47 protein-coding genes, 4 pseudogenes and 1 riboswitch (1 of these 52 running past the window's edge) are annotated in these 57,671 nt (G+C 53.3%); of the genes and pseudogenes, 28 read left to right on the forward strand and 23 right to left on the reverse strand.

Features of this window, described 5'->3' with window-relative positions; translation table 11 throughout:
* The coding region (locus BFF42_RS07965; RefSeq protein WP_129927876.1) for an IS1 family transposase at positions 1-66 on the reverse strand (66 nt) is incomplete at its 3' end.
* 54 nt (positions 67-120) lie between these two features.
* Here BFF42_RS07965 and BFF42_RS07970 point away from each other — a divergent pair.
* From BFF42_RS07970 to folA, 4 genes and pseudogenes are all read left to right on the forward strand, one after another.
* Positions 121-1,375 (forward strand): annotated as a pseudogene (locus tag BFF42_RS07970) (MFS transporter); the annotation flags it as partial.
* A 107-nt stretch (positions 1,376-1,482) separates the two neighbouring features.
* Positions 1,483-2,013 (forward strand): glutathione-regulated potassium-efflux system oxidoreductase KefF, encoded by a 531-nt coding sequence (kefF, locus tag BFF42_RS07975; protein ID WP_000600735.1) that lies wholly within the window; start codon positions 1,483-1,485, stop codon positions 2,011-2,013.
* The gene (gene kefC, locus BFF42_RS07980; RefSeq protein ID WP_000377129.1) at positions 2,006-3,868 is read left to right on the forward strand and encodes a glutathione-regulated potassium-efflux system protein KefC; all 1,863 of its coding nucleotides are present in this window, start codon (positions 2,006-2,008) and stop codon (positions 3,866-3,868) included. Before kefF ends, kefC begins: the two co-directional genes overlap by 8 nt.
* A gap of 191 nt (positions 3,869-4,059) precedes the next feature.
* Entirely contained in the window at positions 4,060-4,539 is a 480-nt protein-coding gene (folA, locus tag BFF42_RS07985) for a type 3 dihydrofolate reductase (RefSeq protein WP_000624375.1), read from the forward strand.
* Positions 4,540-4,616: 77 nt separating this feature from the next.
* On the opposite strand, the gene apaH is transcribed toward folA, so the two are convergent.
* The 6 genes from apaH to lptD are packed head-to-tail and all read right to left on the reverse strand — an operon-like array spanning position 4,617 to position 11,346.
* Positions 4,617-5,459: a bis(5'-nucleosyl)-tetraphosphatase (symmetrical) ApaH gene (apaH, locus tag BFF42_RS07990; RefSeq protein WP_000257192.1), complete on the reverse strand. Its 843-nt coding sequence runs from the start codon at positions 5,457-5,459 to the stop codon at positions 4,617-4,619.
* 6 nt (positions 5,460-5,465) lie between these two features.
* Positions 5,466-5,843, reverse strand: coding sequence for a Co2+/Mg2+ efflux protein ApaG (apaG, locus tag BFF42_RS07995; protein WP_000610901.1), 378 nt, complete (start codon positions 5,841-5,843; stop codon positions 5,466-5,468).
* A 2-nt stretch (positions 5,844-5,845) separates the two neighbouring features.
* Complete coding sequence (gene rsmA, locus BFF42_RS08000) at positions 5,846-6,667, reverse strand: 16S rRNA (adenine(1518)-N(6)/adenine(1519)-N(6))-dimethyltransferase RsmA (RefSeq protein ID WP_001065384.1); 822 nt, start codon at positions 6,665-6,667, stop codon at positions 5,846-5,848.
* Positions 6,664-7,653: a 4-hydroxythreonine-4-phosphate dehydrogenase PdxA gene (gene pdxA / locus BFF42_RS08005; RefSeq protein WP_000241244.1), complete on the reverse strand. Its 990-nt coding sequence runs from the start codon at positions 7,651-7,653 to the stop codon at positions 6,664-6,666. Before pdxA ends, rsmA begins: the two co-directional genes overlap by 4 nt.
* Positions 7,653-8,939, reverse strand: coding sequence for a peptidylprolyl isomerase SurA (gene surA / locus BFF42_RS08010; protein ID WP_000800466.1), 1,287 nt, complete (start codon positions 8,937-8,939; stop codon positions 7,653-7,655). Before surA ends, pdxA begins: the two co-directional genes overlap by 1 nt.
* Before the next feature lie 52 nt (positions 8,940-8,991).
* Positions 8,992-11,346, reverse strand: a complete 2,355-nt coding sequence (gene lptD, locus BFF42_RS08015) for an LPS assembly protein LptD (protein ID WP_000746136.1) — start codon at positions 11,344-11,346, stop codon at positions 8,992-8,994.
* A 254-nt stretch (positions 11,347-11,600) separates the two neighbouring features.
* Here lptD and djlA point away from each other — a divergent pair, with 254 nt between their 5' ends.
* Positions 11,601-12,416, forward strand: a complete 816-nt coding sequence (gene djlA / locus BFF42_RS08020; RefSeq protein WP_001200567.1) for a co-chaperone DjlA — start codon at positions 11,601-11,603, stop codon at positions 12,414-12,416.
* Positions 12,417-12,532: 116 nt separating this feature from the next.
* Here the strand turns inward: djlA and rluA are convergent, their stop codons facing one another.
* The 6 genes from rluA to araB all read right to left on the reverse strand — a co-directional run bounded on the left by rluA (position 12,533) and on the right by araB (position 22,808).
* Positions 12,533-13,192 (reverse strand): bifunctional tRNA pseudouridine(32) synthase/23S rRNA pseudouridine(746) synthase RluA, encoded by a 660-nt coding sequence (gene rluA, locus BFF42_RS08025; RefSeq protein ID WP_000525176.1) that lies wholly within the window; start codon positions 13,190-13,192, stop codon positions 12,533-12,535.
* Between the two features lie 11 nt (positions 13,193-13,203).
* On the reverse strand, positions 13,204-16,110 hold the full coding sequence (gene rapA / locus BFF42_RS08030) for an RNA polymerase-associated protein RapA (RefSeq protein ID WP_001117019.1): 2,907 nt from the start codon (positions 16,108-16,110) through the stop codon (positions 13,204-13,206).
* A 163-nt stretch (positions 16,111-16,273) separates the two neighbouring features.
* Complete coding sequence (polB, locus tag BFF42_RS08035; RefSeq protein ID WP_000035668.1) at positions 16,274-18,625, reverse strand: DNA polymerase II; 2,352 nt, start codon at positions 18,623-18,625, stop codon at positions 16,274-16,276.
* A 74-nt stretch (positions 18,626-18,699) separates the two neighbouring features.
* Positions 18,700-19,395 carry an L-ribulose-5-phosphate 4-epimerase gene (araD, locus tag BFF42_RS08040; RefSeq protein ID WP_000888672.1) on the reverse strand — a complete coding sequence of 232 codons (696 nt, stop codon included), beginning with the start codon at positions 19,393-19,395 and terminating at the stop codon, positions 18,700-18,702.
* 199 nt (positions 19,396-19,594) lie between these two features.
* Positions 19,595-21,097, reverse strand: a complete 1,503-nt coding sequence (gene araA, locus BFF42_RS08045) for an L-arabinose isomerase (protein ID WP_000151730.1) — start codon at positions 21,095-21,097, stop codon at positions 19,595-19,597.
* Between the two features lie 10 nt (positions 21,098-21,107).
* The gene (araB, locus tag BFF42_RS08050; protein WP_000951764.1) at positions 21,108-22,808 is read right to left on the reverse strand and encodes a ribulokinase; all 1,701 of its coding nucleotides are present in this window, start codon (positions 22,806-22,808) and stop codon (positions 21,108-21,110) included.
* 338 nt (positions 22,809-23,146) lie between these two features.
* Between araB and araC the strand changes: the two genes are divergently transcribed.
* Positions 23,147-24,025: an arabinose operon transcriptional regulator AraC gene (gene araC, locus BFF42_RS08055; RefSeq protein ID WP_012421573.1), complete on the forward strand. Its 879-nt coding sequence runs from the start codon at positions 23,147-23,149 to the stop codon at positions 24,023-24,025.
* A gap of 85 nt (positions 24,026-24,110) precedes the next feature.
* Complete coding sequence (locus tag BFF42_RS08060) at positions 24,111-24,875, forward strand: DedA family protein (RefSeq protein ID WP_001148406.1); 765 nt, start codon at positions 24,111-24,113, stop codon at positions 24,873-24,875.
* Between the two features lie 113 nt (positions 24,876-24,988).
* Here BFF42_RS08060 and thiQ read toward each other — a convergent pair whose 3' ends face one another.
* The 4 genes from thiQ to sgrR form a co-directional block, all read right to left on the reverse strand.
* Positions 24,989-25,687, reverse strand: coding sequence for a thiamine ABC transporter ATP-binding protein ThiQ (gene thiQ, locus BFF42_RS08065; protein ID WP_000916323.1), 699 nt, complete (start codon positions 25,685-25,687; stop codon positions 24,989-24,991).
* Positions 25,671-27,281 (reverse strand): thiamine/thiamine pyrophosphate ABC transporter permease ThiP, encoded by a 1,611-nt coding sequence (gene thiP / locus BFF42_RS08070; RefSeq protein WP_000235693.1) that lies wholly within the window; start codon positions 27,279-27,281, stop codon positions 25,671-25,673. The genes thiQ and thiP overlap by 17 nt, the downstream gene beginning before the upstream one ends.
* Positions 27,257-28,240: a thiamine ABC transporter substrate binding subunit gene (thiB, locus tag BFF42_RS08075; RefSeq protein WP_004980421.1), complete on the reverse strand. Its 984-nt coding sequence runs from the start codon at positions 28,238-28,240 to the stop codon at positions 27,257-27,259. Before thiB ends, thiP begins: the two co-directional genes overlap by 25 nt.
* A 30-nt stretch (positions 28,241-28,270) precedes the next feature.
* A riboswitch (TPP riboswitch) is annotated at positions 28,271-28,370 on the reverse strand.
* A gap of 33 nt (positions 28,371-28,403) precedes the next feature.
* Positions 28,404-30,059, reverse strand: a complete 1,656-nt coding sequence (gene sgrR, locus BFF42_RS08080; RefSeq protein WP_001297366.1) for a DNA-binding transcriptional regulator SgrR — start codon at positions 30,057-30,059, stop codon at positions 28,404-28,406.
* A gap of 88 nt (positions 30,060-30,147) precedes the next feature.
* Between sgrR and sgrT the strand changes: the two genes are divergently transcribed.
* Both sgrT and BFF42_RS08090 read left to right on the forward strand, forming a co-directional pair.
* Positions 30,148-30,279: a glucose uptake inhibitor SgrT gene (gene sgrT / locus BFF42_RS08085; RefSeq protein ID WP_001248770.1), complete on the forward strand. Its 132-nt coding sequence runs from the start codon at positions 30,148-30,150 to the stop codon at positions 30,277-30,279.
* A 101-nt stretch (positions 30,280-30,380) separates the two neighbouring features.
* Positions 30,381-31,442, forward strand: a complete 1,062-nt coding sequence (locus BFF42_RS08090) for an MFS transporter (RefSeq protein WP_039059996.1) — start codon at positions 30,381-30,383, stop codon at positions 31,440-31,442.
* A 48-nt stretch (positions 31,443-31,490) separates the two neighbouring features.
* Here the strand turns inward: BFF42_RS08090 and leuD are convergent, their stop codons facing one another.
* The 5 genes from leuD to leuL form a co-directional block, all read right to left on the reverse strand.
* A complete protein-coding gene (gene leuD, locus BFF42_RS08095) occupies positions 31,491-32,096 on the reverse strand; it encodes a 3-isopropylmalate dehydratase small subunit (RefSeq protein WP_000818228.1) in 606 nt (201 codons plus the stop codon).
* A gap of 10 nt (positions 32,097-32,106) precedes the next feature.
* Positions 32,107-33,507 (reverse strand): 3-isopropylmalate dehydratase large subunit, encoded by a 1,401-nt coding sequence (gene leuC / locus BFF42_RS08100; protein ID WP_001140652.1) that lies wholly within the window; start codon positions 33,505-33,507, stop codon positions 32,107-32,109.
* Positions 33,508-33,509: 2 nt separating this feature from the next.
* The gene (leuB, locus tag BFF42_RS08105; RefSeq protein ID WP_000042363.1) at positions 33,510-34,601 is read right to left on the reverse strand and encodes a 3-isopropylmalate dehydrogenase; all 1,092 of its coding nucleotides are present in this window, start codon (positions 34,599-34,601) and stop codon (positions 33,510-33,512) included.
* Complete coding sequence (gene leuA, locus BFF42_RS08110) at positions 34,601-36,172, reverse strand: 2-isopropylmalate synthase (RefSeq protein WP_039058960.1); 1,572 nt, start codon at positions 36,170-36,172, stop codon at positions 34,601-34,603. The genes leuB and leuA overlap by 1 nt, the downstream gene beginning before the upstream one ends.
* Before the next feature lie 92 nt (positions 36,173-36,264).
* Entirely contained in the window at positions 36,265-36,351 is an 87-nt protein-coding gene (leuL, locus tag BFF42_RS08115; protein WP_001300467.1) for a leu operon leader peptide, read from the reverse strand.
* 660 nt (positions 36,352-37,011) lie between these two features.
* On the opposite strand from leuL, the gene leuO reads away from it, so the two are divergent.
* Positions 37,012-37,956, forward strand: coding sequence for a transcriptional regulator LeuO (gene leuO, locus BFF42_RS08120; protein WP_012421695.1), 945 nt, complete (start codon positions 37,012-37,014; stop codon positions 37,954-37,956).
* A 154-nt stretch (positions 37,957-38,110) separates the two neighbouring features.
* Here the strand turns inward: leuO and BFF42_RS27215 are convergent, their stop codons facing one another.
* Complete coding sequence (locus tag BFF42_RS27215; RefSeq protein WP_128566915.1) at positions 38,111-38,155, reverse strand: hypothetical protein; 45 nt, start codon at positions 38,153-38,155, stop codon at positions 38,111-38,113.
* Positions 38,156-38,273: 118 nt separating this feature from the next.
* Between BFF42_RS27215 and ilvI the strand changes: the two are divergent.
* From ilvI to ftsA, 18 genes and pseudogenes are all read left to right on the forward strand, one after another.
* Positions 38,274-39,998: pseudogene (gene ilvI, locus BFF42_RS08125) on the forward strand (acetolactate synthase 3 large subunit).
* A 2-nt stretch (positions 39,999-40,000) separates the two neighbouring features.
* A complete protein-coding gene (gene ilvN, locus BFF42_RS08130) occupies positions 40,001-40,492 on the forward strand; it encodes an acetolactate synthase small subunit (RefSeq protein WP_001355663.1) in 492 nt (163 codons plus the stop codon).
* Positions 40,493-40,503: 11 nt separating this feature from the next.
* The gene (locus BFF42_RS08135) at positions 40,504-40,590 is read left to right on the forward strand and encodes a hypothetical protein (protein ID WP_032161951.1); all 87 of its coding nucleotides are present in this window, start codon (positions 40,504-40,506) and stop codon (positions 40,588-40,590) included.
* A gap of 81 nt (positions 40,591-40,671) precedes the next feature.
* Positions 40,672-41,676, forward strand: a complete 1,005-nt coding sequence (cra, locus tag BFF42_RS08140; protein WP_000762401.1) for a catabolite repressor/activator — start codon at positions 40,672-40,674, stop codon at positions 41,674-41,676.
* Positions 41,677-42,277: 601 nt separating this feature from the next.
* Positions 42,278-42,736: a division/cell wall cluster transcriptional repressor MraZ gene (mraZ, locus tag BFF42_RS08145; protein WP_001295770.1), complete on the forward strand. Its 459-nt coding sequence runs from the start codon at positions 42,278-42,280 to the stop codon at positions 42,734-42,736.
* A gap of 1 nt (position 42,737) precedes the next feature.
* Positions 42,738-43,679 (forward strand): 16S rRNA (cytosine(1402)-N(4))-methyltransferase RsmH, encoded by a 942-nt coding sequence (rsmH, locus tag BFF42_RS08150; protein WP_000970479.1) that lies wholly within the window; start codon positions 42,738-42,740, stop codon positions 43,677-43,679.
* On the forward strand, positions 43,676-44,041 hold the full coding sequence (gene ftsL, locus BFF42_RS08155; RefSeq protein WP_000625658.1) for a cell division protein FtsL: 366 nt from the start codon (positions 43,676-43,678) through the stop codon (positions 44,039-44,041). The genes rsmH and ftsL overlap by 4 nt, the downstream gene beginning before the upstream one ends.
* 15 nt (positions 44,042-44,056) lie before the next feature.
* Positions 44,057-45,822, forward strand: a pseudogene (gene ftsI / locus BFF42_RS08160) (peptidoglycan glycosyltransferase FtsI).
* A complete protein-coding gene (gene murE / locus BFF42_RS08165; protein WP_000785143.1) occupies positions 45,809-47,296 on the forward strand; it encodes a UDP-N-acetylmuramoyl-L-alanyl-D-glutamate--2,6-diaminopimelate ligase in 1,488 nt (495 codons plus the stop codon). The pseudogene ftsI and the gene murE overlap by 14 nt, the downstream one beginning before the upstream one ends.
* Positions 47,293-48,651: a UDP-N-acetylmuramoyl-tripeptide--D-alanyl-D-alanine ligase gene (gene murF / locus BFF42_RS08170; RefSeq protein WP_000626688.1), complete on the forward strand. Its 1,359-nt coding sequence runs from the start codon at positions 47,293-47,295 to the stop codon at positions 48,649-48,651. Before murE ends, murF begins: the two co-directional genes overlap by 4 nt.
* Positions 48,645-49,727 (forward strand): phospho-N-acetylmuramoyl-pentapeptide-transferase, encoded by a 1,083-nt coding sequence (gene mraY, locus BFF42_RS08175; protein ID WP_000964131.1) that lies wholly within the window; start codon positions 48,645-48,647, stop codon positions 49,725-49,727. Before murF ends, mraY begins: the two co-directional genes overlap by 7 nt.
* Before the next feature lie 2 nt (positions 49,728-49,729).
* Positions 49,730-51,046, forward strand: a complete 1,317-nt coding sequence (gene murD / locus BFF42_RS08180; protein ID WP_000796488.1) for a UDP-N-acetylmuramoyl-L-alanine--D-glutamate ligase — start codon at positions 49,730-49,732, stop codon at positions 51,044-51,046.
* On the forward strand, positions 51,046-52,290 hold the full coding sequence (gene ftsW, locus BFF42_RS08185; protein WP_001369939.1) for a cell division protein FtsW: 1,245 nt from the start codon (positions 51,046-51,048) through the stop codon (positions 52,288-52,290). The genes murD and ftsW overlap by 1 nt, the downstream gene beginning before the upstream one ends.
* Positions 52,287-53,354, forward strand: coding sequence for an undecaprenyldiphospho-muramoylpentapeptide beta-N-acetylglucosaminyltransferase (gene murG / locus BFF42_RS08190; protein WP_000016552.1), 1,068 nt, complete (start codon positions 52,287-52,289; stop codon positions 53,352-53,354). The genes ftsW and murG overlap by 4 nt, the downstream gene beginning before the upstream one ends.
* A gap of 53 nt (positions 53,355-53,407) precedes the next feature.
* Positions 53,408-54,883, forward strand: coding sequence for a UDP-N-acetylmuramate--L-alanine ligase (gene murC / locus BFF42_RS08195; RefSeq protein WP_001096043.1), 1,476 nt, complete (start codon positions 53,408-53,410; stop codon positions 54,881-54,883).
* Positions 54,876-55,796: a D-alanine--D-alanine ligase gene (gene ddlB / locus BFF42_RS08200; protein ID WP_000130053.1), complete on the forward strand. Its 921-nt coding sequence runs from the start codon at positions 54,876-54,878 to the stop codon at positions 55,794-55,796. The genes murC and ddlB overlap by 8 nt, the downstream gene beginning before the upstream one ends.
* Before the next feature lies 1 nt (position 55,797).
* Positions 55,798-56,628: a cell division protein FtsQ gene (gene ftsQ, locus BFF42_RS08205; RefSeq protein ID WP_000075744.1), complete on the forward strand. Its 831-nt coding sequence runs from the start codon at positions 55,798-55,800 to the stop codon at positions 56,626-56,628.
* Positions 56,625-57,671: pseudogene (ftsA, locus tag BFF42_RS08210) on the forward strand (cell division protein FtsA) (it continues 215 nt past the right edge of the window). The gene ftsQ and the pseudogene ftsA overlap by 4 nt, the downstream one beginning before the upstream one ends.

Consider the following 57,671-nt stretch of genomic DNA (forward strand, 5'->3'; position numbering starts at 1 on the left):
TTTGCCGTTACGCACCACGCCTTCAGTAGCGGAGCAGGAAGGACATCTGATGGAAATGGAAGCCACGCAAGCACCTTAAAATCACCATCATACACTAAATCAGTAAGTTGGCAGCATTACCCGTTTCTGGATGGTTATGTACTGGTAATGATTGGCGTGGCGCTGGAGCAACTGACTCCGGCGCTAAAACTGGACGCTGACTGGATTGGCTTGTTGGGCGCGGGAACGCTCGCCGGGCTGTTCGTTGGCACATCGCTGTTTGGCTATATTTCCGATAAAGTCGGACGGCGCAAAATGTTCCTCATTGATATCATCGCCATCGGCGTGATATCGGTGGCGACGATGTTTGTTTCATCCCCCGTCGAACTGTTGGTGATGCGGGTACTTATCGGCATTGTCATCGGTGCAGATTATCCCATCGCCACCTCAATGATCACCGAGTTCTCCAGTACCCGTCAGCGGGCATTTTCCATCAGCTTTATCGCCGCCATGTGGTATGTCGGCGTGACCTGCGCCGATCTGGTCGGCTACTGGCTTTATGATGTGGAAGGCGGCTGGCGCTGGATGCTGGGTAGCGCGGCGATCCCCTGTTTGTTGATTTTGATTGGTCGATTCGAACTGCCTGAATCTCCCCGCTGGTTATTACGCAAAGGGCGAGTAAAAGAGTGCGAAGAGATGATGATAAAACTGTTTGGCGAACCGGTGGCTTTCGATGAAGAGCAGCCGCAGCAAACCCGTTTTCGCGATCTGTTTAATCGCCGCCATTTTCCTTTTGTTCTGTTTGTTGCCGCCATCTGGACCTGCCAGGTGATCCCAATGTTCGCCATTTACACCTTTGGCCCGCAAATCGTTGGTTTGTTGGGATTGGGTGTTGGCAAAAACGCGGCGCTGGGGAACGTGGTGATTAGCCTGTTCTTTATGCTCGGCTGTATTCCGCCGATGCTGTGGTTAAACACTGCCGGACGGCGTCCATTGTTGATTGGCAGCTTTGCCATGATGACGCTGGCGCTGGCGGTTTTGGGGCTGATCCCGGATATGGGGATCTGGCTGGTAGTGATGGCCTTTGCGGTGTATGCCTTTTTCTCTGGCGGGCCGGGTAATTTGCAGTGGCTCTATCCTAATGAACTCTTCCCGACAGATATCCGCGCCTCTGCCGTGGGCGTGATTATGTCCTTAAGCCGTATTGGCACCATTGTTTCGACCTGGGCACTGCCGATCTTTATCAATAATTACGGTATCAGTAACACGATGCTAATGGGGGCGGGTATCTCGCTGTTTGGCTTGTTGATTTCCGTAGCGTTTGCCCCGGAGACATCGAGGGATGTCACTGGCGCAAACCAGCAATATGACGATCCGCGGGCAGAGAATGGGGTAAATTGTTCAGATTTCTCTCTTTTCTGAATCAATATTATTGACTATAAGCCGCGTGAATATATGACTACACTTTGTGGGAAAACAAAGGCGTAATCACGCGGGCTACCTATGATTCTTATAATTTATGCGCATCCGTATCCGCATCATTCCCATGCGAATAAACGGATGCTTGAACAGGCAAGGACGCTGGAAGGCGTCGAAATTCGCTCTCTTTATCAACTCTATCCTGACTTCAATATCGATATTGCCGCCGAGCAGGAGGCGCTGTCTCGCGCCGATCTGATCGTCTGGCAGCATCCGATGCAGTGGTACAGCATTCCTCCGCTTCTTAAACTTTGGATCGATAAAGTTTTGTCGCACGGCTGGGCTTACGGTCACGGCGGCAAGGCGCTGCATGGCAAACATTTGCTGTGGGCGGTGACGACCGGCGGCGGGGAAAGCCATTTTGAAATTGGTGCGCATCCGGGCTTTGATGTGCTGTCGCAGCCGCTACAGGCGACGGCAATCTACTGCGGGCTGAACTGGCTGCCACCGTTTGCCATGCACTGCACCTTTATTTGTGACGACGAAACCCTCGAAGGGCAGGCGCGTCACTATAAGCAACGTCTGCTGGAATGGCAGGAGGCCCATCATGGATAGCCATACGCTGATTCAGGCGCTGATTTATCTCGGTTCGGCAGCGCTGATTGTACCCATTGCGGTACGTCTTGGTCTGGGATCGGTACTTGGCTACCTGATCGCCGGCTGCATTATTGGCCCGTGGGGGCTGCGACTGGTGACCGATGCCGAATCTATTCTGCACTTTGCCGAGATTGGGGTGGTGCTGATGCTGTTTATTATCGGCCTCGAACTCGATCCACAAAGGCTGTGGAAGCTGCGTGCGGCAGTGTTCGGCGGTGGCGCATTGCAGATGGTGATTTGCGGCGGCCTGCTGGGGCTGTTCTGCATGTTACTTGGGCTGCGCTGGCAGGTCGCGGAATTGATCGGCATGACGCTGGCGCTCTCCTCTACGGCGATTGCCATGCAGGCGATGAATGAACGCAATCTGATGGTGACGCAAATGGGTCGCAGTGCCTTTGCGGTGCTGCTGTTCCAGGATATCGCGGCGATCCCGCTGGTGGCGATGATTCCGCTACTGGCAACGAGCAGTGCCTCGACGACGATGGGCGCATTTGCTCTCTCGGCGTTAAAAGTGGCGGGTGCGCTGGTGCTGGTGGTATTGCTGGGGCGCTATGTCACGCGTCCGGCGCTGCGTTTTGTAGCCCGCTCTGGCTTGCGGGAAGTGTTTAGTGCCGTGGCGTTATTCCTCGTGTTTGGCTTTGGTTTGCTGCTGGAAGAGGTCGGCTTGTCGATGGCGATGGGCGCATTTCTGGCGGGCGTACTGCTGGCAAGCTCGGAATACCGTCATGCGCTGGAGAGCGATATCGAACCCTTTAAAGGTTTGCTGTTGGGGCTGTTTTTCATCGGTGTTGGCATGTCGATAGACTTTGGCACGCTGCTTGAAAACCCATTGCGCATTGTCATTTTGCTGCTCGGTTTCCTCATCATCAAAATCGCCATGCTGTGGCTGATTGCCCGACCGTTGCAAGTGCCAAATAAACAGCGTCGTTGGTTTGCGGTGTTGTTAGGGCAGGGCAGTGAGTTTGCCTTTGTGGTATTTGGCGCGGCGCAGATGGCGAATGTGCTGGAGCCGGAGTGGGCGAAATCGCTGACCCTGGCGGTGGCGCTGTCGATGGCGGCAACGCCGATTCTGCTGGTGATCCTCAATCGCCTTGAGCAATCTTCTACTGAAGAGGCGCGTGAAGCCGATGAGATCGACGAAGAACAGCCGCGGGTAATCATTGCCGGATTCGGTCGTTTTGGGCAGATCACCGGACGTTTACTGCTCTCCAGCGGGGTGAAAATGGTGGTGCTCGATCACGATCCGGACCATATCGAAACCTTGCGTAAATTTGGTATGAAAGTGTTTTATGGCGATGCCACGCGGATGGATTTACTGGAATCTGCGGGAGCGGCGAAAGCGGAAGTGCTGATTAACGCCATCGACGATCCGCAAACCAACCTGCAACTGACAGAGATGGTGAAAGAACACTTCCCGCATTTGCAGATTATTGCCCGCGCCCGCGATGTCGACCACTACATTCGTTTGCGTCAGGCAGGCGTTGAAAAGCCGGAGCGTGAAACCTTCGAAGGTGCGCTGAAAACCGGGCGTCTGGCACTGGAAAGTTTAGGTCTGGGGCCGTATGAAGCGCGAGAACGTGCCGATGTGTTCCGCCGCTTTAATATTCAGATGGTGGAAGAGATGGCAATGGTTGAGAACGACACCAAAGCCCGCGCGGCGGTCTATAAACGCACCAGCGCGATGTTAAGTGAGATCATTACCGAGGACCGCGAACATCTGTCATTAATTCAACGACATGGCTGGCAGGGAACCGAAGAAGGTAAACATACCGGCAACATGGCGGATGAACCGGAAACGAAACCCTCATCCTAATAAAGAGTGACGTAAATCACACTTTACAGCTAACTGTTTGTTTTTGTTTCATTGTAATGCGGCGAGTCCAGGGAGAGAGCGTGGACTCGCCAGCAGAATATAAAATTTTCCTCAACATCATCCTCGCACCAGTCGACGACGGTTTACGCTTTACGTATAGTGGCGACAATTTTTTTTATCGGGAAATCTCAATGATCAGTCTGATTGCGGCGTTAGCGGTAGATCGCGTTATCGGCATGGAAAACGCCATGCCGTGGAACCTGCCTGCCGATCTCGCCTGGTTTAAACGCAACACCTTAAATAAACCCGTGATTATGGGCCGCCATACCTGGGAATCAATCGGTCGTCCGTTGCCAGGACGCAAAAATATTATCCTCAGCAGTCAACCGGGTACGGACGATCGCGTAACGTGGGTGAAGTCGGTGGATGAAGCCATCGCGGCGTGTGGTGACGTACCAGAAATCATGGTGATTGGCGGCGGTCGCGTTTATGAGCAGTTCCTGCCAAAAGCGCAGAAACTGTATCTGACGCATATCGACGCAGAAGTGGAAGGCGACACCCATTTCCCGGATTACGAGCCGGATGACTGGGAATCGGTATTCAGCGAATTCCACGATGCTGATGCGCAGAACTCTCACAGCTATTGCTTTGAGATTCTGGAGCGGCGGTAATTTTGTATAGAATTTACGGCTAGTGCCGGATGCGACGCCGGTCGCGTCTTATCCGGCCTTCCTATATCAGGCTGTGTTTAAGACGCCGCCGCTTCGCCCAAATCCTTATGCCGGTTCGACGGCTGGACAAAATACTGTTTATCTTCCCAGCGCAGGCAGGTTAATGTACCACCCCAGCAGCAGCCGGTATCCAGCGCGTATATACCTTCCGGCGTACCTTTGCCCTCCAGCGATGCCCAATGACCAAAGGCGATGCTGTATTCTTCAGCGACAGGGCCAGGAATCGCAAACCACGGTTTCAGTGGGGCAGGGGCCTCTTCCGGCGATTCTTTGCTGTACATATCCAGTTGACCGTTCGGGAAGCAAAAACGCATACGGGTAAAGGCGTTGGTGATAAAACGCAGTCTTCCCAGCCCCCGCAATTCCGGTGACCAGTTATTTGGCATATCGCCGTACATAGCGTCGAGAAAGAAGGGATAGGAGTCACTCGATAGCACCGCTTCTACATCGCGCGCGCACTCTTTGGCGGTCTGTAGATCCCACTGCGGCGTGATCCCTGCGTGGGCCATCACCAACTTTTTCTCTTCGTCGATTTGCAGCAAAGGCTGGCGACGCAGCCAGTTAAGCAGCTCGTCGGCATCCGGCGCTTCCAGCAGCGGTGTCAGGCGATCTTTCGGTTTATTGCGGCTGATCCCGGCAAATACCGCCAGCAGATGCAGATCGTGATTGCCCAGCACCAGACGTACGCTGTCGCCTAAGGATTTCACATAGCGCAGAACATCCAGCGAACCCGGGCCGCGCGCGACCAGATCGCCCGTCAGCCAGAGGGTATCTTTCCCAGGGGTAAATTCTACTTTATGCAGCAATGCGATCAGTTCATCGTAACAACCATGAACGTCGCCAATAAGGTATGTCGCCATATTCTTTTAATGAATGAGTGTGGGAACGGCGAGTCGGAATACGGGAATGTCGATGCTGAAAGGGACGCCATTTTCATCGATCATTTCGTAGTGACCCTGCATGGTGCCCAGCGGGGTTTCAATGATTGCACCGCTGGTGTACTGGTACTCTTCGCCAGGCGCGATAAGTGGCTGGACGCCAACCACTCCTTCGCCCTGGACTTCGGTTTCACGGCCATTGCCATTGGTGATCAGCCAGTAACGCCCCAACAACTGCACTGGCGCTCGCCCCAGATTGCGTATGGTTACGGTATAAGCAAAAACGTAACGTTCATTATCAGGTGAAGATTGTGCCTCAATGTAGACGCTTTGAACCTGAATACACACTCGGGGCGAATTGATCATCGTTAACTCTCCTGCAAAGGCGCGTTCTCCGCCAGATAGTTCGCCATCTGGCAATATTGCGCGACAGAGATATTTTCCGCTCGCATCGCCGGGTCGAGCCCCATTCCCGTTAACACCTCGACGCTAAACAGGTTGCCGAGGCTGTTACGAATGGTTTTACGACGCTGGTTAAAGGCTTCGGTGGTGATGCGGCTCAACACACGAACATCTTTAACCGGGTGAGGCATCGTTGCATGAGGAACCAGGCGCACGACGGCGGAATCCACTTTGGGTGGTGGTGTAAAGGCTGACGGCGGAACTTCCAGTACCGGGATCACGTTGCAATAGTATTGCGCCATGACGCTTAATCGACCATACGCTTTGCTGTTCGGTCCTGCAACCAGACGATTCACCACCTCTTTTTGCAACATAAAGTGCATGTCGGCAATGGCATCAGTATAGCTAAACAGATGGAACATCAACGGCGTGGAGATGTTATAAGGCAGGTTGCCGAAAACACGCAGCGGCTGACCCATTTTCTCGGCCAGTTCGCCAAAGTTAAAGGTCATCGCATCCTGCTGATAAATCGTCAGTTTCGGGCCTAAGAATGGATGCGTTTGCAGACGTGCCGCCAGATCGCGGTCAAGTTCGATGACCGTCAGCTGGTCCAGACGTTCGCCGACCGGCTCGGTCAATGCCGCCAGACCGGGGCCGATTTCGACCATTGCCTGGCCCTTTTGCGGGTTAATGGCAGAAACAATGCTGTCGATCACGAACTGATCGTTGAGAAAGTTTTGCCCGAAGCGTTTACGGGCTAAGTGGCCCTGGTGGACTCGATTATTCATTGGGTGTTAACAATCATTTTGATGGCGAGATTAAGCGCCGTAATAAAACTGCCGACATCGGCTTCGCCACGTCCCGCCAGTTCAAGCGCGGTGCCGTGGTCCACTGATGTGCGAATAAAGGGCAGGCCCAGCGTAATGTTCACACCGCGCCCGAAGCCCTGGTATTTTAGCACGGGAAGACCCTGATCGTGGTACATCGCCAGCACGGCGTCGGCGTTATCGAGATATTTCGGCTGAAACAGGGTATCGGCAGGCAGCGGCCCGTTGAGTTTCATCCCCTGCGCCCGCAGCTCGTCGAGCACCGGAATAATGGTGTCTATCTCTTCCGTACCCATATGACCGCCTTCGCCCGCGTGCGGATTCAGCCCGCAGACCAGAATGCGCGGTTCGGCAATACCAAATTTTGTACGCAAATCGTGATGCAAAATAGCAATCACTTCGTGCAAAAGTGCAGGGGTGATAGCATCTGCGATATCGCGCAGCGGTAAATGCGTCGTTGCCAGCGCCACGCGAAGTTCTTCGGTCGCCAGCATCATCACCACTTTTTTCGCCTGCGAGCGCTCTTCGAAAAACTCGGTATGACCAGTAAACGGAATACCTGCGTCGTTAATGACGCCTTTATGCACGGGGCCTGTGATCAGCGCAGCAAATTCACCGTTCAGACAGCCATCACACGCTCGCGCCAGCGTCTCCACCACGTAATGCCCATTTTCAATCGCTAACTGCCCCGCAGTGACAGATTCGCGTAGCGCGACAGGAAGTAGCGTTAATGTGCCCGCAGTTTGCGGTTGTGCAGGGGAGTTGGGGGAATAAGGGCGGAGGGTGAGCGGCAAACCGAGCATCGCTGCCCGGTCGGTAAGGAGAGTGGCATCGGCACAAACAACCAGTTCGACCGGCCACTCACGCTGTGCAAGCTGGACAACTAAGTCCGGGCCAATCCCGGCGGGCTCGCCGGGAGTGATCACAACACGTTGGGTTTTAACCATTAGTTGCTCAGGATTTTAACGTAGGCGCTGGCGCGTTGTTCCTGCATCCAGCTTGCTGCTTCTTCCGAGAACTTACGGTTCATCAGCATGCGGTATGCACGATCCTTCTGCGCAGCGTCGGTTTTATCGACATTACGGGTATCCAGCAGTTCGATTAAATGCCAGCCGAATGAAGAGTGAACCGGTGCACTCATTTGACCTTTGTTCAGGCGGGTCAGGGCGTCACGGAAGGCCGGATCGAAAATATCTGGTGTAGCCCAGCCGAGATCACCGCCCTGGTTAGCAGAGTCTGGATCCTGAGAGAACTCTTTCGCTGCGGCAGCAAAAGTCGTTTTACCACTCTTGATATCGGCAGCAATCTGTTCCAGTTTCACACGGGCCTGTTCGTCAGTCATGATCGGCGACGGTTTCAGCAGAATATGGCGAGCATGAACTTCGGTCACCGAGATATTTTTGCTTTCGCCGCGCAGGTCGTTAACTTTCAGAATATGGAAGCCAACGCCGGAACGAATCGGGCCAACAATGTCGCCTTTCTTCGCGGTGCTTAATGCCTGGGCGAAGATACCCGGCAACTCCTGAATACGGCCCCAGCCCATCTGGCCGCCGTTCAGCGCCTGCTGGTCGGCAGAATGAGCAATCGCCAGCTTACCGAAATCAGCGCCGTTACGCACCTGATCGACAATGGCGCGCGCCTGGCTTTCCGCTTCGTTCACCTGATCAGAAGTCGGGTTTTCCGGCAGCGGGATCAGGATGTGGCTCAGGTTCAGCTCAGTGCTGGCGTCGTTTTGGTTACCCACCTGCTGCGCCAGGGATTCGACTTCCTGCGGCAGGATGGTGATGCGACGACGCACCTCGTTGTTACGCACTTCAGAGATAATCATCTCTTTGCGGATCTGGTTACGATAGGTGTTGTAGTTCAGACCATCGTAAGCCAGACGGCTGCGCATCTGATCCAGCGTCATGTTGTTCTGTTTCGCGATGTTAGCAATCGCCTGATCCAGCTGCTCATCGGAGATTTTCACTCCCATTTTCTGCCCCATCTGCAGGATGATTTGATCCATGATCAAACGTTCCATGATTTGGTGGCGCAGCGTCGCGTCATCAGGAAGCTGCTGCCTTGCCTGCGCAGCGTTCAGTTTTACCGACTGCATTAATCCATCAACGTCGCTTTCCAGCACGACGCCGTTATTGACGACGGCTGCGACTTTATCGACTACCTGGGGGGCAGCGAAACTGGTATTCGCGATCATGGCGATACCGAGAAGCAGCGTTTTCCAGTTCTTCATACTTTTTCCATTTCAATTAACCGCACTGCGGATTACGTGGTAAATCAACAAATCACAAAGTGTTTTGATACGGCAGAATGTTCGAACGCAGCATCTCTTGCGTATCCAGACCGTAGTTGGAGCTCAGGCCGCGAAGTTCGATGTTAAAGCCGATTGCGTTGTCATATACCGCATGTTGTTTATCGTTATCCCAACCGTTCAGCTTCCGCTCGTAACCGACGCGAATTGCATAGCAGCAGGAGCTGTATTGCACACCTAACATAGAGTCGGCTTGCTTGTTCGCATTGGTGTCGTAGTAGTAGGCCCCAACAATGGACCAACGATCGGCAATTGGCCAGCTGGCGACAGCACCTACCTGCGAAATACCATTCTTATATTGCTCAGCAGTGGAATAGTACTTAGGCAGCGTAGCCTGAATATATTCCGGGCTGGCGTAACGGTAATTCAGCTGTACCAGACGGTCTTCATCCCGACGGTATTCAATGCTGGAGTTACTGGTCGCTACGTTATCCAGACGTGTATCGTACTGAATCCCGCCACGCAATCCCCAACGCTCGGAGATACGCCAGTAAGTATCGCCTGCCCACACCAGTGAGCCCGTTTTGTCGTCATTCTCCCATGTTATGTTGTCATCGCCAGTGCGAGACTCCGTGAAATAGTAGATTTGACCAACGGAAATATTAAAATGTTCAACGGCAGCATCATCATATATGCGAGATGTGACACCGGTCGTCACCTGGTTAGCGGAGGCAATACGGTCAAGACCGCCGTAAGTCCGGTCCCGGAACAGGCCAGAGTAGTCAGATTGCAGTAGAGACGAGTCGTAGTTATAGATGTCGCTCTGATCGCGATACGGCACGTACAAATACTGCGCGCGCGGTTCCAGCGTTTGGGTATAACCCGGAGCCAGCATTTCCATATCGCGTTCAAAGACCATTTTGCCGTCAACTTTGAATTGCGGCATAACGCGGTTAACGGATTCGTCCAGCTTGGTCGTGTTTCTGGAGTTATACCAGTCAAGATTGGTTTGCTGATAATGGGTTGCCAGCAACTTCGCTTCGGTATTGATGCTGCCCCAGTTATTAGAGAGCGGCAAATTGATGGTCGGTTCCAGGTGAACACGGGTTGCTTCAGGCATGTCGTCTCTGGTGTTAACAAAGTGCACTGCCTGGCCGTAAATACGCGTATCAAACGGACCAACATCATTCTGGTAGTAGTTAACGTCTAACTGCGGCTCTGCCGAGTAGCTACTGGTGTTCTGCTCGCTAAAGACCTGGAACTGCTTGGTTGAAACGGTGGCATTGAAGTTTTGCACCGCATAGCCAACGCTGAATTTTTGCGTTGCGTAGCCGTCAGTACTGGAACCGTACTTGTTATCGAAATCATTGAAGTAGCTAGGATCGCTGACCTTGGTGTAGTCGACGTTGAAACGCCACACTTGATCCATGACCCCGGAGTGTTGCCAGTAGAACAACCAACGACGTGAACTGTCATCGTTCGGGTGTTCATCTTCATAGACTTTATCTGAAGGCAGATAGTCCAGTTCCATCAAGCCAGCGCCCGCCTGGGAGAGGTAGCGGAATTCGTTCTCCCACATGATGTTGCCACGACGATGCATATAATGCGGCGTGATGGTGGCATCCATATTTGGCGCGATGTTCCAGTAATATGGCAGGTAGAACTCAAAGTAGTTGGTGGTGGTGTACTTGGCGTTCGGGATCAAGAAACCAGAGCGACGTTTGTCACCCACCGGCAACTGCAAATAGGGGCTATAAAAGATCGGTACTGGACCCACCTTAAAGCGGGCGTTCCAGATCTCCGCAACTTGTTCTTCGCGGTCATGAATAATTTCGCTACCTACCACGCTCCAGGTGTCAGAACCCGGCAGACAGGAGGTAAAGCTACCGTTATCCAGAATGGTATAGCGGTTTTCACCACGTTGTTTCATCAGGTCCGCTTTACCGCGGCCCTGGCGACCCACCATCTGGTAATCACCTTCCCAGACGTTGGTATCTTTGGTGTTCAGATTCGCCCAGCCTTTCGGCCCTTTGAGGATCACCTGGTTATCGTCGTAATGGACATTACCGAGCGCATCAACGGTTCGTACCGGCTCCGGTTGTCCTGGTGCCTCTTTTTGATGGAGCGGCACTTCGTCGGCCTGCAGACGGCTGTTACCCTGCATGATATCCACGCTGCCAGTAAACACGGCGTCATCCGGGTAGTCCCCTTTCGCGTGGTCAGCATTGATAGTCACGGGTAAGTCATTGGTATCGCCCTGTACCAGAGGACGGTCATAGCTTGGCACGCCCAACATGCACTGTGAGGCGAGGTCGGCTGCCAGTCCCTGTTGACTATAAAGGGCGGTGGCAATCATGGTGGCCAGGAGAGTGGGGATACGTTTTTTCATACGTTGATTTTATTGTTCCATCATCGGTAACGTTGCGCGTGACAAACGGTCAGAGACTAACGTACTCGTCATCTCTACGCTAGTGTTAATCCTGTCCGAATAGCGTCAGTGGTGTTAGGCACGGCATTGAATGACAGGTATGATAATGCAAATTATAGGCGATGTCCCACAATTGACTGCAGCCGGAAAACGGTAAAAGCACCTTTATATTGTGGGAGATAGCCCTGATATCCGTGTGTCGATTTGGGGAATATATGCAGTATTGGGGAAAAATCATTGGCGTGGCCGTGGCCTTACTGATGGGCGGCGGCTTTTGGGGCGTAGTGTTAGGCCTGTTAATTGGCCATATGTTTGATAAAGCCCGTAGCCGTAAAATGGCGTGGTTCGCCAACCAGCGTGAGCGTCAGGCGCTGTTTTTTGCCACCACTTTTGAAGTGATGGGGCATTTAACCAAATCCAAAGGTCGCGTCACGGAGGCTGATATTCATATCGCCAGCCAGCTGATGGACCTAATGAACCTTCATGGCGCTTCCCGTACTGCGGCGCAAAACGCGTTCCGGGTGGGAAAATCAGACAATTACCCGCTGCGCGAAAAGATGCGCCAGTTTCGCAGTGTCTGCTTTGGTCGTTTTGACTTAATTCGTATGTTTCTGGAGATCCAGATTCAGGCGGCGTTTGCTGATGGTTCACTGCACCCGAATGAACGGTCGGTGCTGTATGTCATTGCAGAAGAATTAGGGATCTCCCGCGCCCAGTTTGACCAGTTTTTGCGCATGATGCAGGGCGGTGCACAGTTTGGCGGCGGTTATCAGCAGCAATCTGGCGGTGGTAACTGGCAGCAAGCGCAGCGTGGCCCGACGCTGGAAGATGCCTGTAATGTGCTGGGTGTGAAGCCGACGGATGATGCGACCACCATTAAACGAGCCTACCGTAAGCTGATGAATGAACACCATCCCGATAAGCTGGTGGCGAAAGGTTTGCCGCCTGAGATGATGGAGATGGCGAAGCAGAAAGCGCAGGAAATTCAGCAGGCATATGAGCTGATAAAGCAGCAGAAAGGGTTTAAATAAGTTTTAAACTGTAGGCCTGATAAGACGCGGCCCGCGTCGCATCAGGCAATCGGCGCACAATTGCCGGATTCGGCGTGAACGCCTTATCCGCCTACCGAACTGCGCCAGCGTGACTATTAAAAATCCGCTGGCGCTTTAAACGTCATACTATTGCCATACGCCGGATGGGTAATCGTCAACATCTCTGCATGTAGCAACAAACGCGGTGCCATCGCTCTCGCTTCTGGTGATGCATAAAAACGATCGCCGAGAATCGGATGCCCCAGCGCCAGCATATGCACACGCAATTGATGCGAACGCCCAGTAATCGGTTTTAACACCACTCTTGCCGTGTTATCCGCCGCATACTCCACCACTTCATATTCCGTCTGCGCAGGTTTACCCGTTTCGTAACAGACTTTCTGTTTCGGGCGGTTTGGCCAGTCGCAAATCAGCGGCAGATCCACCAGACCTTCCGCAGGGGATGGATGCCCCCAGACGCGGGCCACATACTGCTTTTTCGGCTCGCGCTCGCGGAACTGGCGTTTTAACTCCCGCTCCGCGGCTTTGGTCAGCGCCACTACAATCACGCCGCTGGTAGCCATATCCAGACGATGCACCGATTCTGCCTGCGGATAATCACGCTGAATGCGCGTCATCACGCTGTCTTTGTGCTCTTCCAGACGCCCCGGCACAGACAACAAACCGCTCGGCTTGTTAACCACCATAATGTGGTCATCCTGATACAGGATAACCAACCAGGGTTCCTGCGGTGGATTGTAGTTTTCCATCCCCATTTTCGGCTCCGTTACTGATGCGTTACAACGATCAAACGCAGGGCATCCAGACGCCAACCTGCCTGATCCAGGCTTTCCATTACCTGCTGACGGTTGCTCTCAATGGCGGTCAGTTCGTCGTCACGAATGTTCGGGTTCACTGCACGCAGAGCTTCCAGACGAGACAGCTCGGCAGACAGTTTTTCGTCGGCTTCGTTACGCGCTGCATCAATCAATGCACGGGCAGATTTCTCGATCTGCGCTTCACCCAGTTGAAGGATAGCGTGAACATCCTGCTGCACGGCGTTAACCAGTTTGCTGCCGGTGTGACGGTTAACCGCGTTAAGCTGGCGGTTAAAGGTTTCAAACTCTACCTGCGCCGCCAGGTTGTTGCCGTTTTTATCCAGCAGCATACGTACCGGCGTCGGTGGCAGGAAGCGGTTGAGCTGCAACTGCTTCGGAGCCTGGGCTTCAACCACATAAATCAGTTCCACCAACAGCGTACCTACCGGCAACGCTTTGTTTTTTAACAGTGAAATCGTGCTGCTACCGGTATCGCCAGAAAGGATCAGATCCAGACCGTTGCGGATCAGCGGATGCTCCCAGGTAATAAACTGTGCATCTTCACGCGCCAGCGCCACTTCACGATCAAAGGTGATGGTGATGCCATCTTCCGACAGGCCAGGGAAGTCCGGCACCAGCATATGATCGGACGGCGTCAGCACGATCATGTTGTCGCCGCGATCGTCCTGATTGATACCGATAATATCGAGCAGGTTCATGGCGAAGGCGATCAGGTTGGTATCGTCATCCTGCTCTTCAATGCTTTCTGCCAGTGCCTGGGCTTTTTCGCCACCGTTGGAGTGGATTTCCAGCAGGCGGTCACGACCCTGTTCCAGCTGTGCTTTCAGCGCTTCATGTTGCTCGCGGCAGTTTTTGATCAGATCGTCAAAGCCTTCGGTTTGATCCGGTGAAGCCAGATAGTTAATCAGATCGTTGTATACGCTATCGTAAATAGTGCGTCCGGTCGGGCAGGTGTGCTCAAATGCATCCAGACCTTCGTGATACCAGCGCACCAGCACCGACTGAGCGGTTTTCTCCAGATAAGGCACATGGATCTGAATATCGTGCGCCTGGCCGATACGATCCAGACGACCAATACGCTGCTCCAGTAGATCCGGGTTGAATGGCAGGTCAAACATCACCATGTGGCTGGCGAACTGGAAGTTACGTCCTTCAGAACCGATTTCTGAGCACAGCAGTACCTGTGCGCCGGTGTCTTCTTCGGCAAACCAGGCGGCAGCGCGGTCACGTTCGATAATCGACATACCTTCGTGGAACACCGCAGCGCGAATACCTTCACGTTCGCGCAGTACCTGCTCCAGTTGCAGCGCAGTGGCAGCTTTGGCGCAGATCACCAGCACTTTCTGAGAGCGATGGCTGGTCAGGTAGCCCATCAGCCACTCAACGCGCGGATCGAAGTTCCACCAGGTGGCGTTATCACCTTCAAATTCCTGATAAATACGCTCCGGGTAGAGCATATCGCGAGCACGATCTTCCGCACTTTTACGTGCGCCCATAATGCCGGAGACTTTAATAGCCGTCTGATACTGCGTCGGTAGCGGCAGCTTAATGGTGTGCAGCTCGCGTTTCGGGAATCCTTTCACACCGTTACGCGTGTTACGGAACAGCACGCGGCTGGTGCCGTGGCGATCCATCAGCATCGAAACCAGCTCCTGACGGGCGCTCTGGGCATCTTCGCTGTCGCTGTTTGCTGCCTGCAACAGCGGCTCGATATCCTGCTCGCCGATCATCTCGCCGAGCATGTTCAGTTCGTCATTGCTCAGTTTGTTACCTGCCAGCAGCATGGCAACGGCGTCCGCAACCGGACGATAATTTTTCTGCTCTTCAACGAACTGCGCAAAATCGTGGAAACGGTTCGGGTCCAGCAGACGCAGACGGGCGAAGTGGCTTTCCATCCCCAGCTGTTCCGGGGTCGCGGTCAGCAGCAGAACGCCCGGCACGTGCTCTGCCAGTTGTTCAATGGCCTGATATTCACGGCTTGGCGCATCTTCGCTCCACACCAGGTGATGCGCTTCATCGACCACCAGCAGGTCCCATTCGGCTTCACAGAGATGTTCCAGGCGCTGTTTGCTACGACGGGCAAAATCCAGCGAGCAAATCACCAGCTGTTCGGTGTCAAACGGGTTGTAAGCATCGTGCTGAGCTTCGGCATAACGCTCATCATCAAACAGAGCAAAGCGCAGGTTGAAACGGCGCAGCATTTCTACCAGCCACTGATGCTGTAAGGTTTCCGGGACGATAATCAGCACACGTTCAGCAGCGCCAGAGAGCAGTTGCTGATGCAGGATCATCCCGGCTTCAATGGTTTTCCCTAAACCCACTTCGTCAGCCAGCAGGACGCGCGGCGCGTGGCGGCGGCCAACATCATGAGCGATGTTGAGCTGGTGCGGGATCAGGCTGGTACGCTGACCGCGCAGGCCGCTGTACGGCATACGGAACTGTTCGCTGGAATACTTACGCGCGCGATAACGCAGCGCAAAGCGGTCCATACGGTCAATCTGCCCGGCAAACAGGCGGTCCTGCGGTTTGCTGAACACCAGTTTGCTATCAAGGAAAACTTCACGCAGGGCTACGCCGGACTCTTCAGTATCCAGGCGAGTACCGATATAGGTCAGCAAGCCATTTTCTTCTTTTACTTCTTCGACTTGCATCTGCCAGCCGTCATGGCTGGTAATGGTATCACCAGGGTTGAACATCACGCGGGTCACGGGGGAATCACTGCGTGCGTACAGACGGTTTTCACCAGTAGATGGGAAAAGTAAAGTGACAGTTCGCGCATCCACCGCGACAACGGTTCCAAGTCCCAATTCGCTTTCTGTATCGCTGATCCAGCGTTGACCAAGTGTAAAAGGCATATGTGTTCGGCTCTATATCTTTAATTGCAGGCAATAACCACCCGCTACCGTGCTTATGAGGTAGTGGTGTTATTCAGGTCCAGGAATGGAAAGGGCGCTATGGTACTGGATGGCAAAGCATTCGTCACGCATCAAAATGGTATCTGGCGAACTCTTTTTTTGCTCAAAATAGCCCAAGTTGCCCGGTCATAAGTGTAGCAAAATTATCCTCAATAAAAGGGAGTATTCCCTCCGCCACGGGTTGTAGCTGGCGGGTCAGATAGTGTTCGTAATCCAGTGGTGAACGTTGGTAGTCCAGCGGCTCCGGGCCGTTGGTGGTCCATACGTACTTAATGGTGCCGCGATTCTGATATTGCAAGGGGCGACCACGCTTTTGGTTTTCTTCATCGGCAAGGCGAGCGGCGCGTACATGAGGCGGCACATTACGCTGATACTCGCTCAGCGGACGGCGAAGGCGTTTACGGTAAACCAGTCGCGCATCCAGTTCACCCGCCATCAGTTTGTCGATGGTTTCGCGTACATATTCCTGATATGGCTCGTTGCGGAAGATGCGCAGGTATAGCTCCTGCTGAAACTGCTGGGCCAGCGGCGTCCAGTCGGTGCGCACGGTTTCCAGCCCTTTAAACACCATCCGCTGTTTATCGCCCTCCTGAATCAGCCCGGCGTAGCGCTTTTTACTGCCGGTATCGGCTCCGCGAATGGTTGGTATCAGAAAACGGCAGAAATGGGTTTCATACTCCAGTTCTAATGCGCTGGTCAGCCGTTGTTTTTGCAGCGTTTCCGCCCACCAGGCGTTAACGTGCTGCACCAGTGCACGACCGATTTTCGCCGCTTCTTCTTCCGAATGTGCGCCTTTCAGCCAGACAAACGTTGAGTCGGTATCGCCGTAGATAACGTCGTAGCCCTGTGCTTCAATCAACGCTTTGGTTTGCCGCATGATCTGATGACCACGCATGGTGATCGACGATGCCAGCCGCGGATCGAAGAAGCGGCAGGCGGTGGTGCCGAGCACGCCATAAAAGGCATTCATGATGATTTTCAGCGCCTGCGACAGCGGTTTGTTACCCTGGCGTTTGGCTTCATCGCGCCCGTGCCAGATGTTAGTCACAATCTCCGGCAGGCAATGTTTTTCTCGCGAGAACCAGGCATCGAGAAAACCTTCGGTACTGTGCTCTGGATCAGGCTGCGCCATGCCTTCCACCAGCCCGACGGGATCAATCAGAAAGGTGCGGATGATCGACGGGTACAGGCTTTTATAGTCCAGCACCAGCACTGAATCATAAAGCCCTGGCCGTGAATCCATCACGTAGCCGCCAGGGCTGGCGTGCGGCGGCACTTCGCCGAGATTAGGCGCGACATAACCAGCGCGATGCATTCGCGGAAAATAGAGATGACCAAATGCCGCCACCGAACCGCCGTGTCGGTCCACCGGCAGGCCGTTCACCGTTGCCCGTTCGAGTAAAAATGGCATGATTTCAGTTTTGTGGAAGATCTGCGTCACCAGCTCGCAATCTTTCAGGTTATAAGTTGCCAGCGCAGGTTTATCTTCGGCGAAACGGCGGTCAATTTCGTCCATTCGATCCCACGGGTTATCGATAGATTTTCCTTCGCCTAATAGCTCCTGAGCGACAGTTTCCAGCGAGAATGAAGAGAAATTCCAGAACGCGGATTTCAGCGCCTCGATACCGTCGATAATTAGCCGACCTTTAGCCTGGGCAAAAAAGACGCCGTTTTTAAAGCCGTGCTCGCGCCACTCCAGCTCGCTATTATCGCGCCCAAGACGCAGCGGAAGACGGTAACGCTCGGCATGTTTTTGCAGCATTCGCAGATCGAACTGCACCACGTTCCAACCGATGATCACATCAGGATCGTAGTTGGCAAACCAGGCGTTGAGTTTTTCCAGCAACTGCGGGCGGCTGGCGACGTATTCCAGTTCGAAATCAAGCGAGGAGGCGTCGCCATTCTCCGGCCCCAGCATATAAACGATGCGCTGCCCGCAGCCTTCCAGGCCGATGCAGTACAGCTCACCGTGGCGGGTGGTTTCAATATCTATAGAAACCCACTTGAGCGGCGGACGATAGTCGGGATGCGGTTTCAGACGGGCATTAACGATAGTGCCATTGTGCATATCACCCTCGACCCACACCGGTGAGGTGATAAACCGCTCCATCAGATAGCGTTCTGGCGGGCGCACATCGGCCTCGTAGACGGTAACGCCACCTTCACGCAGGCGCTTTTCGTAATTCATCAATTGGCGATGGGCGCGACAGTAAAGGCCATACACCGGCTGGCGGTGAAAATCCTTTAACGCCAGCGGTGTCAGGCGAAAGCCTTGTTCACCCTGCAAAATATGCTGAGCGCGGGGAACCTGATCGGCGGGAATAAACGCCACGGACTCTTGCGGTGCAAGCGTAACCTGCAACGGCCCGTTGTCCGTCGCCAGCCAGAAGGAGACTTCTGTCCCTTGCGGGGTGTCCCGCCAGTGTCGGGTTAAGATAAAACCTGCCTGCGCCACGCTGAAAATCCATCAAAAAACCAGGCTTGAGTATAGCCTGGTTTCGTTTGATTGGCTGTGGTTTTATACAGTCATTACTGCCCGTAATATGCCTTCGCGCCATGCTTACGCAGATAGTGTTTATCCAGCAGCGTTTGCTGCATATCCGGTAACTGCGGCGCTAACTGACGGCAGAATATCTCCATATAAGCGACCTCTTCCAGCACGATGGCGTTATGCACCGCATCTTCGGCATTTTTGCCCCATGCAAACGGGCCGTGGGAATGGACCAGAACGCCGGGCATTTGCGCTGCATCGATACCCTGTTTTTCAAAGGTTTCTACGATGACGTTACCGGTTTCCCACTCATATTCGCCGTTGATTTCTGCGTCGGTCATTTTGCGGGTGCAGGGAATGGTGCCGTAGAAATAGTCAGCGTGGGTGGTGCCGGTTGCTGGAATCGACTGACCCGACTGCGCCCAGATGGTGGCGTGGCGCGAGTGCGTATGCACAATGCCGCCAATGGAGGGGAATGCCTGATAGAGCAGCCGGTGAGTTGGCGTGTCGGAGGAGGGCTTTTTCGTACCTTCAACCACTTCACCGGTTTCGATGCTAACCACGACCATATCGTCAGCGGTCATGACGCTGTAATCGACGCCGGAAGGTTTGATCACAAAGACGCCGCGCTCGCGATCAACGGCGCTGACGTTGCCCCATGTGAGCGTGACCAGGTTGTGTTTTGGCAGCGCCAGGTTGGCTTCTAATACCTGGCGTTTGAGATCTTCTAACATGTTGACTCCTTCGTGCCGGATGCGCTTCGCTTATCCGGTCTACAAAATCGCAGCGCGTAGGCCTGATAAGACGCGCCAGCGTCGCATCAGGCGTTGAATGCCGGATGCGCTTTGCTTATCCGGCCTACAAAATCGCAGCGTGTAGGCCAGATAAGACGCGTCAGCGTCGCATCAGGCGTTACATACCTGATGTGGCTACTTAGCGACGAAATCCGTAATACACTTCGTTCCAGCGCAGTGCGTCTTTAAACGCTGGCAGGCGGGTGTCGTTATCAATCACCGTGATTTCAATGTCGTGCATCTCGGCGAACTGACGCATATCGTTGAGGTTCAGCGCATGGCTGAAGACGGTATGGTGCGCGCCACCAGCGAGGATCCACGCTTCGGAAGCAGTTGGCAGATCCGGTTGCGCTTTCCACAGCGCATTCGCCACCGGCAGTTTCAGCAGGGAGTGCGGTGTTTTCACCGTGTCGATACAGTTAACCAGCAGACGGTAACGATCGCCGAGATCAATCAGGCTGGCGACAATCGCTGGACCGGTTTGGGTATTGAAGATCAGTCGGGCAGGATCGTCCTTACCACCAATACCGAGATGCTGAACGTCGAGGATCGGTTTCTCTTCTACGGCAATCGACGGGCAGACTTCCAGCATATGGGAGCCGAGCACCAGGTCATTACCTTTCTCGAAGTGATAGGTGTAGTCCTCCATAAAGGAGGTGCCGCCCTGCAGACCGGTTGACATCACCTTCATGATGCGAAGCAGGGCGGCGGTTTTCCAGTCGCCTTCGCCCGCAAAGCCGTAACCCTGCTGCATCAGACGCTGTACGGCCAGACCTGGAAGCTGTTTCAGACCGTGCAAATCTTCAAAGGTGGTGGTGAACGCGTGGAAGCCACCTTGTTCCAGGAAACGCTTCATCCCCAGCTCAATACGCGCCGCTTCTAGCACGTTCTGTCGTTTTTCGCCGTGGATTTGTGTGGCAGGCGTCATGGTGTAGCAGCTTTCGTACTCATCGACCAGCGCGTTAACATCGCCGTCGCTGATGGAGTTCACCACCTGCACCAGATCGCCAACCGCCCAGGTATTGACGGAGAAACCGAACTTGATCTGTGCGGCAACTTTATCACCATCGGTGACCGCTACTTCACGCATGTTATCGCCAAAACGGCAGACTTTCAGATGACGGGTATCCTGTTTAGAGACCGCCTGACGCATCCAGGAGCCGATACGCTCATGGGCTTGTTTATCCTGCCAGTGACCGGTAACCACGGCATGTTGCTGACGCATACGCGCGCCAATGAAGCCGAACTCGCGACCGCCATGTGCAGTCTGGTTCAGGTTCATAAAGTCCATATCGATACTGTCCCACGGCAGCGCCGCGTTAAACTGGGTGTGGAATTGCAGCAACGGTTTGTTGAGCATGGTCAGGCCGTTGATCCACATTTTGGCCGGGGAGAAGGTGTGCAGCCACACCACCAGACCAGCGCAACGATCGTCGTAATTCGCGTCGCGGCAAATAGCGGTGATTTCATCCGGCGTGGTGCCCAGCGGTTTCAACACCAGTTTGCAGGGCAGTTTCGCTTCCGTATTCAGCGCATTAACAACGTGCTCGGCATGTTGGGTGACCTGACGCAGGGTTTCCGGGCCATACAGATGCTGGCTGCCAATGACAAACCACACTTCATAATTATCAAAAATCGTCATTATCGTGTCCTTATAGAGTCGGAACGGCCTGGGCAGCCTGTGCCGGGGCGGAAGTTGGAAGATAGTGTTGTTCGGCGCTCATCGCCCATTGCTGATAGCGGCGATAAAGCTGTTCAAAGCGTTGTGCCTGTTCGCTGCGCGGTTGCAGGGTTTTCTCTACCGCACTGGCCATTTTTTGCTGGGCTGATGGGATGTCTGCGTGCACTTTCGCGGCGACGGCAGCAAAAATCGCCGCACCGAGCGCACAGCACTGGTCAGAGGCAACAATTTGCAGCGGGCGATTCAGCACGTCGCAGCAGGCCTGCATAATGACCTGGTTTTTCCGCGCGATGCCGCCCAGCGCCATCACGTTATTGACGGCGATCCCCTGATCGGTAAAGCACTCCATGATTGCGCGTGCGCCAAAGGCGGTGGCAGCAATCAAACCGCCAAACAGCAGCGGAGCGTCGGTAGCGAGGTTAAGATCGGTAATCACCCCTTTCAGGCGTTGGTTAGCGTTCGGTGTGCGGCGGCCGTTAAACCAGTCGAGCACCACCGGCAGGTGATCCAGAGACGGATTTTTGGCCCATGCTTCGGTCAGCGCCGGAAGCAGTTGTTTCTGGCTGGCGTTGATTTGCGCTTTCAGTTCCGGATGCTGGGCGGCAAGCTGTTCCAGCGGCCAGCCGAGTACGCGACCAAACCAGGCGTAGATATCACCAAACGCCGATTGGCCTGCTTCCAGACCGATAAATCCAGGTACCACGCTGCCATCAACCTGACCGCAAATACCTTTAACTGCCCGCTCGCCAACGCTCTGTTTGTCGGCAATCAGAATGTCGCAGGTGGAAGTACCGATAACTTTTACCAGTGCGTTAGGCTGTGCGCCTGCGCCAACTGCGCCCATATGGCAGTCAAACGCGCCGCCGGAAATCACCACGCTTTCAGGCAGGCCGAGACGCTGCGCCCATTCCGGGCATAAGGTGCCCACCGGAATATCGGCAGTCCAGGTGTCAGTGAACAGCGGGGAAGGCAAATGGCGATTGAGGATCGGGTCCAGCTCATCAAAGAAACTGGCTGGCGGCAAGCCGCCCCAGCTTTCGTGCCACAGAGATTTATGCCCGGCGCTGCAACGTCCGCGACGAATATCCTGCGGGCGGGTGGTACCGGAAAGCAGAGCTGGCACCCAGTCGCACAGCTCAATCCACGATGCGGCAGATTGCGCCACGGCGCTGTCCTGGCGAGTCACATGCAGGATTTTTGCCCAGAACCATTCGCTGGAATAAATACCACCAATGTAGCGGGAGTAGTCAACGTTGCCCGGCGCGTGGCACAAACGGGTAATCTCTTCCGCTTCTTCAACCGCAGTGTGGTCTTTCCACAATACGAACATCGCGTTTGGTTTTTCGGCAAACTCCGGGCGCAGCGCCAGCACGTTACCGTCGGCATCAATCGGTGCGGGCGTCGAGCCGGTACTGTCAACGCCAATCCCGACCACAGCTGCGCGCTGTTCGACGCTAAGCTCTGCAAGCACGGTTTTCAGTGCCGCTTCCATTGACTCAATGTAGTCACGCGGATGATGACGGAACTGGTTATTCGGGGCATCACAAAATTGCCCTTTTTGCCAACGGGGATACCACTCTACGCTGGTGGCGATCTCTTCACCGCTGGCGCAGTCCACCGCCAAAGCTCGCACAGAATCACTGCCAAAATCGAGGCCAATTGCAATCGCCATCGTTTCACTCCATCCAAAAAAACGGGTATGGAGAAACAGTAGAGAGTTGCGATAAAAAGCGTCAGGTAGGATCCGCTAATCTTATGGATAAAAATGCTATGGCATAGCAAAGTGTGACGCCGTGCAAATAATCAATGTGGACTTTTCTGCCGTGATTATAGACACTTTTGTTACGCGTTTTTGTCATGGCTTTGGTCCCGCTTTGTTACAGAATGCTTTTAATAAGCGGGGTTACCGGTTGGGTTAGCGAGAAGAGCCAGTAAAAGACGCAGTGACGGCAATGTCTGATGCAATATGGACAATTGGTTTCTTCTCTGAATGGCGGGAGTATGAAAAGTATGGCTGAAGCGCAAAATGATCCCCTGCTGCCGGGATACTCGTTTAATGCCCATCTGGTGGCGGGTTTAACGCCGATTGAGGCCAACGGTTATCTCGATTTTTTTATCGACCGACCGCTGGGAATGAAAGGTTATATTCTCAATCTCACCATTCGCGGTCAGGGGGTGGTGAAAAATCAGGGACGAGAATTTGTTTGCCGACCGGGTGATATTTTGCTGTTCCCGCCAGGAGAGATTCATCACTACGGTCGTCATCCGGAGGCTCGCGAATGGTATCACCAGTGGGTTTACTTTCGTCCGCGCGCCTACTGGCATGAATGGCTTAACTGGCCGTCAATATTTGCCAATACGGGTTTCTTTCGCCCGGATGAAGCGCACCAGCCGCATTTCAGCGACCTGTTTGGGCAAATCATTAACGCCGGGCAAGGGGAAGGGCGCTATTCGGAGCTGCTGGCGATAAATCTGCTTGAGCAATTGTTACTGCGGCGCATGGAAGCGATTAACGAGTCGCTCCATCCACCGATGGATAATCGGGTACGCGAGGCTTGTCAGTACATCAGCGATCACCTGGCAGACAGCGATTTTGATATCGCCAGCGTCGCACAGCATGTTTGCTTGTCGCCGTCGCGTCTGTCACATCTTTTCCGCCAGCAGTTAGGGATTAGCGTCTTAAGCTGGCGCGAGGACCAACGTATCAGCCAGGCGAAGCTGCTTTTGAGCACCACCCGGATGCCTATCGCCACCGTCGGTCGCAATGTTGGTTTTGACGATCAACTCTATTTCTCGCGGGTATTTAAAAAATGCACCGGGGCCAGCCCGAGCGAGTTCCGTGCCGGTTGTGAAGAAAAAGTGAATGATGTAGCCGTCAAGTTGTCATAATTGGTAACGAATCAGACAATTGACGGCTTGACGGAGTAGCATAGGGTTTGCAGAATCCCTGCTTCGTCCATTTGACAGGCACATTATGCAAGCATTGCTGGAACACTTTATTACCCAATCTACCGTGTATTCATTGATGGCGGTGGTGTTGGTGGCCTTTCTGGAGTCGCTGGCGCTGGTCGGTTTGATTCTACCCGGTACGGTGCTGATGGCGGGGCTGGGAGCGCTGATTGGCAGCGGCGAGTTAAGTTTCTGGCACGCCTGGCTGGCAGGGATTGTCGGTTGTCTGCTGGGCGACTGGATCTCCTTCTGGCTGGGCTGGCGTTTTAAAAAGCCGTTGCATCGCTGGTCATTTCTGAAGAAAAACAAAGCATTACTCGATAAAACTGAACATGCGTTGCATCAACACAGCATGTTCACCATTCTGGTCGGTCGCTTTGTTGGCCCGACGCGTCCGCTGGTGCCAATGGTGGCGGGAATGCTGGATCTGCCGGTGGCAAAATTCATTACGCCGAATATTATCGGCTGCCTGCTGTGGCCACCGTTTTACTTCCTGCCTGGGATTCTGGCGGGCGCGGCGATCGATATTCCAGCCGGAATGCAGAGCGGCGAGTTTAAATGGTTGCTGCTGGCGACGGCGGTATTTTTGTGGGTTGGTGGCTGGCTGTGCTGGCGGTTATGGCGCAGCGGTAAAGCAACCGATCGTTTAAGTCATTATTTGTCGCGCGGCCGTTTGTTGTGGCTGACGCCGTTGATTTCTGCCATCGGCGTGGTGGCGCTGGTGGTGTTAATTCGCCAGCCGTTGATGCCGGTGTATATCGATATTTTGCGTAAAGTGGTTGGGGTTTAGGGGATTGTCTTGTGCGGGTTGCCTGATGCGACGCTGACCGCGTCTTATCAGGCCTACAAAACGCACTGTCCGTAGGTCGGATAAGGTGTTCACGCCGCATCTGACAGTGCATACTAACCCGTAATCCCCAATATTGCCGAAGCACTCGCCTTACCGCTCAACAATTCTTCAGTCTTACCCTGCCAGGCGATGCGCCCGTCGGCGACCACCACCGAGCGTGTGGCGATCCGCGCCGCATCTTCCACACTGTGCGACACCATCAATAGCGTCATTTTTTGCTGCTGGCAGCTCGTGCTCACCAGCGTCAGCATCTCCTGACGTAACGCCGGATCGAGCGCAGAGAACGGTTCATCGAGCAATAAAATCGGCTGTTCGCGCACCAGACAACGCGCTAACGCCACGCGCTGTCGCTGGCCGCCGGAAAGCTCGCCCGGTAACCGCGCCATTAAATTATCAATCCCCATCTGACGGGCGATAGCGTGCATTTTCTCCTGCTGTGCCGCGTTCAGCTTCAATCCTGGATTAAGCCCCAGCCCGATGTTCTGCGCGACCGTCAGGTGGCTGAACAGGTTGTTCTCCTGAAACAGCATCGACACCGGACGGCGTGACGGCGGCGTCGTGGTGTGATCAACGCCATCGATAGTCAGCGAACCGCTGGCTGGCGTCAGAAAACCGGCAATCAAATTCAGCAGGGTACTTTTACCTGCGCCGCTTGGCCCGAGGATCGCCACCTGCTCGCCGCGTTCCACCGTTAAGCTAAAACGCATCGGCAAATGTTGGTAAAGCCAGGTGATATCAGTCAGTTTTAACATTTCGCCCCGGTAGTTTTTCAATCACGGTAAACAGCAGAAAACAGAGTAGCAGCAGAATTAACGCGGTGACCGCGCCGTCCTGGCTGCGATAGGAGCCAATTTGCTGGTAGAGATAAAACGGCAGGGTACGGAAATCATCGTTACCGAACAACGCCACCACGCCAAAATCACCAATCGACAGCACGCAGGCAAAGGCCAGCGCCTGCGCCAGTGGACGTTTCAGGGCGCGCAGCTCCACCACTTTTAAGCGCGACCAGCCTTCAATGCCCAGCGACTGACACAACATACTGTAGCGGGCGGTGATATCGCGCATCGGGTTTTCCAGTACTTTCAGCGCATAAGGGATCGCCATTAACGCATTGGTGAAAATCACAATGCCGTCAGCAGATTGTTGCAGGCCGATAGTGTTGTTGAGCAGTAAAAAGAAGCCGGTAGCCAGCACAATCCCCGGCATGGCGAGAATCAACATGCCGCTCATCTCCAGCGCCTGACCCGCCAGCATTTTCTGCCGCGCCCGAAGTTCGCGACTGCTCCATAGCAGCATCATGGTCAGCACTACGCACAATACACCTGCCGCCAGCGCAATACGCAACGAGGTCCACAGCGCCTGCCACAGCACCGGTTGTGCCAGCACTTCCGGCAACTGGCGATTTACCCCATCGACGATCACCGCCAGCAACGGTGGCAACAACAGCAGCAGCGCCAGCACTATTAACACCGTGTCGCAAATGCGGCTATGCAGACGATCGTCCGGGTCGCGCCAGCCTTGCAGCAGCGTGGTGCCTGGCGCAATGGCCTTACTCAATCGCTGACTCAACAGTACCAGCCCAAGGCAACACACCATCTGGATCAGCGCCAGCATCGCCGCGCGGGCAGGATCGTAGTCGTAACTCAGCGCCTGATAAATAGCCAGCTCGATAGTGGTCGCCTGCGGACCGCCGCCCAGTGATAGCACGGTGGCGAAGCTGGCGAAACAGAGCATAAAGATAAGTGCAGCAACCGGCGGGATTTGTCGCCGTAACCACGGCCATTCGACGAAGCGGAAAAAATGCCAGCCGCGCATCCCAAGCTGGGCGGCAAGCTGACGTTGTTCGTCGGGAATGTTTTCCAGTGCCTGGAGTAATAAGCGGCTCGCCATCGGCAGATTAAAAAATACGTGCGCCAGCAAAATACCTTGCAGGCCGTAGGGCGAAAAGGTCCACTCCAGACCGAGCGATTGGCAGAGCGATGCCAGCCAGCCCTGGCGACCATAGACGCTAAGAATGCCGAAAACAGCAACCAGCACCGGGAGGATCAAGGTCATTGCGCACAGACGCAACAGCGCCAGCCGACCCGGAAAGCGCCTGCGATAGAGGGCGCGGGCGAGGAATATCGCGGGTACGACAGAGAGTAGCGCCGAGAGAAACGCCTGCCAGAAGGAGAAGCGCACCACATGCCACAGGTAGCTGTCCTGCCAGACTGCCACCCAGTTACCCTGCGGCGCGTTCCACCACAGGGCGAGAAACGCCGCGAGCGCAACCGCTACCACCAGCGTGGCGGCGCTTACACCTGGAATTAACCAGCCGGGAATTAACGGCTGACGGCGCGTTGCCATCCGCTAATCCATGCCTGACGTTGTGCCGCCACTTCAGCTGGTGTGAACTCCAGCGTGGTGGCCGGTTTGGTCAATTGTTCAAACCCGGCAGGCAGCGTGACATTTGCCACCGGATACATCCAGTTACCGGTTGGGATCGCATTCTGAAAAGCCGGAGAAACCATAAACTGGAGGAATTTTTGCGCCAGCTCCGGCTGCTTGCTGGCAGCGGTGCGGGCGGCGACTTCCACCTGCAGATAGTGACCTTCGCTAAAGTTCGCGGCGGCGTAGTTATCTTTTTTCTCTTCGAGAATGTGATAAGCCGGAGAGGTGGTGTAACTCAGTACCAGATCGCTTTCACCTTTTAAAAACAGGCCGTAGGCTTCGCTCCAGCCTTTGGTGACCGTGACGGTTTTCTTCGCCAGTTTTTGCCAGGCTTGTGGGGCGTCATCGCCATAGACTTTTTGCATCCACAACAGCAGGCCCAGCCCCGGCGTACTGGTGCGCGGATCCTGATAAATCACCCGCCAGTTTTGATCGCTCTCAACCAATTCTTTCAGGCTTTGCGGCGGGTTTTTCAGTTTGTTCTTGTCATAGACGAAGGCGAAATAGCCGTAATCAAACGGGACGAAAGTGTCATTATTCCAGCCGCCGGGAACGTTAACGGCATCCGCTGCCACACCGCTTTTGGCAAATAGTCCGGTTTTACTGGCGGCGTCTAACAGATTGTTATCCAGCCCCAGCACCACATCGGCTTTACTATTTTTGCCTTCCATCCGTAGACGGTTGAGAAGCGAAACGCCATCTTCCAGCGCCACCAGTTTCAGTTCGCAGTTACAGTCGGCTTCAAAAGCTTTTTTGATCTTTGGACCAGGCCCCCAGTCGGCGGCGAAGGAATCGTAGGTATAAACAGTCAGAACGGGTTTAGCGAAAACGGGCGCTGTGCACAGCAACAGCAGGGGAAGACATTTTTTTAACACTTTGCACCTCAAAAAAGAGTGGCAAAGGACTTGAGAAGGAGCCTCAAATCCCTTCGCTGGCGTTATCCGGATCAGGTTCGACGGGTATTTTCTCAGCGCACGCGTTTGCGTGGCACCCCGTTGAGAACGGTGTTAGTGTAATGATTTTGTTATCTACCAGCAATCATGGATCCGGCGGCGCAAACCACGCTGATTTAAAATCGAACCAGCCGAGGGTATTCATACGCAGGCCGCGCATACTGCGTTGTCCCTGAATGATCAGCCAGTGGTGGATAAGCGGCACCATTGCTTTACTGGCGACCAGTTGCTGGCACCAGTTCGCCAGGTTCATTTCGCCATTGCGCCAGCGGGCGGCGTCGGCTTGCCAGTCGATCGGAATACAGTGTTGGAGCAGCGGCACCTCGCACAAGTGCGCGAACAGCGAAAAATCCAGCGGCAGCGTAAAGTTGGCGCTATTAAGCCAGATATCGCTCTCGATCTCTCCTTCATGCCACTGATCGTAGCTGATCTCTTTGATTTCCAGCGTGACCTGGTGACTTGCCAGAATCTGCTGCATGATCCCGGCAATCACCCGATGCTCACTGTGATCCTGATAAAAGGTCAGGGTGAGGCTTTCCAGGCCAGCCGGTTTTTCGCTCTTTATGGTGCGGGCATGGTGCCAACGGGGGAGCAGTCCATAAGCCGGGAACCACAGTTGCTGGTACTGTTCCTCAGCGAAATAGACCAGATTAGTTGGAGAAAGCACATAGCTTACCCAGTCCCTGACTTGCTGATTCGCTCCGCGATGGGTGCGGCTGTCGAATAGTAAATAGTAGCAACCTTCCTCTAGGCGGCTTTCAATCTCTTTTTCCTCACCCTGTGGACCTTTTAGCATCAGACCTCCAGCTGGCTCGTCGGCAATTTCCGGCAGAACCCAGACGTTAACTTCATCGATTAATGCCCGGTAACCGAAGAAGTCATCGAATGCCTGAATTTTCAGTTGATTGGTGGTGTTGCGGATCACCGCATACGGACCGGTGCCGATGGGATGGCTGGCAAAGTTACTGAGGGTTTCCCATTCGCGCGGCAGGATCATCGCCGGAACTTGCCCCAGCAGTAACGGTAACCAGCGGTCCGGTTGCGTGAGATGGATATCCAGCGTCCAGGGCGTCGGCGACACAATGTCCGCAATATGCGAATAGAGCGGCAGCGTATTGATTCGTTTTAAAGAGGCGATCACGTCGTCCATTTCCAGTTCACGACCATGATGAAAATGGACTCCTGGACGCAAAAAGAAACGCCAGTGAAGCGGTGATATTTGCTGCCAGTGGTGGGCGATGTCTGCTTCCAGTTCCCCATTTTCCTCATTTATGCGCGTTAGCGAACTGAAGATTTGCCGGGCAATATGGGTTTCGGAACGGCGCAATGCGCTGCCAGGTAGCAGATTACGCAACGGACGATAGTAGAGCACGCGCAGGATGTGCCGCCCCTGGCGGAAGCTGCGGCCCAGATGAGAAACCAGCATTTGCCGCACAGTCGCTTTGTCGCCAACCAACTGCACTAGTTGGTCGATACGATCCTGCTCCAGCAGGTCTTCCGCCCGCTGTTGCTGAAGCGCCAGCCCGGTATAGAGGAATGTCAGACGCGAGCGTTTACCGCGCCCGACTTCCGCTTCCCACGTCAGCCAGCCGCGATCCTGCATGGTGTTGAGCAGGGTACGCATATGACGACGCGAGCAGCTCAATAACGCTGCCAGTTCGTTGAGCGTTGTGTCCTGCGATTTACCCTCGCAGCATTGCCACAGGCGGATGAACTGTTGTTGCAGACGAGCAGATGGCATAAAAGGGGAACTCCTGCGCAAAAGACAGCAATTTTATTTTCCCTATATTAAGTCAATAATTCCTAAAGATGAAGCAAGGAGGTGCCCCATGCGTCAGTTTTATCAGCACTATTTTACCGCGACAGCGAAGTTGTGCTGGTTGCGTTGGTTAAGCGTCCCACAACGATTAACCATGCTTGAAGGACTGATGCAGTGGGATGACCGCAATTCTGAAAGTTGACTTGCCTGCATCATGTGTGACTGAGTATTGGTGTAAAATCACCCGCCAGCAGATTATACCTGCTGGTTTTTTTTATTCTCGCCGCGCTAAAAAGGGAACGTATGATCTGGATAATGACGATGGCTCGCCGTATGAACGGTGTTTACGCGGCAATGGGGGTGGCCGGGGCGCTACAGGCTCCTACATTGAGCTTATTTCTGAGTCGTGAGGTTGGCGCGCAACCTTTCTGGATCGGACTCTTTTATACGGTGAATACTATTGCTGGGATCGGCGTAAGCCTCTGGTTGGCAAAACGTTCTGACAGTCAGGGCGATCGGCGAAAACTGATTATATTTTGCTGTTTGATGGCTATCGGCAATGCGCCATTGTTTGCATTTAATCGTCATTATCTGACGCTTATCACCTGTGGTGTGCTTCTGGCATCTCTGGCCAATACGGCAATGCCACAGTTATTTGCTCTGGCGCGGGAATATGCGGATAACTCGGCGCGAGAAGTGGTGATGTTTTCGATTGCCGCCGGGATATTCACACTCAGTCTGGTATTGATTGCATTTATGCTTCCGTCTGTGGCGCGGGTAGAACTGCCGTCGGAAAATGCTTTATCAATGCAAGGTGGCTGGCAGGATAGTAACGTACGGATGTTATTTGTCGCCTCGACGTTAATGTGGACCTGCAACACCATGTACATTATTGATATGCCGTTGTGGATCAGTAGCGAGTTAGGATTGCCAGACAAACTGGCGGGTTTCCTGATGGGGACGGCAGCTGGACTGGAAATACCAGCAATGATTCTGGCTGGCTACTATGTCAAACGTTATGGTAAGCGGCGAATGATGGTCATAGCAGTGGCGGCAGGAGTACTGTTTTACACCGGATTGATTTTCTTTCATAGCCGTATGGCGTTGATGACGCTGCAACTTTTTAACGCTGTATTTATCGGCATTGTTGCGGGTATTGGGATGCTATGGTTTCAGGATTTAATGCCTGGAAGAGCGGGGGCAGCTACCACCTTATTTACTAACAGTATTTCTACCGGGGTAATTCTGGCTGGCGTTATTCAGGGAGCAATTGCACAAAGTTGGGGGCACTTTGCTGTCTACTGGGTAATTGCGGTTATTTCTGTTGTCGCATTATTTTTAACCGCAAAGGTTAAAGACGTTTGATGACGTGGACGATAGCGGAAAGCCCGGTCATTTGACCGGGCAAGGGGATTAATTCATAAACGCAGGTTGTTTTGCTTCATAAGCGGCAATGGCGTCGTCGTGCTGCAAGGTAAGCCCAATACTGTCCAGACCGTTCATCATGCAGTGGCGGCGGAAGGCATCGATGGTAAAGCGATAGGTTTTCTCTCCCGCTTTCACCTCTTGCGCTTCCAGATCCACGTCGAAATGGATCCCCGGATTGGCTTTCACCAGCGCAAACAGTTCGTCCACTTCTGCATCGCTTAATTTCACCGGCAGCAGCTGGTTGTTAAAGCTATTGCCGTAGAAGATGTCAGCAAAACTCGGCGCAATCACCACTTTAAAACCGTAGTCGGTCAATGCCCAGGGCGCGTGCTCACGCGAGGAGCCACAGCCGAAGTTTTCTCGTGCCAGCAAAATGGAAGCGCCCTGATACTGCGGGAAGTTCAGCACGAAGTCCGGGTTTGGCTGTTGGCCTTTTTCATCGAGAAAACGCCAGTCGTTAAACAGATGCGCGCCAAAACCCGTACGGGTCACTTTCTGCAAAAACTGTTTCGGGATGATTGCATCGGTATCGACATTGGCGGCATCCAGCGGAACCACCAGGCCTGTGTGTTTGATAAATTTCTCTGCCATGGTCTGCTCCTTATTTAATGTTGCGAATGTCGGCGAAATGTCCGGTCACAGCAGCAGCGGCAGCCATTGCCGGGCTGACCAGATGCGTGCGCCCGCCGCGCCCCTGGCGGCCTTCAAAGTTACGGTTGCTGGTGGATGCACAACGTTCGCCCGGATTCAGACGGTCGTTGTTCATCGCCAGACACATTGAGCAGCCAGGCAAGCGCCATTCAAAACCGGCTTCAATAAAGATTTTATCCAGACCTTCCGCTTCCGCCTGGGCTTTTACCGGGCCAGAGCCGGGAACCACCAGTGCCTGCACGCCTGGCGCGACTTTTCGCCCTTTGGCGATCTCCGCTGCCGCGCGTAAATCTTCAATGCGCGAGTTGGTACAGGAACCGATAAACACTTTGTCGATAGCCACTTCGGTCAGCGGAATGCCCGGTTTCAGCCCCATATAGGCCAGCGCTTTTTCTGCCGACGCGCGTTCAACCGGATCGGCAAACGAAGCCGGATCGGGAATATTGTCGTTCACGGAAATCACCTGGCCTGGATTGGTGCCCCAGGTGACCTGCGGTGAAATTTCTTCTGCTTGCAGAGTGACAACGGTATCGAAAGTTGCGCCTTCGTCGGTTTGCAGGGTTTTCCAGTAGGCAACGGCGTCGTCGAAATCTTTGCCTTTCGGCGCATGCAAACGGCCTTTGACATAGTTAAAGGTGGTTTCGTCCGGTGCAACCAGACCGGCTTTTGCGCCCATTTCGATTGCCATATTGCACAGGGTCATACGACCTTCCATGCTTAAATCACGGATTGCTTCGCCGCAAAACTCCACCACATGCCCGGTGCCGCCTGCGCTACCGGTTTTACCGATAATTGCCAGCACGATATCTTTTGCGGTAATGCCCGGCGCGGCTTTGCCCTGGACTTCAATTTTCATGGTTTTTGCGCGGCCCTGTTTCAGGGTTTGCGTTGCCAGTACGTGTTCAACTTCGGAAGTGCCGATACCAAAGGCCAGTGCGCCAAACGCGCCGTGGGTGGCGGTATGCGAGTCGCCGCAGACAATGGTCATCCCCGGCAAGGTGACGCCCTGTTCCGGCCCCATTACGTGGACGATCCCCTGATACGGGTGATTCAGGTCATACAGTTCGACGCCAAATTCTTTGCAGTTTTTAATCAGCTCCTGCATCTGGATGCGCGCCATTTCACCACAGGCATTAATGTCTTTCGTCTGGGTAGAGACGTTGTGATCCATAGTGGCGAAGGTTTTGCCCGGCTGACGTACCGGGCGACCGTGGGCGCGCAGACCATCGAACGCCTGCGGTGAGGTCACTTCATGCACCAGGTGGCGGTCGATATATAACAGCGGGGTTTCGTTTTCGGCTTCGTACACTACGTGAGCGTCGAATAATTTTTCGTATAACGTTTTAGCCATGATTACACCCCTTCTGCCACATAGCGGGCAATGATATCGCCCATTTCATCGGTACTAACGGCGGCAGCGCCACGGGCTAAATCCCCGGTGCGAATGCCTTCTTCTAATGCGCGGTTAATGGCGCGTTCAATGGCGCAAGCCGCATCATCGGCATCCAGGCTGTAGCGCAGCAGCAGTGCCAGCGACAGAATTTGCGCAATCGGGTTGGCGATGTTTTTGCCTGTGATATCTGGTGCTGAGCCGCCTGCCGGTTCATACAGACCAAAACCTTGCTCGTTCAGGCTGGCGGAAGGCAACATCCCCATCGAGCCAGTGATCATTGCGCACTCGTCAGACAGAATGTCGCCAAACAGGTTGGAGCACAGCAGGACGTCAAACTGTGATGGATCTTTAATCAGCTGCATGGTGGCGTTGTCGATGTACATATGCGCCAGTTCGACATCCGGGTATTCCGTGGCGATCTCGTTAACGATCTCCCGCCATAAAATAGAGGATTGCAGCACGTTGGCTTTGTCGATTGAGGTGACTTTGTGGCGACGCTTGCGGGCAGATTCAAACGCGATGCGGGCGATACGTTCGATCTCAAAACGGTGATACACCTCGGTATCAAACGCTTTTTCATACTGTCCGCTACCTTCGCGGCCTTTTGGCTGACCGAAATAGATGCCGCCGGTCAGTTCGCGCACGCACAGGATGTCGAAGCCGTTAGCGGCAATGTCAGCACGCAGCGGACAGAATGCTTCCAGCCCCTGATACAGTTTTGCCGGACGCAGGTTGCTGAATAATTTGAAGTGCTTACGCAAAGGCAACAGCGCGCCGCGTTCTGGTTGCTGGTCTGGTGGTAAATGTTCCCATTTCGGACCGCCTACCGAGCCAAACAGCACGGCATCGGCTTGCTCACAACCTTCAACCGTCGCAGGCGGCAGTGGTTGCCCGTGGTTATCAATGGCTGCGCCGCCTACATCGTAATGGCTGGTGGTGATGCGCATCGCAAAGCGGTTGCGCACGGCATCCAGCACTTTCAGCGCCTGGGTCATCACTTCCGGACCAATACCGTCCCCCGGCAATACGGCAATATGGTAATTCTTCGACATCACACGGTTTCCTTGTTGTTTTCGTTGTGTTGAGCTTTGCGTTGCAACTCTTTTTCGACTTCTGCGGCACGCCAGATATTGTTCAGTACGTGCACCATGGCTTTGGCGGAGGACTCGACAATATCGGTGGCCAGGCCGACGCCGTGGAAGCGGCGACCGTTGTAGTTGGCGACAATATCCACCTGACCCAGCGCATCTTTACCGTGACCTTTGGCGGTCAGGCTGTATTTCACCAGTTCGACGTTATAGTCAGTGATGCGGTTAATTGCCTGATAGACGGCATCGACCGGACCGTTACCGTTGGCGGCTTCTGCTTTGACTTCTTCGCCACAGGCCAGTTTGACGGCGGCGGTGGCGATATCGTTAGAGCCAGACTGCACGCTGAAGTAATCCAGACGGAAATGCTCCGGCTCTTCTTGCTGCTTACCGATGAAGGCCAGCGCCTCCAGATCGTAATCAAACACCTGACCTTTTTTGTCCGCCAGCTTCAGGAAAGCATCGTACAAATTGTCTAAATTATATTCACTTTCTTTATACCCCATCTCATCCATGCGATGTTTCACCGCCGCACGCCCCGAACGAGAGGTCAGATTCAGCTGGATTTGGTTCAGACCAATAGATTCTGGTGTCATGATTTCGTAGTTTTCGCGGTTTTTCAGCACGCCATCCTGGTGGATACCGGAGGAGTGAGCGAATGCGCCGCTGCCAACAATGGCTTTGTTTGCCGGGATCGGCATATTACAAATCTGGCTAACTAACTGGCTGGTGCGCCATATCTCCTGGTGATTAATGGCGGTGTGGACGTTGAGAATATCCTTACGAACTTTAATCGCCATGATGACTTCTTCCAGCGAACAGTTACCGGCACGCTCGCCGATCCCGTTCATTGCACCTTCCACCTGGCGTGCACCGGCATGTACCGCCGCCAGTGAGTTGCCGACCGCCAGGCCTAAATCGTCGTGGGTATGTACGGAAATAATGGCTTTGTCGATGTTAGGTACGCGTTCATACAGACCGCTGATGATTCCGGCGAACTCAAACGGCATGGTGTAGCCCACGGTGTCCGGAATGTTGATGGTGGTGGCACCGGCATTAATCGCCGCTTTGACCACTCGCGCCAGATCGGCAATGGGGGTACGCCCGGCATCTTCGCAAGAAAATTCAACATCATCGGTGTAATTACGGGCGCGTTTCACCATATAGATAGCGCGTTCGATCACTTCATCCAGCGTGCTGCGCAGCTTGGTGGCGATGTGCATTGGCGAAGTGGCAATAAAGGTATGAATACGGAAGGCTTCGGCGACTTTCAGGGATTCGGCCGCCACGTCGATATCTTTCTCCACGCAGCGAGCTAACGCGCATACGCGGCTGTTTTTAACCTGGCGGGCGATGGTTTGCACTGATTCAAAATCGCCCGGCGAAGAGACGGGGAAACCGACTTCCATCACGTCAACACCCATACGCTCAAGGGCCAGCGCAATTTGCAGTTTTTCTTTCACACTCAAGCTTGCCTGTAACGCCTGTTCACCGTCGCGCAATGTGGTATCGAAAATAATGACTTGCTGGCTCATGGTTTGGGTCCTTGTCTCTTTTAGAGCGCCTCGCTTCGGGCATAAAAAAACCCGCGCAATGGCGCGGGTTTTTTGTTTGACTGCGTGCTGGCTTAATGCTGGATGCCGCTCACTCGTCTACCGCGCAAAGAAGATGCGTTTAGTAGTAGTAGACCGATAAAGCGAACGATGTGAGTCATTAAATCAGCTCCAGATGAATGCGATATGCTTTTAGAGTTACTGGATACAAAAACGGATGTCAACCCTGACGCAATAAAAACGTCCCGCCAGCGCGAGTTCTGCATCCGTAAAATTAGCTAATTGTGCTGCGGTGGTTAAAGCAAGCGATATTAATTTCTGTTTAACGACCGACACTTTTCATAGGTTGACATATTTCAGAATAAATTTTTGCATCTAATCAACGAGGAAAAAGGGGACAAAATGCACGCGTTGCAAAACCTATCCTGATGATTTGTATTGAATTATATGTTTTGCGAATTTTTTTTGATATTGATTTGGTGAATATTATTGATCCATTAATGTTAATAATTAATGCATTAAATATATAAATTAATTATTAAATAAGCACATTTAATCCATTTTGTAGATGATTGAGTATTCGCGGTAGTTATGATTAGATTGTTTTCGCAACAAAAACATTATGGATTATTATGCTGTGGTAAATGACTCATTCCACGGCAATGGATTCTGTTTTTATCAGAACCCGTATCTTTATGTTTTCCGAATTTTACTCATTTTGCTTTTTCTTATTTTATATGCATGATAAATCATATTCTTCAGGATTATTTCTCTGCATTCCAATAAGGGAAAGGGAGTTAAGTGTGACAGTGGAGTTAAGTATGCCAGAGGTACAAACAGATCATTCAGAGACGGCGGAGTTAAGCAAGCCACAGCTACGCATGGTCGATCTCAACTTATTAACCGTTTTCGATGCCGTGATGCAGGAGCAAAACATTACCCGTGCCGCTCATGTTCTGGGTATGTCGCAACCTGCGGTCAGTAACGCTGTTGCACGCCTGAAGGTGATGTTTAATGACGAGCTTTTTGTTCGTTATGGCCGTGGTATTCAACCGACTGCTCGCGCATTTCAACTTTTTGGTTCAGTTCGCCAGGCATTGCAACTAGTACAAAATGAATTGCCTGGTTCAGGTTTTGAACCCGCGAGTAGTGAACGTGTATTTCATCTTTGTGTTTGCAGCCCGTTAGACAGCATTCTGACCTCGCAGATTTATAATCACATTGAGCAGATTGCGCCAAATATACATGTTATGTTCAAGTCTTCATTAAATCAGAACACTGAACATCAGCTGCGTTATCAGGAAACGGAGTTTGTGATTAGTTATGAAGACTTCCATCGTCCTGAATTTACCAGCGTGCCATTATTTAAAGATGAAATGGTGCTGGTAGCCAGCAAAAATCATCCAACAATTAAAGGCCCGTTACTGAAACATGATGTTTATAACGAACAACATGCGGCGGTTTCGCTCGATCGTTTCGCGTCATTTAGTCAACCTTGGTATGACACGGTAGATAAGCAAGCCAGTATCGCGTATCAGGGCATGGCAATGATGAGCGTACTTAGCGTGGTGTCGCAAACGCATTTGGTCGCTATTGCGCCGCGTTGGCTGGCTGAAGAGTTCGCTGAATCCTTAGAATTACAGGTATTACCGCTGCTGTTAAAACAAAACAGCAGAACCTGTTATCTCTCATGGCATGAAGCTGCCGGGCGCGATAAAGGCCATCAGTGGATGGAAGAACAATTAGTCTCAATTTGCAAACGCTAACTGAATGCAGAATAGGTCAGACATGAATGTCTGGTTTATTCTGCATTTTTTATTGAATGTAGAATTTTATTCTGAATGTGTGGGCTCTCTATTTTAGGATTAATTAAAAAAATAGAGAAATTGCTGTAAGTTGTGGGATTCAGCCGATTTATTATCAATTTAATCCTTCGTAATGGAGGATTTTATCGTTTCTTTTCACCTTTCCTCCTGTTTATTCTTATTACCCTGCGTTTATGTCTCTGGCTGCCAATTGCTTAAGCAAGATCGGACGGTTAATGTGTTTTACACATTTTTTCCATCAAACAGTGAGGCAGGCCATGGAGATGTTGTCTGGAGCCGAGATGGTCGTCCGATCGCTTATCGATCAGGGCGTTAAACAAGTATTCGGTTATCCTGGAGGCGCAGTCCTTGATATTTACGATGCATTGCATACCGTGTGTGGTATCGATCATGTTTTAGTTCGTCATGAGCAGGCGGCAGTGCATATGGCCGATGGTCTGGCGCGCGCGACCGGGGAAGTCGGCGTCGTGCTGGTAACGTCGGGTCCAGGGGCGACCAATGCGATTACCGGCATCGCCACCGCTTATATGGATTCCATTCCATTAGTTGTCCTTTCCGGGCAGGTAGCGACCTCGTTGATAGGTTACGATGCCTTTCAGGAGTGCGACATGGTGGGGATTTCGCGACCAGTGGTTAAACACAGTTTTCTGGTTAAGCAAACGGAAGACATTCCGCAGGTGCTGAAAAAGGCTTTCTGGCTGGCGGCAAGTGGTCGTCCTGGACCAGTAGTCGTTGATTTACCGAAAGATATTCTTAATCCGGCGAACAAATTACCCTATGTCTGGCCGGAGTCGGTCAGTATGCGTTCTTACAATCCCACTACTACCGGACATAAAGGGCAAATTAAGCGTGCTCTGCAAACGCTGGTAGTGGCAAAAAAACCGGTTGTCTACGTAGGCGGTGGGGCAATCATGGCGGGCTGCCATCAGCAGTTGAAAGAAACGGTGGAGGCGTTGAATCTGCCCGTTGTTTCCTCATTGATGGGGCTGGGGGCGTTTCCGGCAACGCATCGTCAGGCACTGGGCATGCTGGGAATGCACGGTACCTACGAAGCCAATATGACGATGCATAACGCGGATGTGATTTTCGCCGTCGGGGTACGATTTGATGACCGAACGACGAACAATCTGGCAAAGTACTGCCCAAATGCCACTGTTCTGCATATCGATATTGATCCTACTTCCATTTCTAAAACCGTGACTGCGGATATCCCGATTGTGGGGGATGCTCGCCAGGTCCTCGAACAAATGCTTGAACTCTTGTCGCAAGAATCCGCCCATCAACCACTGGATGAGATCCGCGACTGGTAGCAGCAAATTGAACAGTGGCGCGCTCGTCAGTGCCTGAAATATGACACTCACAGTGAAAAGATTAAACCGCAGGCGGTGATCGAGACTCTTTGGCGGTTGACGAAGGGAGACGCTTACGTGACGTCCGATGTCGGGCAGCACCAGATGTTTGCTGCACTTTATTATCCATTCGACAAACCGCGTCGCTGGATCAATTCCGGTGGCCTCGGCACGATGGGTTTTGGTTTACCTGCGGCACTGGGCGTCAAAATGGCGTTGCCAGAAGAAACCGTGGTTTGCGTCACTGGCGACGGCAGTATTCAGATGAACATTCAGGAACTGTCTACCGCGTTGCAATACGAGTTGCCCGTACTGGTGGTGAATCTCAATAACCGCTATCTGGGGATGGTGAAACAGTGGCAGGACATGATCTATTCCGGCCGTCATTCACAATCTTATATGCAATCACTACCCGATTTCGTCCGTCTGGCGGAAGCCTATGGTCACGTCGGGATCCAGATCTCTCATCCGCATGAGCTGGAAAGCAAACTTAGCGAGGCGCTGGAACAGGTGCGCAATAATCGCCTGGTGTTTGTTGATGTTACCGTCGATGGCAGTGAGCACGTCTACCCGATGCAGATTCGCGGGGGCGGAATGGATGAAATGTGGTTAAGCAAAACGGAGAGAACCTGATTATGCGCCGGATATTATCAGTCTTACTCGAAAATGAATCAGGCGCGTTATCCCGCGTGATTGGCCTTTTTTCCCAGCGAGGCTACAACATTGAAAGCCTGACCGTTGCGCCAACCGACGATCCGACATTATCGCGTATGACCATCCAGACCGTGGGCGATGAAAAAGTACTTGAGCAGATCGAAAAGCAATTACACAAGCTGGTCGATGTCTTGCGCGTGAGTGAGTTGGGGCAGGGCGCGCATGTTGAGCGGGAAATCATGCTGGTGAAAATTCAGGCCAGCGGTTACGGGCGTGACGAAGTGAAACGTAATACGGAAATATTCCGTGGGCAAATTATCGATGTCACCCCCTCGCTTTATACCGTTCAATTAGCAGGCACCAGCGATAAGCTTGATGCATTTTTAGCATCGATTCGCGAGGTGGCGAAAATTGTGGAAGTTGCTCGCTCTGGTGTGGTCGGACTTTCGCGCGGCGATAAAATAATGCGTTGAGAATGATCTCAGTGTGCAATTTGCAGCCCAACATGTCACGTTGGGCTTTTTTTGCGAAATCAGTGGGAACCTGGAATAAAAGCAGTTGCCGCAGTTAATTTTCTGCGCTTAGATGTTAATGAATTTAACCCATACCAGTACAATGGCTATGGTTTTTACATTTTACGCAAGGGGCAATTGTGAAACTGGATGAAATCGCTCGGCTGGCGGGAGTGTCGCGGACCACTGCAAGCTATGTTATTAACGGCAAAGCGAAGCAATACCGTGTGAGCGACAAAACCGTTGAAAAAGTCATGGCTGTGGTGCGTGAGCACAATTACCACCCGAACGCCGTGGCAGCTGGGCTTCGTGCTGGACGCACACGTTCTATTGGTCTTGTGATCCCCGATCTGGAGAACACCAGCTATACCCGCATCGCTAACTATCTTGAGCGCCAGGCGCGGCAACGGGGTTATCAACTGCTGATTGCCTGCTCAGAAGATCAGCCAGACAACGAAATGCGCTGCATTGAGCACCTTTTACAGCGTCAGGTTGATGCCATTATTGTTTCGACGTCGTTGCCACCTGAGCATCCTTTTTATCAACGCTGGGCTAACGACCCGTTCCCGATTGTCGCGCTGGACCGCGCCCTCGATCGTGAACATTTCACCAGCGTGGTTGGTGCCGATCAGGATGATGCCGAAATGCTGGCGGAAGAGTTACGTAAGTTTCCCGCCGAGACGGTGCTTTATCTTGGCGCGCTGCCGGAGCTTTCTGTCAGCTTCCTGCGTGAACAAGGTTTCCGTACTGCCTGGAAAGATGATCCGCGCGAAGTGCATTTCCTGTATGCCAACAGCTATGAGCGGGAGGCGGCTGCCCAGTTATTCGAAAAATGGCTGGAAACGCATCCGATGCCGCAGGCGCTGTTCACAACGTCGTTTGCGTTGTTGCAAGGGGTGATGGATGTCACGCTACGTCGCGATGGTAAACTGCCTTCTGACCTGGCAATTGCCACCTTTGGCGATAACGAACTGCTCGACTTCTTACAGTGCCCGGTGCTGGCAGTGGCTCAACGTCACCGCGATGTCGCAGAGCGTGTGCTGGAGATTGTCCTGGCAAGCCTGGACGAACCGCGTAAGCCAAAACCTGGTTTAACGCGCATTAAACGTAATCTCTATCGCCGCGGTGTGCTCAGCCGTAGCTAAGCCGCGAACAAAAATACGCGCCAGGTGAATTTCCCTCTGGCGCGTAGAGTACGGGACTGGACATCAATATGCTTAAAGTAAATAAGACTATTCCTGACTATTATTGATAAATGGTTTTAAACCCGCCCGTTAATTAACTCACCAGCTGAAATTCACAATAATTAAGTGATATCGACAGCGCGTTTTTGCATTATTTTGTTACATGCGGCGATGAATTGCCGATTTAACAAACACTTTTCTTTGCTTTTGCGCAAACCCGCTGGCATCAAGCGCCACACAGACGTAACAAGGACTGTTAACCGGGGAAGATATGTCCTAAAATGCCGCTCGCGTCGCAAACTGACACTTTATATTTGCTGTGGAAAATAGTGAGTCATTTTAAAACAGTGATGACGATGAGGGATTTTTTCTTACAGCTATTCATAACGTTAATTTGCTTCGCGCGTTGGACGTAAAATAAACAACGCTGATATTAGCCGTAAACATCGGGTTTTTTACCTCGGTATGCCTTGTGACTGGCTTGACAAGCTTTTCCTCCGCTCCGTAAACTCCTTTCAGTGGGAAATTGTGGGGCAAAGTGGGAATAAGGGGTGAGGCTGGCATGTTCCGGGGAGCAACGTTAGTCAATCTCGACAGCAAAGGGCGCTTATCAGTGCCTACCCGTTATCGGGAACAGCTGCTTGAGAACGCTGCCGGTCAAATGGTTTGCACCATTGACATTCATCACCCGTGCCTGCTGCTTTACCCCCTGCCTGAATGGGAAATTATCGAGCAAAAATTATCGCGTCTGTCGAGCATGAACCCAGTTGAGCGCCGTGTGCAGCGCCTACTGTTAGGTCATGCCAGCGAATGTCAGATGGATGGCGCAGGTCGATTGTTAATCGCGCCAGTACTGCGGCAACATGCCGGGCTGACAAAAGAAGTGATGCTGGTTGGACAGTTCAACAAGTTTGAGCTGTGGGATGAAACAACCTGGCATCAACAGGTCAAGGAAGATATCGACGCAGAGCAGTTGGCTACTGGAGACTTATCGGAGCGACTGCAGGACTTGTCTCTATAAAATGATGGAAAACTATAAACATACTACGGTGCTGCTGGATGAAGCCGTTAATGGCCTCAATATCCGTCCTGATGGCATCTACATTGATGGGACTTTTGGTCGCGGTGGTCACTCACGTCTGATCCTCTCGCAGCTTGGCGAAGAGGGGCGTTTGCTGGCGATCGATCGCGACCCGCAGGCTATCGCCGTTGCGAAGACTATTGATGATCCGCGCTTCTCCATCATCCACGGACCTTTCTCCGCGCTGGGCGAATACGTTGCCGAGCGCGATCTTATCGGCAAGATCGACGGCATTCTCCTCGATCTTGGCGTCTCTTCACCGCAACTTGATGATGCTGAACGTGGCTTTTCCTTTATGCGCGATGGTCCGCTGGACATGCGTATGGACCCAACCCGTGGGCAGTCAGCCGCTGAATGGCTACAAACCGCAGAAGAAGCCGATATCGCCTGGGTATTGAAAACCTATGGTGAAGAGCGTTTTGCCAAACGCATTGCCCGCGCCATTGTCGAGCGTAACCGCGAACAGCCGATGACCCGCACCAAAGAACTGGCGGAAGTCGTGGCTGCTGCAACGCCGGTGAAAGATAAGTTTAAACATCCCGCGACCCGTACCTTCCAGGCGGTGCGCATTTGGGTAAACAGTGAACTGGAGGAGATAGAGCAGGCGCTAAAAAGCTCGCTCAACGTGCTGGCCCCGGGTGGGCGGCTTTCGATCATCAGCTTCCACTCGCTGGAAGACCGTATTGTGAAACGTTTTATGCGTGAAAACAGCCGCGGTCCGCAAGTTCCGGCAGGGTTACCGATGACTGAAGAGCAGCTCAAAAAACTGGGTGGCCGTCAGCTGCGAGCATTAGGCAAGTTAATGCCGGGCGAAGAAGAGGTGGCTGAGAATCCTCGTGCCCGTAGTTCAGTTCTGCGTATCGCAGAGAGGACGAACGCATGATCAGCAGAGTGACAGAAGCTCTAAGCAAAGTTAAAGGATCGATGGGAAGCCACGAGCGCCATGCATTGCCTGGTGTTATCGGTGACGATCTTTTGCGATTTGGGAAGCTGCCACTCTGCCTGTTCATTTGCATTATTTTGACGGCGGTGACCGTGGTAACCACGGCGCACCATACCCGTTTACTGACCGCTCAGCGCGAACAACTGGTGCTGGAGCGAGATGCTTTAGACATTGAATGGCGCAACCTGATCCTTGAAGAGAATGCGCTCGGCGACCATAGCCGGGTGGAAAGGATCGCCACGGAAAAGCTGCAAATGCAGCATGTTGATCCGTCACAAGAAAATATCGTAGTGCAAAAATAAGGATAAACGCGACGCATGAAAGCAGCGGCGAAAACGCAGAAACCAAAACGTCAGGAAGAACATGCCAACTTTATTAGTTGGCGTTTTGCGTTGTTATGCGGCTGTATTCTCCTGGCGCTGGCTTTTCTGCTCGGACGCGTAGCGTGGTTACAAGTTATCTCCCCGGATATGCTGGTGAAAGAGGGCGACATGCGTTCTCTTCGCGTTCAGCAAGTTTCCACCTCCCGCGGCATGATTACTGACCGTTCTGGTCGCCCGTTAGCGGTGAGCGTGCCGGTAAAAGCGATTTGGGCTGACCCGAAAGAAGTGCATGACGCTGGCGGTATCAGCGTCGGTGACCGCTGGAAGGCGCTGGCTAACGCGCTCAATATTCCGCTGGATCAGCTTTCTGCCCGCATTAACGCCAACCCGAAAGGGCGCTTTATTTATCTGGCGCGTCAGGTAAACCCTGACATGGCGGACTACATCAAAAAACTGAAACTGCCGGGTATTCATCTGCGTGAAGAATCTCGCCGTTATTATCCATCCGGCGAAGTGACTGCTCACCTCATTGGCTTTACTAACGTCGATAGTCAAGGGATTGAGGGCGTTGAGAAGAGTTTCGATAAATGGCTTACCGGGCAGCCGGGTGAGCGCATTGTGCGTAAAGACCGCTATGGTCGCGTAATTGAAGATATTTCTTCTACTGACAGCCAGGCAGCACACAACCTGGCGCTGAGTATTGATGAACGCCTGCAGGCGCTGGTTTATCGCGAACTGAACAACGCGGTGGCCTTTAACAAGGCTGAATCTGGTAGCGCCGTGCTGGTGGATGTCAACACAGGTGAAGTGCTGGCGATGGCTAACAGCCCGTCATACAACCCTAACAATCTGAGCGGCACGCCGAAAGAGGCGATGCGTAACCGTACCATCACCGACGTGTTTGAACCGGGCTCAACGGTTAAACCGATGGTGGTGATGACCGCGTTGCAACGTGGCGTGGTGCGGGAAAACTCGGTACTCAATACCATTCCTTATCGAATTAACGGCCACGAAATCAAAGACGTGGCACGCTACAGCGAATTAACCCTGACCGGGGTATTACAGAAGTCGAGTAACGTCGGTGTTTCCAAGCTGGCGTTAGCGATGCCGTCCTCAGCGTTAGTAGATACTTACTCACGTTTTGGACTGGGAAAGCGACCAATTTGGGGTTGGTCGGAGAACGCAGTGGCTTATATCCTCAAAAACAACGGTGGTCTGACATAGAGAGGGCCACCTTCTCTTTCGGCTACGGGCTAATGGTAACACCGTTACAGTTAGCGCGAGTCTACGCAACTATCGGCAGCTACGGCATTTATCGCCCACTGTCGATTACCAAAGTTGACCCCCCGGTTCCCGGTGAACGTGTCTTCCCGGAATCCATTGTCCGCACCGTGGTGCATATGATGGAAAGCGTGGCGCTACCGGGCGGCGGCGGCGTGAAGGCGGCGATTAAAGGCTATCGTATCGCCATTAAAACCGGTACCGCGAAAAAGGTCGGGCCGGACGGTCGCTACATCAATAAATATATTGCTTATACCGCAGGCGTTGCGCCTGCGAGTCAGCCGCGCTTCGCGCTGGTTGTTGTTATCAACGATCCGCAGGCGGGTAAATACTACGGCGGCGCCGTTTCCGCGCCGGTCTTTGGTGCCATCATGGGCGGCGTATTGCGTACCATGAACATCGAGCCGGATGCGCTGACAACGGGCGATAAAAATGAATTTGTGATTAATCAAGGCGAGGGGACAGGTGGCAGATCGTAATTTGCGCGACCTTCTTGCTCCGTGGGTGCCAGACGCACCTTCGCGAGCACTGCGAGAGATGACACTCGACAGCCGTGTGGCTGCGGCGGGCGATCTCTTTGTAGCTGTAGTAGGTCATCAGGCGGACGGGCGTCGATATATCCCGCAGGCGATAGCGCAAGGTGTGGCTGCCATTATTGCAGAGGCGAAAGATGAGGCGACCGACGGTGAAATCCGTGAAATGCACGGCGTACCGGTCATCTATCTCAGCCAGCTCAACGAGCGTTTATCTGCACTGGCGGGCCGCTTTTACCATGAACCCTCTGACAATTTACGTCTCGTAGGCGTAACGGGCACCAACGGCAAAACCACGACTACCCAGCTGCTGGCGCAGTGGAGCCAACTGCTTGGCGAAACCAGCGCGGTAATGGGCACCGTTGGTAACGGTCTGCTGGGGAAAGTGATCCCGACAGAAAATACCACCGGTTCGGCAGTCGATGTTCAGCATGAGCTGGCGGGGCTGGTGGAGCAGGGCGCGACGTTTTGCGCAATGGAAGTTTCCTCCCACGGGCTGGTACAGCACCGTGTGGCGGCATTGAAATTTGCGGCGTCGGTCTTTACCAACTTAAGCCGCGATCACCTTGATTATCATGGTGATATGGAACACTACGAAGCTGCGAAATGGCTGCTTTATTCTGAACATCATTGCGGTCAGGCGATTATTAACGCCGACGATGAAGTGGGCCGCCGTTGGCTGGCAAAGCTGCCGGACGCGGTTGCGGTATCAATGGAAGATCATATTAATCCGAACTGTCACGGACGCTGGTTAAAAGTGATCGACGTGAACTATCACGACAGCGGTGTGACGATTCGCTTTAGCTCAAGTTGGGGCGATGGCGAAATTGAAAGCCATCTGATAGGCGCTTTTAACGTCAGCAACCTGCTGCTCGCGCTGGCGACACTGTTGGCACTCGGCTATCCATTGGCTGATCTGTTGAAAACCGCCGCGCGTCTGCAACCGGTTTGCGGACGTATGGAAGTGTTCACTGCGCCAGGCAAACCGACGGTGGTGGTGGATTACGCGCATACGCCGGATGCACTGGAAAAAGCCTTACAGGCGGCGCGTCTGCACTGTGCGGGCAAGCTGTGGTGTGTCTTTGGCTGTGGTGGCGATCGCGATAAAGGTAAGCGTCCACTGATGGGCGCAATTGCCGAAGAGTTTGCTGACGTGGCGGTGGTGACGGACGATAACCCGCGTACCGAAGAACCGCGTGCCATCATCAACGATATTCTGGCGGGAATGTTAGATGCCGGACATGCCAAAGTGATGGAAGGCCGTGCTGAAGCGGTGACTTGCGCCGTTATGCAGGCTAAAGAGAACGATGTGGTGCTGGTCGCGGGCAAAGGCCATGAAGATTACCAGATTGTTGGCAATCAGCGTCTGGACTACTCCGATCGCGTCACGGTGGCGCGTCTGCTGGGGGTGATTGCATGATTAGCGTAACCCTTAGCCAACTTACCGACATTCTCAACGGTGAACTGCAAGGTGCAGATATCACCCTTGATGCTGTAACCACTGATACCCGAAAACTGACGCCGGGCTGCCTGTTTGTTGCCCTGAAAGGAGAACGTTTTGATGCCCACGATTTTGCCGACCAGGCGAAAGCTGGCGGCGCGGGCGCACTACTAGTCAGCCGTCCGCTGGATATCGACCTGCCGCAGTTAATCGTCAAGGATACGCGTCTGGCGTTTGGTGAACTGGCTGCATGGGTTCGCCAGCAAGTTCCGGCGCGCGTGGTTGCTCTGACAGGTTCCTCCGGCAAAACCTCCGTTAAAGAGATGACGGCGGCGATTTTAAGCCAGTGCGGCAACACGCTTTATACGGCAGGCAATCTCAACAACGACATCGGTGTACCGATGACGTTGTTGCGCTTAACGCCGGAATACGATTACGCAGTTATTGAACTTGGCGCGAACCATCAGGGCGAAATAGCCTGGACTGTGAGTCTGACTCGCCCGGAAGCTGCGCTGGTCAACAACCTGGCAGCGGCGCATCTGGAAGGTTTTGGCTCGCTTGCGGGTGTCGCGAAAGCGAAAGGTGAAATCTTTAGCGGCCTGCCGGAAAACGGTATCGCCATTATGAACGCCGACAACAACGACTGGCTGAACTGGCAGAGCGTAATTGGCTCACGCAAAGTGTGGCGTTTCTCACCCAATGCCGCCAACAGCGATTTCACCGCCACCAATATCCATGTGACCTCGCACGGTACGGAATTTACCCTACAAACCCCAACCGGTAGCGTCGATGTTCTGCTGCCGTTGCCGGGGCGTCACAATATTGCGAATGCGCTGGCAGCCGCTGCGCTCTCCATGTCCGTGGGCGCAACGCTTGATGCTATCAAAGCGGGGCTGGCAAATCTGAAAGCTGTTCCAGGCCGTCTGTTCCCCATCCAACTGGCAGAAAACCAGTTGCTGCTCGACGACTCCTACAACGCCAATGTCGGTTCAATGACCGCCGCTGTTCAGGTACTGGCTGAAATGCCGGGCTACCGCGTGCTGGTGGTGGGCGATATGGCGGAACTGGGCGCTGAAAGCGAAGCCTGCCATGTACAGGTGGGCGAGGCGGCAAAAGCTGCTGGTATTGACCGCGTGTTAAGCGTGGGTAAACAAAGCCATGCTATCAGCACCGCCAGCGGCGTTGGCGAACATTTTGCTGATAAAACTGCGTTAATTACGCGTCTTAAATCACTGATTGCTGAGCAACAGGTAATTACGATTTTAGTTAAGGGTTCACGTAGTGCCGCCATGGAAGAGGTAGTACGCGCTTTACAGGAGAATGGGACATGTTAGTTTGGCTGGCCGAACATTTGGTCAAATATTATTCCGGCTTTAACGTCTTTTCCTATCTGACGTTTCGCGCCATCGTCAGCCTGCTGACCGCGCTGTTCATCTCATTGTGGATGGGCCCGCGTATGATTGCTCATTTGCAAAAACTTTCCTTTGGTCAGGTGGTGCGTAACGACGGTCCTGAATCACACTTCAGCAAGCGCGGTACGCCGACCATGGGCGGGATTATGATCCTGACGGCGATTGTGATCTCCGTACTGCTGTGGGCTTACCCGTCCAATCCGTACGTCTGGTGCGTGTTGGTGGTGCTGGTAGGTTACGGTGTTATTGGCTTTGTTGATGATTATCGCAAAGTGGTGCGTAAAGACACCAAAGGGTTGATCGCTCGTTGGAAGTATTTCTGGATGTCGGTCATTGCGCTGGGTGTCGCCTTCGCCCTGTACCTTGCCGGCAAAGACACGCCCGCAACGCAGCTGGTGGTCCCATTCTTTAAAGATGTGATGCCGCAGTTGGGGCTGTTCTACATTCTGCTGGCTTACTTCGTCATTGTGGGTACTGGCAACGCGGTAAACCTGACCGATGGTCTCGACGGCCTGGCAATTATGCCGACCGTATTTGTCGCCGGTGGTTTTGCGCTGGTGGCGTGGGCGACCGGCAACATGAACTTTGCCAGCTATTTACACATACCGTATCTGCGACACGCCGGGGAACTGGTTATTGTCTGTACCGCGATAGTCGGGGCAGGACTGGGCTTCCTGTGGTTTAACACCTATCCGGCGCAGGTCTTTATGGGCGATGTAGGTTCGCTGGCGTTAGGTGGTGCGTTAGGCATTATCGCCGTACTGCTACGTCAGGAATTCCTGCTGGTGATTATGGGGGGCGTGTTCGTGGTAGAAACGCTTTCTGTCATCCTGCAGGTCGGCTCCTTTAAACTGCGCGGACAACGTATTTTCCGCATGGCACCGATTCATCACCACTATGAACTGAAAGGCTGGCCGGAACCGCGCGTCATTGTGCGTTTCTGGATTATTTCGCTGATGCTGGTTCTGATTGGTCTGGCAACGCTGAAGGTACGTTAATCATGGCTGATTATCAGGGTAAAAATGTCGTCATTATCGGCCTGGGCCTCACCGGGCTTTCCTGCGTGGACTTTTTCCTCGCTCGCGGTGTGACGCCGCGCGTTATGGATACGCGTATGACACCGCCTGGCCTGGATAAATTACCCGAAGCCGTAGAACGCCACACGGGCAGTCTGAATGATGAATGGCTGATGGCGGCAGATCTGATTGTCGCCAGTCCCGGTATTGCACGGGCGCATCCATCCTTAAGCGCTGCCGCTGATGCCGGAATCGAAATCGTTGGCGATATCGAGCTGTTCTGCCGCGAAGCACAAGCACCGATTGTGGCGATTACCGGTTCTAACGGCAAAAGCACGGTCACCACGCTAGTGGGTGAAATGGCGAAAGCGGCGGGGGTTAACGTTGGTGTGGGTGGCAATATTGGCCTGCCAGCGTTGATGCTGCTTGATGCTGAGTGCGAACTGTACGTGCTGGAACTGTCGAGCTTCCAGCTGGAAACCACTTCCAGCTTACAGGCGGTGGCGGCGACCATTCTGAACGTGACTGAAGATCATATGGACCGCTATCCGTTTGGTTTGCAGCAATACCGTGCGGCAAAATTGCGTATTTACGAAAATGCGAAAGTTTGTGTCGTCAATGCTGATGATGCCTTAACAATGCCGATTCGCGGTGCTGATGAACGCTGCGTCAGCTTTGGCGTCAACATGGGTGACTATCACCTGAATCATCAGCAGGGAGAAACCTGGCTGCGAGTGAAAGGCGAGAAAGTGCTGAACGTGAAAGAGATGAAACTTTCTGGGCAGCATAACTACACCAATGCGCTGGCAGCACTGGCACTGGCAGACGCAGCTGGTTTGCCGCGCGCCAGCAGCCTGAAAGCGTTAACCACCTTCACCGGTCTGCCGCATCGCTTTGAAGTGGTGCTGGAGCACAATGGCGTACGCTGGATTAACGATTCGAAAGCCACTAACGTCGGCAGTACGGAAGCGGCGTTGAATGGCTTGCAGGTAGACGGCACGCTGCATTTGTTGCTGGGCGGCGATGGTAAATCGGCGGACTTCAGTCCACTGGCGCGCTATCTGAATGGCGACAACGTGCGTTTGTACTGTTTTGGTCGTGACGGTGCGCAGCTGGCGGCGCTACGCCCGGAAGTGGCAGAACAAACCGAAACTATGGAACAGGCGATGCGCTTGCTGGCTCCGCGTGTTCAGCCGGGCGATATGGTTCTGCTCTCCCCGGCCTGTGCCAGCCTTGATCAGTTCAAGAACTTTGAACAACGAGGCAATGAGTTTGCCCGTCTGGCGAAGGAGTTAGGTTGATGCGTTTATCTCTCCCTCGCCTGAAAATGCCGCGCCTGCCAGGATTCAGTATCCTGGTCTGGATCTCCACGGCGCTAAAAGGCTGGGTGATGGGCTCGCGGGAAAAAGATACCGACAGCCTGATCATGTACGATCGCACCTTACTGTGGCTGACCTTCGGCCTTGCGGCGATTGGCTTTATCATGGTGACCTCGGCGTCAATGCCCATAGGGCAACGCTTAACCAACGATCCGTTCTTCTTCGCGAAGCGTGATGGCGTCTATCTGATCCTGGCATTCATTCTGGCGATCATTACGCTGCGTCTGCCGATGGAGTTCTGGCAACGCTACAGTGCCACGATGCTGCTCGGATCTATCATCCTGCTGATGATCGTGCTGGTAGTGGGTAGCTCGGTTAAAGGGGCATCGCGTTGGATCGATCTCGGTTTGCTGCGTATCCAGCCTGCGGAGCTGACAAAACTGTCGCTGTTTTGTTATATCGCCAACTATCTGGTGCGTAAAGGCGACGAAGTACGTAATAACCTGCGCGGCTTCCTGAAACCGATGGGCGTGATTCTGGTGTTGGCAGTGTTACTGCTGGCACAGCCAGACCTTGGTACGGTGGTGGTGGTGTTTGTGACTACGCTGGCGATGTTGTTCCTGGCGGGAGCGAAATTGTGGCAGTTCATTGCCATTATCGGTATGGGCATTTCAGCGGTTGTGTTGCTGATACTCGCCGAACCGTACCGTATCCGCCGTGTTACCGCATTCTGGAACCCGTGGGAAGATCCCTTTGGCAGCGGCTATCAGTTAACGCAATCGCTGATGGCGTTTGGTCGCGGCGAACTTTGGGGACAAGGTTTAGGTAACTCGGTACAAAAACTGGAGTATCTGCCGGAAGCGCACACTGACTTTATTTTCGCCATTATCGGCGAAGAACTGGGGTATGTCGGTGTGGTGCTGGCACTTTTAATGGTATTCTTCGTCGCTTTTCGCGCGATGTCGATTGGCCGCAAAGCGTTAGAAATTGACCACCGTTTTTCCGGTTTTCTCGCCTGTTCTATTGGCATCTGGTTTAGCTTCCAGGCGCTGGTTAACGTAGGCGCGGCGGCGGGGATGTTACCGACCAAAGGTCTGACATTGCCGCTGATCAGTTACGGTGGTTCGAGCTTACTGATTATGTCGACAGCCATCATGATGCTGTTGCGTATTGATTATGAAACGCGTCTGGAGAAAGCGCAGGCGTTTGTACGAGGTTCACGATGAGTGGTCAAGGAAAGCGATTAATGGTGATGGCAGGCGGAACCGGTGGACATGTATTCCCGGGACTGGCGGTTGCGCACCATCTAATGGCTCAGGGTTGGCAAGTTCGCTGGCTGGGGACTGCCGACCGTATGGAAGCGGACTTAGTGCCAAAACATGGCATCGAAATTGATTTCATTCGTATCTCTGGTCTGCGTGGAAAAGGTATAAAAGCACTGATAGCTGCGCCGCTGCGTATCTTCAACGCCTGGCGTCAGGCGCGGGCGATTATGAAAGCGTACAAACCTGACGTGGTACTCGGTATGGGCGGCTATGTATCAGGTCCAGGTGGTCTGGCCGCGTGGTCGTTAGGCATTCCGGTTGTACTTCATGAACAAAACGGTATTGCGGGCTTAACCAATAAATGGCTGGCGAAGATTGCCACCAAAGTGATGCAGGCGTTTCCAGGCGCTTTCCCTAATGCGGAAGTGGTGGGTAACCCGGTGCGTATCGATGTGCTGGCGCTGCCGTTGCCGCAGCAACGTTTGGCTGGACGTGAAGGTCCGGTTCGTGTGCTGGTAGTGGGTGGTTCCCAGGGCGCACGCATTCTTAACCAGACAATGCCGCAGGTTGCTGCGAAACTGGGTGATTCAGTCACTATCTGGCATCAGAGCGGTAAAGGTTCGCAACAATCCGTTGAACAGGCGTATGCCGAAGCGGGGCAACCGCAGCATAAAGTGACGGAATTTATTGATGATATGGCGGCGGCGTATGCGTGGGCGGATGTCGTCGTTTGCCGCTCCGGTGCTTTAACGGTGAGTGAAATCGCCGCGGCAGGACTACCGGCGTTGTTTGTGCCGTTTCAACATAAAGACCGCCAGCAATACTGGAATGCGCTACCGCTGGAAAAAGCGGGCGCAGCCAAAATTATCGAGCAGCCACAGCTTAGCGTGGATGCTGTCGCCAACACCCTGGCCGGGTGGTCGCGAGAAACCTTATTAACCATGGCAGAACGCGCCCGCGCTGCATCCATTCCGGATGCCACCGAGCGAGTGGCAAATGAAGTGAGCCGGGCTGCCCGGGCGTAATTGTAGCGATGCCTTTTGCATCGTATGAATTTAAGAAGTTAATGGCGTAAAGAATGAATACACAACAATTGGCAAAACTGCGTTCCATCGTGCCCGAAATGCGTCGCGTTCGGCACATACATTTTGTCGGCATCGGTGGTGCCGGTATGGGCGGTATTGCCGAAGTTCTGGCCAATGAAGGTTATCAGATCAGTGGTTCCGATTTAGCGCCAAATCCGGTCACGCAGCAGTTAATGAATCTGGGAGCGACGATTTATTTCAACCATCGCCCGGAAAACGTACGTGATGCCAGCGTGGTCGTTGTTTCCAGCGCCATTTCTGCCGATAACCCGGAAATTGTCGCAGCTCATGAAGCGCGTATTCCGGTGATCCGTCGTGCCGAAATGCTGGCTGAGTTAATGCGTTTTCGTCATGGCATCGCCATTGCAGGAACGCACGGCAAAACGACAACCACCGCGATGGTTTCCAGCATCTACGCAGAAGCGGGGCTCGACCCAACCTTCGTTAACGGCGGGCTGGTAAAAGCGGCGGGGGTTCATGCGCGTTTGGGGCATGGTCGGTACCTGATTGCCGAAGCAGATGAGAGTGATGCATCGTTCCTGCATCTGCAACCGATGGTGGCGATTGTCACCAATATCGAAGCCGACCACATGGATACCTACCAGGGCGACTTTGAGAATTTAAAACAGACTTTTATTAATTTTCTGCACAACCTGCCGTTTTACGGTCGTGCGGTGATGTGTGTTGATGATCCGGTGATCCGCGAATTGTTACCGCGTGTGGGACGTCAGACCACGACTTACGGCTTCAGCGAAGATGCCGACGTGCGTGTAGAAGATTATCAGCAGATTGGCCCGCAGGGGCACTTTACGCTGCTGCGCCAGGACAAAGAGCCGATGCGCGTCACCCTGAATGCGCCAGGCCGTCATAACGCGCTGAACGCCGCAGCTGCGGTTGCGGTTGCTACGGAAGAGGGAATTGACGACGAGGCTATTTTGCGTGCGCTGGAGAGCTTCCTGGGGACTGGTCGCCGTTTTGATTTCCTCGGTGAATTCCCGCTGGAGCCAGTGAATGGTAAAAGCGGTACGGCAATGCTGGTCGATGACTACGGCCACCACCCGACGGAAGTTGACGCCACCATTAAAGCGGCGCGCGCAGGCTGGCCGGATAAAAACCTGGTAATGCTGTTTCAGCCGCACCGTTTTACCCGTACGCGCGACCTGTATGATGATTTCGCCAATGTGCTGACACAGGTTGATACCCTGTTGATGCTGGAAGTGTATCCGGCTGGCGAAGCGCCAATTCCGGGAGCGGACAGCCGTTCGCTGTGTCGCACAATTCGTGGACGTGGGAAAATTGATCCCATTCTGGTGCCGGACCCTGCGCAGGTAGCCGAGATGCTGGCACCGGTATTAACCGGTAACGACCTGATTCTCGTTCAGGGGGCTGGTAATATCGGAAAAATTGCCCGTTCTTTAGCTGAAATCAAACTGAAGCCGCAAACTCCGGAGGAAGAACAACATGACTGATAAAATCGCGGTCCTGTTGGGCGGGACTTCCGCTGAGCGGGAAGTTTCTCTGAATTCTGGCGCAGCGGTGTTAGCCGGGCTGCGTGAAGGTGGTATTGATGCGTATCCTGTCGACCCGAAAGAAGTCGACGTGACGCAACTGAAGTCGATGGGTTTTCAGAAAGTGTTTATCGCGCTACACGGTCGCGGCGGTGAAGATGGTACGCTGCAGGGCATGCTCGAGCTGATGGGCTTGCCTTATACCGGCAGCGGAGTGATGGCATCTGCGCTTTCAATGGATAAACTACGCAGCAAACTGCTGTGGCAAGGTGCCGGTTTACCGGTCGCGCCGTGGGTAGCGTTAACCCGCGCAGAGTTTGAAAAAGGCCTGAGCGATAAGCAGTTAGCAGAAATTTCTGCTCTGGGTTTGCCGGTTATCGTTAAGCCGAGCCGCGAAGGTTCCAGTGTGGGAATGTCAAAAGTAGTAGCAGAAAATGCTCTACAAGATGCATTAAGATTGGCATTTCAGCACGATGAAGAAGTATTGATTGAAAAATGGCTAAGTGGGCCGGAGTTCACGGTTGCGATACTCGGTGAAGAAATTTTACCGTCAATACGTATTCAACCGTCCGGAACCTTCTATGATTATGAGGCGAAGTATCTCTCTGATGAGACACAGTATTTCTGCCCCGCAGGTCTGGATGCGTCACAAGAGGCCAATTTGCAGGCATTAGTGCTGAAAGCATGGACGACGTTAGGTTGCAAAGGATGGGGACGTATTGACGTTATGCTGGACAGCGATGGACAGTTTTATCTGCTGGAAGCCAATACCTCACCGGGTATGACCAGCCACAGCCTGGTGCCGATGGCGGCACGTCAGGCAGGTATGAGCTTCTCGCAGTTGGTAGTACGAATTCTGGAACTGGCGGACTAATATGTCGCAGGCTGCTCTGAACACGCGAAACAGCGAAGAAGAGGTTTCTTCTCGCCGCAATAATGGAACGCGTCTGGCGGGGATCCTTTTCCTGCTGACCGTTTTAACGACAGTGTTGGTGAGCGGCTGGGTCGTGTTGGGCTGGATGGAAGATGCGCAACGCCTGCCGCTCTCAAAGCTGGTGTTGACCGGTGAACGCCATTACACGCGTAATGACGATATCCGGCAGTCGATCCTGGCATTGGGTGAGCCGGGTACCTTTATGACCCAGGATGTCAACATCATCCAGACGCAAATAGAACAACGCCTGCCGTGGATTAAGCAGGTGAGCGTCAGAAAGCAGTGGCCTGATGAATTGAAGATTCATCTGGTTGAATATGTGCCGATTGCGCGGTGGAATGATCAACATATGGTAGACGCGGAAGGAAACACCTTCAGCGTGCCGCCAGATCGCACCAGCAAGCAGGTGCTTCCAATGCTGTATGGCCCGGAAGGCAGCGCCAATGAAGTGTTGCAGGGCTATCGCGAAATGGGGCAGATGCTGGCAAAGGACAGATTTACTCTGAAGGAAGCGGCGATGACCGCGCGGCGTTCCTGGCAGTTGACGCTGAATAACGATATTAAGCTCAATCTTGGCCGGGGCGATACGATGAAACGTTTGGCTCGCTTTGTAGAACTTTATCCGGTTTTACAGCAGCAGGCGCAAACCGATGGCAAACGGATTAGCTACGTTGATTTGCGTTATGACTCTGGAGCGGCAGTAGGCTGGGCGCCCTTGCCGCCAGAGGAATCTACTCAGCAACAAAATCAGGCACAGGCAGAACAACAATGATCAAGGCGACGGACAGAAAACTGGTAGTAGGACTAGAGATTGGTACCGCGAAGGTTGCCGCTTTAGTAGGGGAAGTTCTGCCCGACGGTATGGTCAATATCATTGGCGTGGCAGCTGCCCGTCACGTGGTATGGATAAAGGCGGGGTGAACGACCTCGAATCCGTGGTCAAGTGCGTACAACGCGCCATTGACCAGGCAGAATTGATGGCAGATTGTCAGATCTCTTCGGTATATCTGGCGCTTTCTGGTAAGCACATCAGCTGCCAGAATGAAATTGGTATGGTGCCTATTTCTGAAGAAGAAGTGACGCAAGAAGATGTGGAAAACGTCGTCCATACCGCGAAATCGGTGCGTGTGCGCGATGAACATCGTGTGCTGCATGTGATCCCGCAAGAGTATGCGATTGACTATCAGGAAGGGATCAAGAATCCGGTAGGACTTTCGGGCGTGCGGATGCAGGCAAAAGTGCACCTGATCACATGTCACAACGATATGGCGAAAAACATCGTCAAAGCGGTTGAACGTTGTGGGCTGAAAGTTGACCAACTGATATTTGCCGGACTGGCATCAAGTTATTCGGTATTGACGGAAGATGAACGTGAACTGGGTGTCTGCGTCGTCGATATCGGAGGTGGTACAATGGATATCGCCGTTTATACCGGTGGGGCATTGCGCCACACTAAGGTAATTCCTTATGCTGGCAATGTCGTGACCAGTGATATCGCTTACGCCTTTGGCACGCCGCCAAGCGACGCCGAAGCGATTAAAGTTCGCCACGGTTGTGCGCTGGGTTCCATCGTTGGAAAAGATGAGAGCGTGGAAGTGCCGAGCGTAGGCGGTCGTCCGCCACGGAGTCTGCAACGTCAGACCCTGGCAGAGGTGATCGAGCCGCGCTATACCGAGCTGCTCAACCTGGTCAACGAAGAGATATTGCAGTTGCAGGAAAAGCTTCGCCAACAAGGGGTTAAACATCACCTGGCGGCAGGCATTGTATTAACCGGTGGCGCAGCGCAGATCGAAGGTCTTGCAGCCTGTGCTCAGC

The sequence above is a fragment of the Shigella sp. FC1661 genome, from assembly GCF_001712525.1.
In the GTDB taxonomy this organism is placed as follows: Bacteria; Pseudomonadota; Gammaproteobacteria; order Enterobacterales; family Enterobacteriaceae; genus Escherichia; species Escherichia coli.

What these genes read in the sequence shown, in the direction of transcription:
- kefF (WP_000600735.1), top strand. Translation starts at nt 1,483, where the DNA reads ATGATTCTTATAATTTATGCGCATCCGTATCCGCATCATTCCCATGCG.
- kefC (WP_000377129.1), top strand. Translation starts at nt 2,006, where the DNA reads ATGGATAGCCATACGCTGATTCAGGCGCTGATTTATCTCGGTTCGGCA.
- folA (WP_000624375.1), top strand. Translation starts at nt 4,060, where the DNA reads ATGATCAGTCTGATTGCGGCGTTAGCGGTAGATCGCGTTATCGGCATG.
- apaH (WP_000257192.1), bottom strand. Translation starts at nt 5,459, where the DNA reads ATGGCGACATACCTTATTGGCGACGTTCATGGTTGTTACGATGAACTG.
- apaG (WP_000610901.1), bottom strand. Translation starts at nt 5,843, where the DNA reads ATGATCAATTCGCCCCGAGTGTGTATTCAGGTTCAAAGCGTCTACATT.
- rsmA (WP_001065384.1), bottom strand. Translation starts at nt 6,667, where the DNA reads ATGAATAATCGAGTCCACCAGGGCCACTTAGCCCGTAAACGCTTCGGG.
- pdxA (WP_000241244.1), bottom strand. Translation starts at nt 7,653, where the DNA reads ATGGTTAAAACCCAACGTGTTGTGATCACTCCCGGCGAGCCCGCCGGG.
- surA (WP_000800466.1), bottom strand. Translation starts at nt 8,939, where the DNA reads ATGAAGAACTGGAAAACGCTGCTTCTCGGTATCGCCATGATCGCGAAT.
- lptD (WP_000746136.1), bottom strand. Translation starts at nt 11,346, where the DNA reads ATGAAAAAACGTATCCCCACTCTCCTGGCCACCATGATTGCCACCGCC.
- djlA (WP_001200567.1), top strand. Translation starts at nt 11,601, where the DNA reads ATGCAGTATTGGGGAAAAATCATTGGCGTGGCCGTGGCCTTACTGATG.
- rluA (WP_000525176.1), bottom strand. Translation starts at nt 13,192, where the DNA reads ATGGGGATGGAAAACTACAATCCACCGCAGGAACCCTGGTTGGTTATC.
- rapA (WP_001117019.1), bottom strand. Translation starts at nt 16,110, where the DNA reads ATGCCTTTTACACTTGGTCAACGCTGGATCAGCGATACAGAAAGCGAA.
- araD (WP_000888672.1), bottom strand. Translation starts at nt 19,395, where the DNA reads ATGTTAGAAGATCTCAAACGCCAGGTATTAGAAGCCAACCTGGCGCTG.
- araA (WP_000151730.1), bottom strand. Translation starts at nt 21,097, where the DNA reads ATGACGATTTTTGATAATTATGAAGTGTGGTTTGTCATTGGCAGCCAG.
- araB (WP_000951764.1), bottom strand. Translation starts at nt 22,808, where the DNA reads ATGGCGATTGCAATTGGCCTCGATTTTGGCAGTGATTCTGTGCGAGCT.
- araC (WP_012421573.1), top strand. Translation starts at nt 23,147, where the DNA reads ATGGCTGAAGCGCAAAATGATCCCCTGCTGCCGGGATACTCGTTTAAT.
- BFF42_RS08060 (WP_001148406.1), top strand. Translation starts at nt 24,111, where the DNA reads ATGCAAGCATTGCTGGAACACTTTATTACCCAATCTACCGTGTATTCA.
- thiQ (WP_000916323.1), bottom strand. Translation starts at nt 25,687, where the DNA reads ATGTTAAAACTGACTGATATCACCTGGCTTTACCAACATTTGCCGATG.
- thiP (WP_000235693.1), bottom strand. Translation starts at nt 27,281, where the DNA reads ATGGCAACGCGCCGTCAGCCGTTAATTCCCGGCTGGTTAATTCCAGGT.
- sgrR (WP_001297366.1), bottom strand. Translation starts at nt 30,059, where the DNA reads ATGCCATCTGCTCGTCTGCAACAACAGTTCATCCGCCTGTGGCAATGC.
- sgrT (WP_001248770.1), top strand. Translation starts at nt 30,148, where the DNA reads ATGCGTCAGTTTTATCAGCACTATTTTACCGCGACAGCGAAGTTGTGC.
- BFF42_RS08090 (WP_039059996.1), top strand. Translation starts at nt 30,381, where the DNA reads ATGATCTGGATAATGACGATGGCTCGCCGTATGAACGGTGTTTACGCG.
- leuD (WP_000818228.1), bottom strand. Translation starts at nt 32,096, where the DNA reads ATGGCAGAGAAATTTATCAAACACACAGGCCTGGTGGTTCCGCTGGAT.
- leuC (WP_001140652.1), bottom strand. Translation starts at nt 33,507, where the DNA reads ATGGCTAAAACGTTATACGAAAAATTATTCGACGCTCACGTAGTGTAC.
- leuB (WP_000042363.1), bottom strand. Translation starts at nt 34,601, where the DNA reads ATGTCGAAGAATTACCATATTGCCGTATTGCCGGGGGACGGTATTGGT.
- leuA (WP_039058960.1), bottom strand. Translation starts at nt 36,172, where the DNA reads ATGAGCCAGCAAGTCATTATTTTCGATACCACATTGCGCGACGGTGAA.
- leuL (WP_001300467.1), bottom strand. Translation starts at nt 36,351, where the DNA reads ATGACTCACATCGTTCGCTTTATCGGTCTACTACTACTAAACGCATCT.
- leuO (WP_012421695.1), top strand. Translation starts at nt 37,012, where the DNA reads ATGCCAGAGGTACAAACAGATCATTCAGAGACGGCGGAGTTAAGCAAG.
- ilvN (WP_001355663.1), top strand. Translation starts at nt 40,001, where the DNA reads ATGCGCCGGATATTATCAGTCTTACTCGAAAATGAATCAGGCGCGTTA.
- mraZ (WP_001295770.1), top strand. Translation starts at nt 42,278, where the DNA reads ATGTTCCGGGGAGCAACGTTAGTCAATCTCGACAGCAAAGGGCGCTTA.
- rsmH (WP_000970479.1), top strand. Translation starts at nt 42,738, where the DNA reads ATGATGGAAAACTATAAACATACTACGGTGCTGCTGGATGAAGCCGTT.
- ftsL (WP_000625658.1), top strand. Translation starts at nt 43,676, where the DNA reads ATGATCAGCAGAGTGACAGAAGCTCTAAGCAAAGTTAAAGGATCGATG.
- murF (WP_000626688.1), top strand. Translation starts at nt 47,293, where the DNA reads ATGATTAGCGTAACCCTTAGCCAACTTACCGACATTCTCAACGGTGAA.
- mraY (WP_000964131.1), top strand. Translation starts at nt 48,645, where the DNA reads ATGTTAGTTTGGCTGGCCGAACATTTGGTCAAATATTATTCCGGCTTT.
- murD (WP_000796488.1), top strand. Translation starts at nt 49,730, where the DNA reads ATGGCTGATTATCAGGGTAAAAATGTCGTCATTATCGGCCTGGGCCTC.
- ftsW (WP_001369939.1), top strand. Translation starts at nt 51,046, where the DNA reads ATGCGTTTATCTCTCCCTCGCCTGAAAATGCCGCGCCTGCCAGGATTC.
- murG (WP_000016552.1), top strand. Translation starts at nt 52,287, where the DNA reads ATGAGTGGTCAAGGAAAGCGATTAATGGTGATGGCAGGCGGAACCGGT.
- murC (WP_001096043.1), top strand. Translation starts at nt 53,408, where the DNA reads ATGAATACACAACAATTGGCAAAACTGCGTTCCATCGTGCCCGAAATG.
- ddlB (WP_000130053.1), top strand. Translation starts at nt 54,876, where the DNA reads ATGACTGATAAAATCGCGGTCCTGTTGGGCGGGACTTCCGCTGAGCGG.
- ftsQ (WP_000075744.1), top strand. Translation starts at nt 55,798, where the DNA reads ATGTCGCAGGCTGCTCTGAACACGCGAAACAGCGAAGAAGAGGTTTCT.